General features: G+C 72.8%; 41 protein-coding genes (2 of these 41 only partly in view). 22 read left to right on the forward strand and 19 right to left on the reverse strand.

All coding sequences use genetic code 11. From position 1 onward, the window contains the following. From Sdi02f_RS26090 to Sdi02f_RS26105, 4 genes are all read left to right on the forward strand, one after another. A protein-coding gene (locus Sdi02f_RS26090) for a sensor histidine kinase (RefSeq protein WP_108934129.1) crosses the window boundary here: on the forward strand, window positions 1-2,131 show its 3' portion. It extends 461 nt beyond the left edge of the window; 2,131 of the gene's 2,592 nt are visible here — the last part of the coding sequence; the start codon falls outside the window, past its left edge; its stop codon occupies window positions 2,129-2,131. After that, on the forward strand, window positions 2,128-2,565 hold the full coding sequence (locus Sdi02f_RS26095; RefSeq protein ID WP_030401757.1) for a roadblock/LC7 domain-containing protein: 438 nt from the start codon (window positions 2,128-2,130) through the stop codon (window positions 2,563-2,565). Before Sdi02f_RS26090 ends, Sdi02f_RS26095 begins: the two co-directional genes overlap by 4 nt. 18 nt (window positions 2,566-2,583) lie before the next feature. Then, complete coding sequence (locus Sdi02f_RS26100) at window positions 2,584-2,997, forward strand: DUF742 domain-containing protein (protein WP_053663256.1); 414 nt, start codon at window positions 2,584-2,586, stop codon at window positions 2,995-2,997. Between the two features lie 64 nt (window positions 2,998-3,061). Beyond that, on the forward strand, window positions 3,062-3,667 hold the full coding sequence (locus Sdi02f_RS26105; protein WP_030401755.1) for a GTP-binding protein: 606 nt from the start codon (window positions 3,062-3,064) through the stop codon (window positions 3,665-3,667). Window positions 3,668-3,697: 30 nt separating this feature from the next. On the opposite strand, the gene Sdi02f_RS26110 is transcribed toward Sdi02f_RS26105, so the two are convergent. Next, window positions 3,698-4,126, reverse strand: coding sequence for a PPOX class F420-dependent oxidoreductase (locus Sdi02f_RS26110; protein ID WP_030401754.1), 429 nt, complete (start codon window positions 4,124-4,126; stop codon window positions 3,698-3,700). Between the two features lie 107 nt (window positions 4,127-4,233). On the opposite strand from Sdi02f_RS26110, the gene Sdi02f_RS26115 reads away from it, so the two are divergent. After that, complete coding sequence (locus Sdi02f_RS26115; RefSeq protein ID WP_030401753.1) at window positions 4,234-4,647, forward strand: roadblock/LC7 domain-containing protein; 414 nt, start codon at window positions 4,234-4,236, stop codon at window positions 4,645-4,647. 139 nt (window positions 4,648-4,786) lie between these two features. Beyond that, window positions 4,787-5,731 carry a DUF6397 family protein gene (locus Sdi02f_RS26120; RefSeq protein ID WP_108934130.1) on the forward strand — a complete coding sequence of 315 codons (945 nt, stop codon included), beginning with the start codon at window positions 4,787-4,789 and terminating at the stop codon, window positions 5,729-5,731. A gap of 17 nt (window positions 5,732-5,748) precedes the next feature. Here Sdi02f_RS26120 and Sdi02f_RS26125 read toward each other — a convergent pair whose 3' ends face one another. After that, entirely contained in the window at window positions 5,749-6,615 is an 867-nt protein-coding gene (locus tag Sdi02f_RS26125; RefSeq protein WP_031184393.1) for an acyl-CoA thioesterase, read from the reverse strand. A 19-nt stretch (window positions 6,616-6,634) separates the two neighbouring features. Next, window positions 6,635-9,148, reverse strand: a complete 2,514-nt coding sequence (locus Sdi02f_RS26130) for a DEAD/DEAH box helicase (RefSeq protein ID WP_031081770.1) — start codon at window positions 9,146-9,148, stop codon at window positions 6,635-6,637. A gap of 145 nt (window positions 9,149-9,293) precedes the next feature. Between Sdi02f_RS26130 and Sdi02f_RS26135 the strand changes: the two genes are divergently transcribed. Continuing rightward, window positions 9,294-10,088 (forward strand): metal-dependent hydrolase, encoded by a 795-nt coding sequence (locus Sdi02f_RS26135; RefSeq protein ID WP_030401749.1) that lies wholly within the window; start codon window positions 9,294-9,296, stop codon window positions 10,086-10,088. A gap of 29 nt (window positions 10,089-10,117) precedes the next feature. Here Sdi02f_RS26135 and Sdi02f_RS26140 read toward each other — a convergent pair whose 3' ends face one another. The 4 genes from Sdi02f_RS26140 to Sdi02f_RS26155 form a co-directional block, all read right to left on the reverse strand. Continuing rightward, window positions 10,118-10,390, reverse strand: coding sequence for a type B 50S ribosomal protein L31 (locus Sdi02f_RS26140; protein WP_030401748.1), 273 nt, complete (start codon window positions 10,388-10,390; stop codon window positions 10,118-10,120). 66 nt (window positions 10,391-10,456) lie between these two features. Beyond that, entirely contained in the window at window positions 10,457-10,927 is a 471-nt protein-coding gene (locus Sdi02f_RS26145; RefSeq protein ID WP_031081766.1) for a DUF5709 domain-containing protein, read from the reverse strand. 471 nt (window positions 10,928-11,398) lie between these two features. Then, entirely contained in the window at window positions 11,399-13,180 is a 1,782-nt protein-coding gene (locus Sdi02f_RS26150) for an ABC transporter ATP-binding protein (protein ID WP_030401746.1), read from the reverse strand. Beyond that, window positions 13,177-15,054 carry an ABC transporter ATP-binding protein gene (locus Sdi02f_RS26155; protein ID WP_030401745.1) on the reverse strand — a complete coding sequence of 626 codons (1,878 nt, stop codon included), beginning with the start codon at window positions 15,052-15,054 and terminating at the stop codon, window positions 13,177-13,179. Before Sdi02f_RS26155 ends, Sdi02f_RS26150 begins: the two co-directional genes overlap by 4 nt. A 301-nt stretch (window positions 15,055-15,355) precedes the next feature. On the opposite strand from Sdi02f_RS26155, the gene Sdi02f_RS26160 reads away from it, so the two are divergent. After that, entirely contained in the window at window positions 15,356-16,114 is a 759-nt protein-coding gene (locus Sdi02f_RS26160) for a L,D-transpeptidase family protein (RefSeq protein WP_030398711.1), read from the forward strand. A 23-nt stretch (window positions 16,115-16,137) separates the two neighbouring features. Here the strand turns inward: Sdi02f_RS26160 and Sdi02f_RS26165 are convergent, their stop codons facing one another. Then, on the reverse strand, window positions 16,138-16,602 hold the full coding sequence (locus tag Sdi02f_RS26165; RefSeq protein WP_030398712.1) for a MarR family winged helix-turn-helix transcriptional regulator: 465 nt from the start codon (window positions 16,600-16,602) through the stop codon (window positions 16,138-16,140). Between the two features lie 146 nt (window positions 16,603-16,748). On the opposite strand from Sdi02f_RS26165, the gene Sdi02f_RS26170 reads away from it, so the two are divergent. Together Sdi02f_RS26170 and mltG are read left to right on the forward strand one after the other, a co-directional pair. Then, window positions 16,749-18,551: an ABC transporter ATP-binding protein gene (locus tag Sdi02f_RS26170; protein ID WP_108934131.1), complete on the forward strand. Its 1,803-nt coding sequence runs from the start codon at window positions 16,749-16,751 to the stop codon at window positions 18,549-18,551. Window positions 18,552-18,780: 229 nt separating this feature from the next. Continuing rightward, window positions 18,781-19,536 (forward strand): endolytic transglycosylase MltG, encoded by a 756-nt coding sequence (gene mltG / locus Sdi02f_RS26175; protein ID WP_108934269.1) that lies wholly within the window; start codon window positions 18,781-18,783, stop codon window positions 19,534-19,536. Between the two features lie 12 nt (window positions 19,537-19,548). Here mltG and Sdi02f_RS26180 read toward each other — a convergent pair whose 3' ends face one another. Beyond that, window positions 19,549-20,628 (reverse strand): NAD(P)-binding domain-containing protein, encoded by a 1,080-nt coding sequence (locus tag Sdi02f_RS26180; RefSeq protein ID WP_030398715.1) that lies wholly within the window; start codon window positions 20,626-20,628, stop codon window positions 19,549-19,551. Between the two features lie 55 nt (window positions 20,629-20,683). Between Sdi02f_RS26180 and Sdi02f_RS26185 the strand changes: the two genes are divergently transcribed. The 3 genes from Sdi02f_RS26185 to Sdi02f_RS26195 all read left to right on the forward strand — a co-directional run bounded on the left by Sdi02f_RS26185 (window position 20,684) and on the right by Sdi02f_RS26195 (window position 28,290). Continuing rightward, complete coding sequence (locus Sdi02f_RS26185) at window positions 20,684-21,106, forward strand: secondary thiamine-phosphate synthase enzyme YjbQ (protein ID WP_030398716.1); 423 nt, start codon at window positions 20,684-20,686, stop codon at window positions 21,104-21,106. 540 nt (window positions 21,107-21,646) lie between these two features. After that, window positions 21,647-27,136: a non-ribosomal peptide synthetase gene (locus Sdi02f_RS26190; RefSeq protein WP_108934132.1), complete on the forward strand. Its 5,490-nt coding sequence runs from the start codon at window positions 21,647-21,649 to the stop codon at window positions 27,134-27,136. Next, the gene (locus Sdi02f_RS26195) at window positions 27,133-28,290 is read left to right on the forward strand and encodes a saccharopine dehydrogenase NADP-binding domain-containing protein (RefSeq protein WP_159107669.1); all 1,158 of its coding nucleotides are present in this window, start codon (window positions 27,133-27,135) and stop codon (window positions 28,288-28,290) included. The genes Sdi02f_RS26190 and Sdi02f_RS26195 overlap by 4 nt, the downstream gene beginning before the upstream one ends. A 69-nt stretch (window positions 28,291-28,359) precedes the next feature. On the opposite strand, the gene Sdi02f_RS26200 is transcribed toward Sdi02f_RS26195, so the two are convergent. Then, complete coding sequence (locus Sdi02f_RS26200; protein ID WP_108934134.1) at window positions 28,360-30,045, reverse strand: B12-binding domain-containing radical SAM protein; 1,686 nt, start codon at window positions 30,043-30,045, stop codon at window positions 28,360-28,362. A 211-nt stretch (window positions 30,046-30,256) separates the two neighbouring features. On the opposite strand from Sdi02f_RS26200, the gene Sdi02f_RS26205 reads away from it, so the two are divergent. The 5 genes from Sdi02f_RS26205 to Sdi02f_RS26225 are packed head-to-tail and all read left to right on the forward strand — an operon-like array spanning window position 30,257 to window position 40,919. Beyond that, entirely contained in the window at window positions 30,257-32,098 is a 1,842-nt protein-coding gene (locus Sdi02f_RS26205; protein ID WP_030398720.1) for an ABC transporter ATP-binding protein, read from the forward strand. After that, window positions 32,095-33,804 carry an ABC transporter ATP-binding protein gene (locus Sdi02f_RS26210; protein WP_031081055.1) on the forward strand — a complete coding sequence of 570 codons (1,710 nt, stop codon included), beginning with the start codon at window positions 32,095-32,097 and terminating at the stop codon, window positions 33,802-33,804. Before Sdi02f_RS26205 ends, Sdi02f_RS26210 begins: the two co-directional genes overlap by 4 nt. 55 nt (window positions 33,805-33,859) lie before the next feature. After that, window positions 33,860-38,467 (forward strand): non-ribosomal peptide synthetase, encoded by a 4,608-nt coding sequence (locus tag Sdi02f_RS26215; protein WP_108934135.1) that lies wholly within the window; start codon window positions 33,860-33,862, stop codon window positions 38,465-38,467. Beyond that, window positions 38,464-39,261, forward strand: coding sequence for a thioesterase II family protein (locus Sdi02f_RS26220; RefSeq protein WP_031184403.1), 798 nt, complete (start codon window positions 38,464-38,466; stop codon window positions 39,259-39,261). Before Sdi02f_RS26215 ends, Sdi02f_RS26220 begins: the two co-directional genes overlap by 4 nt. A 59-nt stretch (window positions 39,262-39,320) precedes the next feature. Further along, a complete protein-coding gene (locus Sdi02f_RS26225; RefSeq protein WP_108934136.1) occupies window positions 39,321-40,919 on the forward strand; it encodes a (2,3-dihydroxybenzoyl)adenylate synthase in 1,599 nt (532 codons plus the stop codon). Between the two features lie 64 nt (window positions 40,920-40,983). Here Sdi02f_RS26225 and Sdi02f_RS26230 read toward each other — a convergent pair whose 3' ends face one another. The 3 genes from Sdi02f_RS26230 to Sdi02f_RS26240 form a co-directional block, all read right to left on the reverse strand. Continuing rightward, window positions 40,984-41,670, reverse strand: coding sequence for a TetR/AcrR family transcriptional regulator (locus Sdi02f_RS26230; RefSeq protein ID WP_030398725.1), 687 nt, complete (start codon window positions 41,668-41,670; stop codon window positions 40,984-40,986). 81 nt (window positions 41,671-41,751) lie between these two features. Further along, the gene (locus Sdi02f_RS26235; RefSeq protein ID WP_030398726.1) at window positions 41,752-42,924 is read right to left on the reverse strand and encodes a saccharopine dehydrogenase NADP-binding domain-containing protein; all 1,173 of its coding nucleotides are present in this window, start codon (window positions 42,922-42,924) and stop codon (window positions 41,752-41,754) included. Next, window positions 42,921-43,610 carry a TetR/AcrR family transcriptional regulator gene (locus Sdi02f_RS26240; protein WP_030398727.1) on the reverse strand — a complete coding sequence of 230 codons (690 nt, stop codon included), beginning with the start codon at window positions 43,608-43,610 and terminating at the stop codon, window positions 42,921-42,923. The genes Sdi02f_RS26235 and Sdi02f_RS26240 overlap by 4 nt, the downstream gene beginning before the upstream one ends. Window positions 43,611-44,425: 815 nt before the next feature. Between Sdi02f_RS26240 and Sdi02f_RS26245 the strand changes: the two genes are divergently transcribed. The 4 genes from Sdi02f_RS26245 (at window position 44,426) to Sdi02f_RS26260 (ending at window position 50,580) form a co-directional block, all read left to right on the forward strand. Continuing rightward, window positions 44,426-45,754: a salicylate synthase gene (locus tag Sdi02f_RS26245; RefSeq protein ID WP_234328356.1), complete on the forward strand. Its 1,329-nt coding sequence runs from the start codon at window positions 44,426-44,428 to the stop codon at window positions 45,752-45,754. Between the two features lie 84 nt (window positions 45,755-45,838). Then, window positions 45,839-47,755 carry an AfsR/SARP family transcriptional regulator gene (locus Sdi02f_RS26250; RefSeq protein WP_234328349.1) on the forward strand — a complete coding sequence of 639 codons (1,917 nt, stop codon included), beginning with the start codon at window positions 45,839-45,841 and terminating at the stop codon, window positions 47,753-47,755. A gap of 201 nt (window positions 47,756-47,956) precedes the next feature. After that, a complete protein-coding gene (locus Sdi02f_RS26255; protein WP_030398730.1) occupies window positions 47,957-49,222 on the forward strand; it encodes a cation:proton antiporter in 1,266 nt (421 codons plus the stop codon). Window positions 49,223-49,257: 35 nt separating this feature from the next. Beyond that, a complete protein-coding gene (locus Sdi02f_RS26260) occupies window positions 49,258-50,580 on the forward strand; it encodes a class I adenylate-forming enzyme family protein (RefSeq protein WP_108934137.1) in 1,323 nt (440 codons plus the stop codon). Here the strand turns inward: Sdi02f_RS26260 and Sdi02f_RS26265 are convergent, their stop codons facing one another. The 6 genes from Sdi02f_RS26265 to Sdi02f_RS26290 all read right to left on the reverse strand — a co-directional run. Continuing rightward, window positions 50,581-52,035, reverse strand: coding sequence for an aldehyde dehydrogenase family protein (locus Sdi02f_RS26265; protein ID WP_031081070.1), 1,455 nt, complete (start codon window positions 52,033-52,035; stop codon window positions 50,581-50,583). After that, the gene (locus tag Sdi02f_RS26270; RefSeq protein ID WP_108934138.1) at window positions 52,032-53,822 is read right to left on the reverse strand and encodes a thiamine pyrophosphate-binding protein; all 1,791 of its coding nucleotides are present in this window, start codon (window positions 53,820-53,822) and stop codon (window positions 52,032-52,034) included. Before Sdi02f_RS26270 ends, Sdi02f_RS26265 begins: the two co-directional genes overlap by 4 nt. Then, window positions 53,819-55,213 carry a (3,5-dihydroxyphenyl)acetyl-CoA 1,2-dioxygenase DpgC gene (gene dpgC, locus Sdi02f_RS26275; RefSeq protein WP_051849547.1) on the reverse strand — a complete coding sequence of 465 codons (1,395 nt, stop codon included), beginning with the start codon at window positions 55,211-55,213 and terminating at the stop codon, window positions 53,819-53,821. Before dpgC ends, Sdi02f_RS26270 begins: the two co-directional genes overlap by 4 nt. Continuing rightward, window positions 55,213-55,926, reverse strand: a complete 714-nt coding sequence (gene dpgB / locus Sdi02f_RS26280; protein ID WP_051849548.1) for an enoyl-CoA-hydratase DpgB — start codon at window positions 55,924-55,926, stop codon at window positions 55,213-55,215. Before dpgB ends, dpgC begins: the two co-directional genes overlap by 1 nt. A gap of 142 nt (window positions 55,927-56,068) precedes the next feature. Then, entirely contained in the window at window positions 56,069-57,154 is a 1,086-nt protein-coding gene (gene dpgA, locus Sdi02f_RS26285) for a 3,5-dihydroxyphenylacetyl-CoA synthase DpgA (protein WP_030398736.1), read from the reverse strand. A gap of 129 nt (window positions 57,155-57,283) precedes the next feature. Then, a protein-coding gene (locus Sdi02f_RS26290; RefSeq protein ID WP_030398737.1) for a helix-turn-helix transcriptional regulator crosses the window boundary here: on the reverse strand, window positions 57,284-57,671 show its final stretch. It continues 2,417 nt past the right edge of the window; only the last 388 of its 2,805 coding nucleotides appear in the window; its start codon lies off the right edge, out of view; its stop codon occupies window positions 57,284-57,286.

Below are 57,671 nucleotides of genomic sequence, written 5' to 3' on the forward strand. Positions count from 1 at the left end.
ACTGCGGCTCGGCGACCGCCACACCGTCGCCGACGGCGAGGAACTGCCCGCCGGAGTGGCCCGCCGGCTCGGGACGTTCGTCGGCGGCGCCGAACGGCTCGGATCGCTGCGCACCGCCGTACTCGACCGCCGCGCGGACTGGAAGGAGGCCTACGGCGGATACACGGCGGCCATCGCGGCGGCCTTCCCCGTGGGCGCCGCTCTGAGCGACGTCCAGGACGGCGATTTCGGTTCCGACGCGCGCGTGCTGGTCGAGTTCGCCCGCGCGGCTGAGGCACTGGCCCAGGAGGACGCCCTGCTGGCCGGCGCCCACGCGGCCGACGGGCTCGGCGGGGAGCGGCTGCGCCTGTTCACCGGCGCCGCCGCCGTCCGCCGCACGCTGACCGAGGCCGCCGTCGCCGATCTGCGTGGCTCCGGGCGCGCCGCCTGGCGGCAACTGGCCGGCAGCGACGCTTACCGGACCGTGGGCGCCGCCGAGGACCGGCTGCTCGCCGAGGCCTCGCGCGGCCGGGCGGTCGAGGCGAGCGTGCCCCGGTCCTCCTGGGACGGCGCACACGCGCGGGTACGCGACGGCATGAGGGCGATCGAGCAGGACGCCGGACGCTCGGTCGCCGACCGGGCCGACCCGTTCACCCGCGGTGTGTTCACTCCGGCCGGGGCCGCGGTCCTGTTCGGCCTCCTCGCGGTCGCCGCGTCGCTCGTCATCTCCGTCCGCATCGGCCGCGGCCTGGTGGTCGAACTGGTGGGCCTGCGCGACAGCGCCCTGGAGATCGCGCGGCACAAACTCCCCGACGCGATGCGCAGGCTCCGCGCGGGAGACGAGATGGACATCCGGTCCGAGGCGCCGCCGCTGCCGCCCGCCGAGGACGAGGCGGGCCAGGTCGCCGAGGCGCTCGGCACCGTGCACCGGGCCGCCCTGCACGCCGCGGTGGAACGCGCCGAACTCGCCGACGGCATCGCCGGGGTGTTCGTCAACCTGGCCCGGCGCAGCCAGATCCTCGTCCACCGCCAACTGAGCCTCCTGGACGGCATGGAACGCCGCTCCGACGATCCGAACGAACTCGGTGACCTCTTCCGGCTCGACCACCTCACCACCCGGATGCGGCGCCACGCCGAAAGCCTGATCATCCTCTCCGGCGCGGCACCGGGACGAGCCTGGCGCACCCCGGTCTCCCTGACCGACGTGGTCCGGGCCGCGGTCTCCGAAATCGAGGACTACGCGCGCGTGGAGGTACGACAGCTCCCCGAGGCATCCGTCGTCGGCGCGGCCGTCGCCGACGTCACCCACCTCCTGGCCGAGATCATCGAGAACGCCGCCCAGTTCTCGCCACCCCACACCCGCGTGCGGGTCACCGGTGAACCCGTCGGCAACGGCTATGCGATCGAGGTCGAGGACCGCGGCCTCGGCATGGGCAAGGACGCCCTCGCGGAGGCCAACCACCGCGTCGCACGGTCCGAGGCGCTCGACCTGTTCGGCAGCGACCGGCTGGGCCTCTTCGTCGTCAGCCGGCTCGCCGCCCGGCACGACATCAGGGTGCACCTCCAGACCTCCCCCTACGGCGGCACGACGGCAGTAGTCCTGCTGCCCACCGCGCTCCTGCACAGCGAGGCGGCGGCGCCTGCTCCCACGGCGGAACGCGCGGCGGCCCGCCCCGAGGAACACCGGCACGCGCGCGTGTCCGACACCGCGGGACGACAGGAGCCCGTCCCCGGTCCGGCCGGCCGGCCGGCGCTGACAACCGCCGTACCGCCGGCGACACGGACCGCCACCGCGGGCAGGCCCTCGGGAGCCCCCGCCCTGCGCCTGCACCGGACCGCCGACGCGCCCGACGCCCCCGGCGTCTCCACGGAGAAGGGCCACTCCCGCCCGCAGCAGCCGGCAGCGGAGTCCGACGACCTGCCCCGGCGCGTACGGCAGGCCAGCCTCGCTCCCCAACTGCGCGGCGAAAGCCCCGTGGCACCGGCAGACCCCGGCCGGGCGCACGGTGACGACGAGCGCACCCCAGAAGCCGTACGGGACCGCATGGCCGCGTACCGCGACGGCTGGTCGCGCGGCGGCGGCCGTGGACCCGGCCGGACAGCAGCGCCGCAGCCGCCGTCCGGCGACAGCACCGAAGGAGACCCCGCATGATCCATGAACCCGCCCCGAGGGCCGCCCCGCAGACCCGTGAACTCGACTGGCTGCTGGACGACCTGGTCAAACGCGTGCACGAGGTGCGGCACGCCGTGGTGCTGTCCAACGACGGACTCGCCGTGGGCGCGTCGAACGGACTCGACCGCGAAGACGCCGAACACCTCGCCGCCGTCGCCTCCGGCTTCCACAGCCTGGCCAAGGGAGCCGGCCGGCACTTCGGCGCAGGCGGCGTGCGCCAGACCATGGTCGAAATGGATGACGCCTTTCTGTTCGTGGCCGCAGCGGGCGAGGGCTCCTGCATCGCCGTCCTCACGGGCGTGACCGCCGACATCGGTCTCGTGGCCTACGAGATGGCACGTCTGGTCAGACGCGTCGGCGAGCACCTTGGCACCGCACCGCGTACCGCCGCCCGTCCGCCCTCGGGCGGATGACCCCGAAGGGCCTCACGGATGACCGACGACATCACGGGTGGCGGCCGGGAAGGACCGGGCAGCCAGTGGTACGACAACGAGGCCGGGCCCCTCGTCCGCCCCTACGCGATGACCGGAGGCCGCACCCGGCCCGGCCCCACCGGAGCACGGCTGGACCTGATCGCCCTCGTCACACTCGCCGCGGACGCACCGGACGCGGACGACGGCGCGCTCGGACCGGAACACCGGACACTGATCGCCCTGTGCGCCACGGAGACGCAGTCGGTGGCCGAGCTGGCCGCCGACGCGGATCTGCCCGTGGGCGTCGTCCGGGTGCTCCTCGGCGACCTGGTGGAACTGGGGTGCGTGAGCGTCAGCCGTCCCGTGCCGCCCGCGCAGTTGCCCGACGAACGGATCCTGCGCGAAGTGATCGACGGACTGCGCGCTCTGTAGGAAAGGCCGAAACACGATGACCGGCACGCACGTGCACGACCACCCGCACCGGGAGAAGTGACCGATGGTCTCCGAAAAGTCCGACGCCACGGACGGCGACACGACCGCGCTGGCGTTGAAGATCCTGGTCGCCGGAGGGTTCGGCGTGGGCAAGACCACGCTGGTGGGCGCCGTCAGCGAGATCAGGCCGCTGCGTACGGAGGAGACGCTCAGCGAGGCCGGACGGCTGGTGGACGACACCGACGGCGTCGACCGGAAGGTCACCACGACCGTCGCCATGGACTTCGGCCGCATCACCATCCGGTCCGGTCTCTCCCTGTACCTCTTCGGCACGCCGGGACAGGACCGGTTCTGGTTCCTCTGGGACGAACTGGCGCAGGGCGCGCTCGGCGCCGTCGTCCTCGCGGACACCCGGCGCCTCGCGGACTGCTTCCCCGCGGTGGACTACTTCGAGCACCGGCACATCCCGTTCGTGGTGGCCGTGAACTGCTTCACGGGAGCACGCCGCCACGACGCACCGAGCGTCCTGCGCGCCCTCGACCTCGACCCGGGGACTCCCGTGGTGCTGTGCGACGCCCGGGACCGGGACTCCGGCAAGGAGGTGCTGATCCGGCTCGTCGAGTACGCCGGGCGGATGCACACCGCCCGGCTCCTCGACTCCGTCCGCTGACCGGGCAGCGGTGCAGCCGACGGAGGGTCCTCAGTCCGCCACCGACTTCTGGGCCAGGATCTTGTCCACGGTGACACGGACGAGAAGCTCGCCCGGGACGCCGTTGCGTGCCCCGAACTCCTCGGCGCGTTCCTCGCCCATGTACCGGGCGCCGATGCGCGCCGCCCAGTGCCGCAGCTCGCCGAGGTCCTCCGAGATCCGCGCGCGCCCTTGGAGCACGACGAAATGGAAGGGCGGCCGGTCGTCGTCCACGCACAGGGCGACGCGGCCGTCACGGAGCAGATTGCGCCCCTTCACCGTGTCCTTGCCGGTGTTGAACACCAACTCGTTCCCGTCCAGCAGGAACCAGATGGGTGCCACGTGCGGGCTGCCGTCGGCCCGAACGGTGGACAGCTTGCCGGTGCGGGTGCCGTCGGAGACGAACGCCCGCCATTCCTCATCGGTCATCTTCTGTGCCATGTCCCCATCCTCCTTGCCCGCAGCACGGGGGTGGTGAAGGCTGGCGGACGGATCCCCCGGCCAGGGGGAGGCAACGCGTACGGGGCGACACGGGGAGATATCGGACGATGGTGGAGAAGCAGGGACTCGGCTGGCTGCTTGACGACCTGACCGCGCGCGTCGAGCACGTGCGGCACGCGTTGGTCCTGTCGAACGACGGGTTGGTGACCGGAGCGAGCACGGGCCTGCGGCGCGAGGACGCCGAGCACCTCGCCGCCGTTTCGTCCGGGCTGCACAGCCTGGCCAAGGGCTCGGGCCGCCACTTCGGCGCCGGCCGGGTGCGGCAGACGATGGTCGAGTTCGACGACGCCGTGCTGTTCGTCACCGCGGCGGGTGCGGGGAGCTGCCTGTGCGTGCTCAGCGGGGCGGAGGCCGACATCGGACAGATCGCGTACGAGATGACCCTCCTCGTGAACCGGGTGGGCGAGCACCTCGACGTCGATGCGCGCCAGCCGGGACGCATATCATCGACGGAGCTCTGACCTGGGCTTTCGGTGCCGAGTAGGGCTGGGGTGCGGGGTTGTCCACAGGTCTGCCACGGAGATCGCCCCCGCGGCTACGGTTTTGTCCCAGCAGGTGCGAACGGCGCCTGCACCACGCACTCCACGGGGGAGACGAACCATGTCCGGCACCACCGTCACGCACAGGACCGCGGCAGCCGCCGAGCGGAGCGGCGCCCCTCGCGACGCCTGTGTCGCGCCGAGCCGCGCGGCACGGGAACTCGGTCTCAAGCGAAGCGAATTCGACCTCGCAGTGCACCTCGGCCGCATCCGCACGGTGCCCGACGACGGGGGAGGCGGGCGGCGCGTTCACCGCGCGGAGATCGACCGGATCCGGGCGGCGGACGGCTTCCCCGAAGAGCTTCGGTCCAGTGTCCGGGCCGTCGGTACCACGGAGGGCGCGGCCCTCATGGACGTGACCAGGGCCCGGTTCACCCGTCTGGCACGGCTGGGGCTGCTGGTGCCCGTCCGCTTCTACGTCAACCGGTACCGCGCCGTCGTATGGCTGTATCTCGCCGAGGAGCTACGACGGTTCGCGGCCGACGAGCGCAACGCCGCACTGCTGCGGGGCCGCACCCCCGAAGTCCTCCGGGACCAACTGGGGCAGGGGCTGGACCTGCGGCCCCGCAACTGGCGAGGACGGCACCTGGGCTTCCTGCTCCGGCAGTCGGCCGACGATCCCTGGGCCAGGGCCGCGGCCGTGGCGTCGCTGCTTGACACCGCCGAGGTCGCGGACATCGTCACCGACCCCGGCGAGCGCGCTCGTCTGCGCCTGGTCCGGCCCGCACCGCTGGCACACGGCTCTCCGGGCTCCCCGGCCGCACAGCTCGCCGAGGAGATTGTGACGGCCGCCGACCAGGACGAGATCGACTGGCTCCGCTCAGACCTGGCGGACGCGATGGAAGCGGCCCGCCGGCAGTGTCCGGCCCCTCGCCCGCCCCTGCACGCCGTGCCGGTGCGGCCCTCCCCCGAGGAGCCACGAGAAGGGGAGCAATCCGGACGGCTCTCCGGCCTGTGGGGCCGGCTCCGGCGTAGGGACAAACTGACCCACCGCAGAGACAACTGACCTACACGGGTTCCGGCCTACAGGGACCGGAAGAGTCCTTCCTGGACGACGGACACCAGCATCCGTCCTTCGGTGTCGTAGATACGCCCGCGTGCCAGACCGCGCCCACCGGTGGCGATCGGCGACTCCTGGTCGTACAGGAACCACTCGTCCGCCCGGAACGGCCGGTGGAACCACATGGCGTGATCCAGCGACGCCATGTCGAATCCCCTGGGGCCCCACAGCGGCTCCACCGGGATGCGCACGGCATCCAGCAGCGTCATGTCGCTGGCGTAGGTCAGGGCGCAGGTGTGCACGAGAGGGTCGTCGCCCAGCGGCCCGACCGCGCGCATCCACACGGCGCTGCGGGGCTCGGCGCCCTCGACCTCCTCGGCACTCCACCGCAGCCGGTCGACGTACCTGATGTCGAAGGGCTGGCGGCGTGCCATCCGCTCCAACTGTTCCGGCAACTGGCCCAGATGCTCCCGCACCTCCTCGGCGACCGTCGGCAGGGACTCGGGGTCCGGGACCTTGCGGGCCGGCGGCAACTGGTGCTCGAAACTCCCCTGTTCAGGCTTGTGAAAGGAGGCGGTGAGCGTGAAGATCGTGCGGCCCTGCTGCACAGCCGTGACCCGGCGGGTCGTGAACGAGCGCCCGTCCCGGTCCCGTTCGACCTGGTACACGATCGGCACACCGGGGCGGCCGGGACGCAGGAAGTACGCGTGCAGCGAGTGCACCGGGCGGTCGCCGTCGGTGGTGCGGCCCGCGGCGACCAGCGCCTGGCCGGCCACCTGGCCGCCGAAGACCCGCTGCAGCGACTCCTCGGGGCTGCGGCCACGGAAGATGTTGACCTCGATCTGCTCCAGGTCGAGCAGGTCTACGAGGCTCTCGGCCGGATTCGTCATCGGTGGGATTCTCCTGTGCTCACAACTGGCCGACATCGGTGACGCGGACGACCGCACGGCCCTCCGCGTCGGAGGCCGTGAGGTCGACCTCCGCACTGATGCCCCAGTCGTGGTCGTCGTTCGGGTCGTCGAAGATCTGCCGCACGCGCCACAGCGCGTTCTGCGGCTCCTCCTCGATGATCAGCAGCTTCGGGCCGCGGGCGTCGGGGCCGGTGCCGAGGTCGTCGTACTCGTCCCAGTAGCCGTCCATGGCCTCGCCCCACGCGTCGGCGTCCCAGCCGGCGTCGGCGTCCATCTCGCCCAGCTCGTCGACCTGGTCGAGTGCGGCGAGCTCCACACGGCGGAACATGGCGTTGCGGACCAGGACACGGAAGGCGCGGGCGTTGGAGGTGACCGGGCGCACCTGGTCGGCCTTCTCCTGGGCCTCCTCGGCGGTCATCTCCTCCGGGTTGGCGAGCTGCTCCCACTCGTCGAGGAGGCTGGAGTCGACCTGGCGCACCATCTCGCCGAGCCACTCGATCAGGTCCTGAAGGTCCTCGGACTTCAGGTCGTCCGGGACGGTGTGGTCGAGGGCCTTGTAGGCACTGGCCAGGTAGCGCAGCACGATGCCCTCGGTGCGCGCCAGTTCGTAGTGGGAGACCAGCTCCGTGAAGGTCAGCGCGCGTTCGTACATGTCACGGATGACCGACTTCGGCGACAGCGGATGGTCGCCGACCCAGGGGTGGCTCCTGCGGTAGGTGTCGTAGGCGTGGAAGAGCAGTTCCTCCAGGGGCTTCGGGTACGTGATGTCCTGGAGGCGCTCCATGCGCTCCTCGTACTCGACGCCGTCCGCCTTCATCGCGGCCACGGCCTCGCCGCGGGCCTTGTTCTGCTGGGCGGCGAGGATCTGCCGCGGATCGTCCAGCGTGGACTCCACGACCGACACCATGTCCAGCGCGTACGACGGCGACTCCGGGTCCAGCAGTTCGAAGGCGGCCAGCGCGAACGTGGACAGCGGCTGGTTCAGCGCGAAGTCCTGCTGCAGGTCCACCGTGAGACGCACGATGCGCCCCTCGGCGTCCGGCTGGTCGAGCTTCTCGACGATGCCGCCGTCCAGCAGGGAGCGGTAGATGGCGATCGCCCGCCGGATGTGCCTGAGCTGCTGTTTGCGCGGCTCGTGGTTGTCCTCCAGCAGGTGCCGCATCGCGGAGAAGGCGTCGCCGGGGCGGGCGATCACCGACAGCAGCATGGTGTGCGTGACCCGGAAGCGGGAGGTCAGCGGCTCCGGCTGGGAGCCGATCAGCTTCTCGAACGTGCTCTCCGACCAGGCCACGAAGCCCTCGGGAGCCTTCTTCCGGACGACCTTCCGCCGCTTCTTCGGATCGTCCCCCGCCTTGGCGAGAGCCTTCTCGTTCTCGACGACGTGCTCGGGCGCCTGGGCGACGACGAAGCCCTCCGTGTCGAACCCGGCGCGCCCGGCCCGGCCGGCGATCTGGTGGAACTCCCGCGCCCTCAGGGTGCGCACCCGGGTGCCGTCGTACTTCGTCAGCGCCGTGAACAGGACGGTGCGGATCGGGACGTTGACGCCCACACCGAGCGTGTCCGTTCCGCAGATCACCTTCAGCAGGCCGGCCTGCGCGAGCTTCTCCACCAGCCGCCGGTACTTGGGCAGCATGCCGGCGTGATGGACCCCGATGCCGTGCCGCACGTAGCGGGAGAGATTGCGGCCGAACTTGGTGGTGAAGCGGAAGTTGCCGATCAGCTCGGCGATCCGTTCCTTCTCCTCCCGCGTACACATGTTGATGCTCATCAGCGCCTGCGCCCGCTCCACGGCCTGGGCCTGCGTGAAGTGCACGATGTACACGGGAGCCTGCCGGGCCGACAGCAGGTCGGTGAGCGTCTCGGTGAGCGGCGTGTAGCGGAACTCGTAGGAGAGCGGCACGGGGCGGGTGGCCGAGCGGACCACCGCCGTGGGCCGGTTGGTGCGGCGCGCGAGGTCCTTCTCGAAGAAGGAGACGTCACCGAGGGTCGCGGACATCAGGACGAACTGGGCCTGCGGCAGTTCCAGCAGGGGAATCTGCCAGGCCCAGCCGCGGTCCGGCTCGGCGTAGAAGTGGAACTCGTCCATGACGACCTGGCCGATGTCCGCGTGCTTGCCGTCACGCAGCGCGATCGACGCCAGGACCTCGGCGGTGCAGCAGATGACGGGGGCATCGGAGTTCACGGAGGCGTCGCCGGTCAGCATGCCCACGTTCTCGGTGCCGAAGATCTTGCACAGCTCGAAGAACTTCTCCGACACCAGCGCCTTGATCGGAGCCGTGTAGAAGGTGACCTCGTCCCGGGCCAGGGCGGCGAAGTGCGCGCCCGCGGCGATCATGCTCTTGCCGGAGCCGGTGGGCGTCGACACGATCACGTTCGCGCCGGAGACCACCTCGATCAGCGCCTCCTCCTGGTGGGGGTAGAGCGTGAGACCGCGTTCCTGGGCCCACGCCTCGAAGGCTTCGTACAGGGCGTCGGGGTCGGCGGTTCGCGGCAGATGATCGATGAGGGTCACGCCTCCATCTTGCCTGCCCCGGCGCGCGATGGGGGAATCGGCTGTCCAGGCGAAGATCACGAACGCTACCCTGGGTCGCCGACGCAGCAACAGCGGATCCGGACAACTGCACAGCGGCACACGAGGAATGGGGCGGGCAACGGCGATGATGGGACCAGCACACTCACTGTCGGGCGCCGCGGCGTGGCTCGGTGTCGGAGCGGCGACCGCCGCCGCGGGACACCCGATGCCCTGGCCGGTGCTGCTCGCCGGAGCGCTGATCTGCGCCGGGGCGGCGCTGGCTCCGGACCTCGACCACAAGGCGGCCACCATCTCCCGGGCCTTCGGACCGGTCTCACAGGGGCTGTGCGAGATCGTCGACAAGCTGTCCGCCGCCGTCTACAAGGCCACCAGGAAGCGGGGCGACCCGCGCCGCTCCGGTGGACACCGCACGCTGACCCACACCTGGCTGTGGGCGGTCCTGATCGGCGGGGGAACCTCGGCGCTGGCGATCATCGGCGGTCGCTGGGCGGTCCTGGCGATCCTCTTCGTCCACATGGTGCTGGCCATCGAAGGCCTGCTCTGGCGGGCCACCCGCGGCTCCAGCAGCGACGTGCTGGTGTGGCTGCTGGCCGGGACCAGCGCGTGGATCATCGCCGGGATCCTGGACAAGCCGGACGGCGGCGCGGACTGGCTGTTCACCGCACCGGGTCAGGAGTACCTGTGGCTGGGGCTGCCGATCGTCCTCGGCGCGCTGGTGCACGACATCGGGGACGCGCTGACCGTCTCCGGCTGCCCGATACTCTGGCCGATACCGGTGGGCCGCAAGCGCTGGTACCCCATCGGCCCGCCGAAGGCGATGCGCTTCCGGGCGGGCAGCTGGGTCGAGCTGAAGGTGCTCATGCCGGCGTTCATGCTGCTCGGCGGGGTGGGCGGCGCGGCGGCGCTCAACTTCATCTGAGCCGTCCGGGGGAGGCGGGCCCGGTCGGCTCAGCCGGCCTCTCCGGACCCCGGCCCCTCGCCCGCTCCGTAGCGCCGCTCGAAGCGCGCGACGCGTCCCTCCGAGTCCACCGTGCGGGCCTTGCCCGTGTAGAAGGGGTGGCTCTCCGAGGAGATCTCCACGTCCACCACCGGGTAGGTCTCGCCGTCGTCCCAGGCGATGGTCTGATCGCTGGTCGCGGTCGACCGGGTGAGGAACGCGTACCCGGCACTGCGGTCACGGAAGACGACGGGCCGGTAGTCGGGGTGCTTGTCCTGCTGCATGGCTGCTCCTCGTACGGTGGGGGTCATTGGGGCGACGGCACGGGCCTGTCGTCGCCCGGGGTGGCGTCAGCCCGGCAGGGAGTCCTCGTCGACCACGTGCACGGCGGCTTCCTCGGCGGAGGCGGCCGCGCCGTCGATTCCCACGTCCATGGCCACGAGCGCCGGCTCCTCGTCCTCGTGCGCCCCTTCGTCGGGCGCCACGAGCCGGCCGGACCGGTCCGCGCCGACCTCGTCGTCCAGCAGCTCACCGTCGGTGCCGTCGGAGTCCCCGAGCCCGTCGCCGTCGGGCGCGATCTCGTCCGGGCGCTCCTCGGCGAGCCGCTCGTCCAGCGTCTCGCCGCGGCGGCGTTCCGCCGCCGTCACACCGGTGTGCTCCACCGCCCAGGGACGCTCGGGCGGGGACCAGCCCCGGTCGAGCGGATCGTCGACACCGTCCTCCTCGAGGGTGTCCTCGCCGTCGAGCAGGCCGGTGTCCTCCCGCTGCTCGGATCCGTCGGGCTGGTAGACGTCATCTCCCCATCCGTCGACGCTGTTCACGGGTACCTCCAGGGGGTGGGGACCGGCCCCTTCTCACCGTGGACCGCGGCGGGCCGCCGCTGCACGGGGCACAGGAATCACCCGTCGCGGAACCGCAGGGTTCCGGGGCCTGCCTCGGGCCGGTGCCTGTTCCCAGCCTTCCACTCCCGTTCGGGACCGCGCAACGGCACGGACCCCGCCGGGGTACCGCCGGGTCCTCCCCCTCGGCCGTGCCGGACCGGCAGTGCCGTGCCGGCCGGTCCGGCACCGATCACGCGCCAGGTCCCGGGACATCGCCTGGTCCCGCACCGGGGAACGACGCCTGGTCCCGGAGGGCGCCCCGGTCCGGCTTGTCCCGCGGCACCGTCACCCGCCCGGGCGGATGCGGGACGCGTCGGCCCGACCCGTCCCGCGCCCGGTCGCCACCGGCCGGGCGCGGGCCCCGTCACCCGGTCCGGGGCCGGCCCGTCCGCGCAGGCGTGCGCGACGCGGCTACCCGTGCCAGGACCGCCACAGCGCCGCGTAGGCGCCGTCGGCCGCGACGAGTTCGTCGTGGCTGCCCAGCTCGCTGATCCGGCCGTCCTCGACCACGGCGATGACGTCCGCGTCGTGGGCGGTGTGAAGACGATGGGCGATCGCGATCACCGTGCGGCCGTCCAGGACACGGGCCAGGGACCGTTCGAGGTGGCGGGCGGCCCGCGGATCGAGCAGCGACGTGGCCTCGTCCAGCACCAGCGTGTGCGGATCGGCCAGTACCAGACGGGCCAGCGCGATCTGCTGGGCCTGCGCCGGAGTGAGCGCGAAGCCGCCCGAACCGACCTCGGTGTCCAGGCCCTCGTCGAGCCCTCGGGACCAGTCGTCCGCGTCGACGGCGCCCAGCGCCGCCCACAGCTCGGCGTCGGTGGCACCGGTCCTGGCGAGACGCAGGTTGTCCCGCAGGGAGCCCACGAAGACGTGGTGCTCCTGGTTGACCAGCGCGACGTGCGAGCGGACCCGCTCGGCGGACATCCGGGAGAGCTCCGCGCCGCCGAGCGTGATCCGGCCCTCACGCGGACCGTAGATGCCCGCCAGCAGCCTGCCCAGAGTGGACTTGCCGGCCCCCGAAGGACCGACGAGAGCCAGCCTGGTGCCGGGGGCGACCTCCAGCGACACCTTGCGCAGGACGTCCACGCCCTCCAGGTACCCGAAGTGGACCCGGTCGGCCTGCACGTGCCGTCCGTCGGGGGACAGCGCGGCGTCTCCGGCCTCCGGCTCGATCTCCCGCACGCCCACCAGCCGGGCCAGCGACACCTGGGCCACCTGCAGCTCGTCGTACCAGCGCAGGATGATGCCGACCGGGTCGACGAGCATCTGCGCGATCAGGGCCGCAGTGGTGAGCTGACCGACCCCGATCCAGCCCTGGAGGACGAAAACACCGCCGATGAGCAGGACGGAGGCGAGCACGGTCACATGGGTGACGTTGATGACCGGGAAGAGCACCGACCGCAGCCAGAGCGTGTAGCGCTCCCAGGCCGTCCACTCCCTGATCCGGCGCTCCGACAGTTCGATGCGGCGGGTGTCGAGGCGGTGGGACTCGACGGTGCGTCCGGCGTCCACCGTCTCGGCGAGCGCGGCGGCCACCGCGGCGTACCCGGCGGCCTCCGAGCGGTAGGCGGCGGGCGCCCTGCGGAAGTACCAGCGGCAGCCGATCACCAGCAGCGGCACCGCGATCAGCACCGCGGGCGCCAGCGGGGGCGCCGTGACCACCAGCCCGGCGAGCAGCAGCACCACCCAGACGGCGCCGATCGCGAGCTGCGGCACGGCCTCGCGCATGGCGTTGGCGAGCCGGTCGATGTCCGTGGTGATCCGGGAGAGCAGGTCGCCCGTGCCGGCCCGCTCCAGCACGCCGGGCGGCAGCCCGACCGACCGCACGAGAAAGTCCTCGCGCAGATCGGCCAGCATCCGCTCGCCGAGCATGGCCCCCCGCAGCCGTACCTCGCGCACGAAGACGGCCTGCACGACGAGGGCCAGCACGAAGAGCGTGGCCGTGAGGCCGAGACGCAGCTCGCGGGTGTCGTCCGAGACCCGTTCCACGAGCCCGCCCAGCAGATAGGGGCCCGCCATCGAGGCGATCACGGCGACGGTGTTCACGGTGACGAGGAAGAGGAAGGCCCGACGGTGCCGGCGCACCAGTTCTCCCACGTACGCGCGCACCGTCGGGCGGGCGCCGACGGGCAGGGTGCTCGCCGTCGTGGGAGCAGCCGGGTCGTAGGACGGGGGCGCGACGCCGATCATGCCGTTTCCTCGATCTCTTCCAGTCGGTGCAGTACGTCGTCGTCGCTCAGGGCGTCGTCACGGTCGTCTCCGCGACCGTCGTCGGTGAGGGGCTTCGCCGGCCCTGTCCCGGCCGGTACGCCGTCGCCGTGCGCCGCGGTCTCCTCCTCGGTCTCACGGGTCACCACCGCCCGGTACCGGGGCTCGGTGTGCACCAGTTCCCGGTGGGAGCCGACCGCCACGACCTCGCCCTCGTGCAGGAAGACGATCCGGTCCGCGCGGTCCAGCAGCAAGGGGGACGAGGTGAACACCACCGTGGTGCGCCCCGCCCGCAGCGTCCGCACGCCTTCCGCGATCCGTGCCTCGGTGTGCGAGTCCACGGCCGAGGTCGGTTCGTCCAGGACCAGCGCCTCCGGGTCCGTGATCAGGGACCGGGCCAGTGCCAGCCGCTGGCGCTGCCCACCCGACAGCGACCGGCCCCGCTCGGTGATCCGGGCGTCCATCGGGTCGTCGGAGTCCAGTGAGCCCTGCGCGAGCGCCGCCAGGACGTCACCGCACTGCGCGGCGGCCAGTGCCTCCTCCGCGCCGACGGCACCGGACGCGGGCACGTCCAGCAGTTCCCGGAGCGTGCCGGAGAGCAGGACCGGGTCCTTGTCCTGGACCAGAACGGCGGTGCGCGCGGACTTCAGCGGCAGCTCGTCCAGCGGCACCCCGCCCAGCAGGGCCGACGCGCCCTTCTCCGAAGGGTGCCCGCCGAGCCGTTCCGCCAGCCGTCCGGCCGCGTCGGGGTCACCGCACACGACGGCGGTGAACCGGCCCGCCGGAGCCAGCAGACCGGTGGCCGGGTCGTACAGGTCCCCGGTGGGGATCTCGGCGGCGCGCGAACCCGCGGTGTCCGTGGCGCGCTCCAGGGACAGCACCCGTGCGGCCCGCTTGGCCGAGGGCCGGGAGAAGGAGTACGCCATGGCGATCTCCTCGAAGTGGCGCAGGGGGTAGGTGAGGATCATGACGGAGCTGTAGACGGCGACGAGTTCGCCGACCTCGATGCGGCCCTCGCGGGCCAGGTGGACGCCGTGCCAGACCACCGCGATCAGCAGCAGTCCCGGCAGCAGTACCTGGACGGCGGAGATCAGGGCCCACATGCGGGCGCTGCGCACGGCCGCGTGGCGCACCTCCTGGGAGGCGCTGCGGTAGCGGTCGAGGAAGAGTTCCTCGCCGCCGATGCCGCGCAGCACGCGCAGTCCGGCGACGGTGTCGGAGGCGAGTTCGGTGGCACGGCCGGCCTTGTCGCGCTGGACGTCGGCCCGCCGGGTGGCGCGCGGCAGCAACGGCAGGACCGCGAGGGCCAGCACCGGCAGGCCCACCAGCACGACGACGCCGAGCGCCGGCTGGTAGACGACCAGGGCCACGCAGACCAGCACGATGGTGAGAGCGGCCGCGGTGAAGCGGGAGACGGCCTCCACGAACCAGCCGATCTTCTCGACGTCGCCGGTGGACACGGCCACGACCTCGCCGGCGGCGACCCGGCGGGTCAGCGCCGAGCCCAGCAAGGCGGTCTTGCGGGCCAGGAGTTGCTGGACGCGGGCCGCTGCGGTGATCCAGTTGGTGATGGCGGAGCGGTGCAGGAAGGTGTCACCGATCGCGTTGCCGGCGCAGCAGAGCACCATGAGACCGCCCGCGACGGCGAGCCGGGTGCCGGAGTGGTCGACCACGGCCTGGATGGCGAGGCCGACGCAGAAGGGCAGGGCGGAGACGGAGGCGAAGTGCAGCAGGCCCCAGGCCAGTGACTTGAGTTGGCCACCGAGCTGGTTGCGGAACAGCCACCACAGGAATCGGGGGCCCGAGCGTGCGTCCGGCACGCCCGGGTCGGGATACGGAAGGTCTTGGATCTGCATGACGTCCCAGTGGCTCGTGTCAGGAGGTGCCGCTGCCAGGCGGCGAAAAGAGGCTGCAAACCGTGACAGGTTCGCGTCGCCACCTGCCCAAAATCAAGCGGTTTTCAGCAGTGCGGCACGAATCCGGCTGTGGTCCGCGGCACGTAGTCCCCACCCGCCCGCGGCGCCCCGCCCCACCCGCCCGAGCTGCCCCGCCCCCACCCGCCCGAGCCGCCCCACGCGCGTTCGTCCGAGCCGCCCCAGCCGCGTTCGGCCGTCGGGGTCCTGACGGCATGTCCGCAGCGAGTGCGACCATGGACGGATGGCGAGTGGTGGCGTACGGCGTACGGCGGTCGCGATGGCGGCCCTCGGATCCCTGGTGACGGTGGCGGCGCTGTCCGCCTGCGGCGGCCCGTCGGGGCAGGGTGCGGGTACGGGGGCGAGTGCACCGCCCGGCGGGGCGGGCCCTGGCACCGCGTCGCCGGACACGGCCACCGTGCCCGGCGTCGGCGACCGGCTCCAGCGACGCATCCCCGCCGACTCGCGCCAGGTCGTCGCGGTGTACGGCGACGGCAGGGATTCCGCCGACTCCACGGCCGTGCTGTACACGAAGCAGGGCACCACCTGGCACCGCGCCCGCAGTTGGAAGGCACACAACGGCACGAAGGGCTGGACGACCGACCACCACGAGGACGACAAGCGCAGCCCCGTCGGCGTGTTCACGCTCAGCGACGCGGGCGGTGTGCTCCCGGACCCGGATCCGGCGCCCGGCACCGGGCTGCCGTACAGCCGCTCCGCGAGCTTCGCGGCGCCGCACTGGTGGGCGAAGCCGTACTGGCACGACTTCGACTACGTCATCGCCATCGACTACAACCGCGTCAAGGGCACCCCGCCGAACGACCCGACCCGGCCCGAGGGTTCGTCCAAGGGCGGTTCGATCTGGCTCCACCTGGACCACGGCAGCGGTACGTCGGCCTGCGTCAGCCTGCCCAAGCCGGCGATGGAATACCTGCTGCGCACGCTCGACCCGGACCTGCACCCCGTGGTCGTCATGGGGGACAGGGCACACCTGGAGGCCTGAGAGCGGGCCCCCAGGCTTCCGGGTCAGGCCGTGTGGTGGTGGTCCCGGCCGCTGTCGGGCCCGTCGACCAGCGTGTCCAGCAGCCCGCCCAGCACCGCCCGCTGCTCGTCGGCCAGCGGGGCGAGGATCTCCTCGGCGGCGGAGCGGCGTGCGGCGCGCAGTTCCCTGAGGGCCTCGTGTCCGTCGTCGGTCAGCTCGATCCGGATGACGCGGCGGTTGGCGGGGTCGGGGACGCGGCGGACCTTCCCGGCCGCCTCCAGCCCGTCGACCAGTGTCGTCACCGCCCGCGGCACGACCTCCAGGCGTTCGGCGAGGTCGGCCATGCGCGGGGGTGAGCCGTAGTGCGCCAGCGTGCGCAGCAGTCGGGACTGGGCCGGGGTGATGCCGAGGTCGCGGTGCTCGAGATGGCGTTTCTGGATGCGGTGCACCCTGCGGGTGAGCCGCAGCAGTTGTTCGGCGAGCAGGCCGTCGGGATCGGGGGCGGTCATACGGGAACAATAACAGGATGATGTTCATTGTGAGTATAGGTAACAATGACCTATGATCCGTAAGGTCCGCGAACGTCTGCGGCCGGCCACGTGAGCCTGCCGTCCCGGGCTTCGCGCGACTCCCCTCGCCGCCTCCGAAGGAGCCCATGCACCCCGATCGCGAATCCGCCTGGACCGCACCGGCCGACGCCAAGGAACAGCCCCGGCAGGTGCGCCGCATCCTCAAGCTGTTCCGCCCCTACCGCGGCCGCCTCGCAGTCGTCGGCCTGCTGGTCGGCGCCGCGTCCCTGGTGTCGGTCGCCACGCCCTTCCTGCTCAGGGAGATCCTCGACGTCGCCATCCCCGAGGGGCGCACGGGCCTGCTGAGCCTGCTCGCCCTCGGCATGATCTTCGGTGCCGTCCTCACCAGTGTCTTCGGCGTGCTGCAGACCCTGATCTCCACCACCGTGGGCCAGCGCGTCATGCACGACCTGCGCACCGCCGTCTACGGCCGGCTGCAGCAGATGTCCCTCGCCTTCTTCACCCGCACCCGCACCGGCGAGGTCCAGTCCCGCATCGCCAACGACATCGGCGGCATGCAGGCCACCGTCACCTCCACGGCGACCTCCCTGGTCTCCAACCTCACCAGCGTGGTCGCCACGATCGTCGCGATGGTCGTCCTCGACTGGCGCCTGACGGTGGTCTCGCTGCTCCTGCTCCCGGTGTTCGTGTGGATCAGCCGCCGCGTCGGCAGGGAACGCAGGAAGATCACCACCCGGCGCCAGAAGCAGATGGCCGCGATGGCCGCCACGGTCACCGAGTCGCTCTCCGTCAGCGGCATCCTGCTCGGCCGCACCATGGGCCGCTCCGACTCCCTCACCCGCGCCTTCGCGGACGAGTCCGAGAGCCTGGTCGACCTGGAAGTGAAGTCGAACATGGCGGGCCGCTGGCGGATGGCCGTCATCACGATCGTGATGGCAGCCATGCCGGCCGTCATCTACTGGACCGCGGGCATCGCCCTGAGCCTCGGCGGGCCGGGCGTCTCCCTCGGCACGATCGTCGCCTTCGTCTCGCTCCAGCAGGGGCTGTTCCGCCCGACCGTGAGCCTGCTGTCGACCGGCGTGCAGATCCAGACCTCGCTCGCCCTCTTCCAGCGCATCTTCGAGTACCTCGACCTGCCGGTCGACATCACCGAGCGCCAGGACCCCGTCCACCTCGACCACGTCAAGGGCGAGGTCCGCTTCGAGAACGTCCGGTTCGGCTACGACGGCAAGGGCGGTCCGGTGCTCGACGGCATCGACATCACCGTCCCCGCGGGCAGCAGCCTCGCCGTCGTCGGACCCACCGGCGCCGGCAAGTCCACGCTCGGTCACCTCGTTCCCCGGCTGTACGACGTGACGGGCGGCCGGGTCACCCTCGACGGGGTCGATGTGCGCGACCTCGACTTCGACACCCTCGCCCGTGCGGTCGGCGTCGTCTCGCAGGAGACGTACCTCTTCCACGCCTCCGTCGCCGAGAACCTGCGCTTCGCCAAGCCGGACGCCACCGACGCGGAGCTGGAGGCGGCGGCGCGGGCGGCCCAGATCCACGACCACATCGCCGCCCTGCCCGACGGCTACGACACCGTGGTCGGTGAGCGCGGCCACCGGTTCTCCGGAGGCGAGAAGCAGCGCCTGGCGATCGCCCGTACCATCCTGCGCGACCCGCCCGTCCTCGTCCTCGACGAGGCGACCAGTGCCCTGGACACCCGCACCGAGGCCGCGGTGCAGGGCGCCATCGACGCCCTGTCCGCCAACCGCACCACGATCACCATCGCCCACCGTCTGTCCACCGTCCGTGACGCCGACCTGATCGTGGTCCTCGACTCCGGGCGCCTGGCCGAACAGGGAACGCACGAGACGCTGCTGGCACAGGACGGGAGGTACGCCGCGTTGGTCCGCCGGGACGCCCGACTGGAGCCGGCAAGATGAAGATATGCCGGGTTTAGGTGCATATGGGGGTTACCGTGCCCCCATGCAGATGAACACTCCGCCACGGAGCGCGAGAAGCGCGAGCAGCGTGAGGAGCGCCAGAGGCACCGGGGGGAGCCTCAGGAGCCCAGGCCGCAGAGGTCCCAGAAGCCCCAGGAGAGCCATTCGGCTGACGCGCCGGGGCCGTGTGGCCCTGATCGCGGTCGGAGCCGTCGTGGCCGGCAGCGCGGTGGCGGTACCGCTGCTGACGGGGGACGACGAGGGCGAGTCCCGTCCCACGTCCCTGGTGATCCCCGAGGGCTGGCGCGCGACCCAGGTCTACGGGGCCGTCGACAAGGTCCTCGCCCTGCCCACGGGCACCACCAAGAAGTCCCTGGCCAAGGCCGAACTCGACCTCCCGGACGACGCCGAGGGCAACCCCGAGGGCTATCTCTTCCCCGCGACCTACCCCCTCGGTGAGAATCCCACCCCGGAGAAGCTGCTGTCGGCCATGGTGGACAAGGCCGACAAGAGGTTCACGGGCGCCCCGGTCGCCGCGGGCGCCCAGCGCAACGCGCTGAACGTCTATCAGGCGGTCACCATCGCCAGCATCGTGCAGGCGGAGGCCGCCACCGAGGAGGACATGGGCAAGGTGGCCCGGGTGATCTTCAACCGGCTGGAACGCGGCATGCCGCTGCAGATGGACTCCACCATCAACTACGCGCTGGGCCGCTCCACCCTGAAGACCACGGCCCAGGACACGAAGATCGACAGCCCTTACAACTCGTACCAGCGCATGGGACTGCCCCCCACCCCCATCGCCAGTCCGGGCGACGAGGCGATGAGCGCCGCGATCAATCCGACCCCCGGTGACTGGCTGTACTTCGTCACGGTCAAGCCCGGCGACACCCGCTTCACCGCCGACTACGCCGAACACCAGCGCAACGTGGCCGAGTTCGACCGCCTCCGGCAGAGCGCGTCGGCGAAGGCCGAGGCCGCCAAGTGACCGGCCGGGGCGTCACGCGGCGACCGGCTCCTCCTCGGCCAGCAGCCGCCTGATGTCCCGAACGGCCGCGCGCCCCGCCCGGTTGGCACCGATGGTGCTGGCGGAGGGGCCGTAGCCGACGAGGTGGACCCGCGGATCGGCGACCGCGCGCGTTCCCTCGACACGAATACCGCCGCCCGGCTCCCGGAGCCGCAGAGGCCGCAGATGGTCGATGGCGGCCCGGAATCCGGTCGCCCACAGGATGACGTCCGCGGTCACCCGCCGCCCGTCGTTCCACTCCACCCCCTCGGGCGTGACCCGGTCGAACATGGGCCGGCGGTCCAGTACGCCCGACTCCAGCCCGGCCCGGATCGCGTCGTTCAGCGGCAGTCCCGTCACCGACACGACGCTCTTCGGCGGCAGCCCCTGCCGCACCCGTTCCTCCACGAGTGCCACCGCCGCCCGGCCCGCCTCCTCGTCGAAGGGGCCTTCGCGGAACACCGGGGGCCTCCTGGTCACCCACGTGGTGGCCGCCGCGTACGGCGCGATTTCCAGCAGGTGCTGCGTCCCCGAGGCCCCGCCGCCCACCACGATCACCCGCCGCCCGGCGAACTCCTCGGGCCCCGCGTACTGCGCGGTGTGCAGCTGCCGTCCCCGGAACGTCTCCTGCCCCGGGTAGCGCGGCCAGAAGGGGCGGTCCCAGGTGCCGGTCGCGTTGATCAGCGCACGCGTCGACCAGGACCCGGCCGAGGTCTCGACGAGCAGCCGCCCGTCCGTCCCCTCGCGCACGGCACGCACGTCGACCGGCCGCAGCACCCGCAGGCCGAAGGTGCGCTCGTACGTCGCGAAGTACCCGCTCACCACCTCGGCGGACGGCCGCGCCGGGTCCGCGCCGGTCAGCTCCATGCCCGGCAGGGCGTGCATCCCGTGCACCTTGCCGTACGTCAGCGAGGGCCAGCGGAACTGCCAGGCTCCGCCGGGCCCGGGGGAGTGGTCGAGCACCACGAAGTCGCGCTCCGGCTCGAACCCCGTGCGCCGCAGATGATAGGCGGCGGCGAGTCCGGCCTGACCGGCCCCGATGACGACGACCTCGACCTCGCGTGTGTTGTTCACGTTTCTACTAACGGTGGCGGAGGCCCCGGTCTTCCCCCGGTGTCAGGATGGGTACATGCCCGATGCCTTCACCACCCGAGTCCTCAACCTCGCCACCGGCTCGGCGGAGCGGGTCGCCGACATCACCGGTGACTGCGAGTCCTTCCTGCGCGAGGCGGCGGCCGGCCGCGACGGCCTGCTCAACGTCTTCGTCCCGCACGCCACGGCAGGGATCGCGATCATCGAGACCGGCGCCGGCAGTGACGACGACCTGCTCTCCGCCCTGCACACCCTGCTCCCGGCCGACGACCGCTGGCAGCACCGCCACGGCAGCCCCGGCCACGGCCGCGACCACGTCCTTCCCGCCTTCGTGCCGCCCCACGCGACGCTGCCCGTGATCGGCGGCCGCCTGGAACTGGGCACCTGGCAGTCGGTGTGCCTGGTGGACACCAACCGGGACAACCCCGACCGCCGGGTGCGGCTGAGCTTCCTCGGCTGACCGGGACCCTTCGGCCGGGGCGTGCCGCCGCCTCCGTCGGGGGCGCACGTCACCGGTGGGGCGGACGACGACTGGGAGATCTACGGCGCCACGGCCCCCGTGACCCGCCCCGCCCCGTTCCCGGCCCGCTCTGGGCCCGCCCCCATCCCCGGTCCCGGCCTGCTCCCAGTCCCGCCCCGGCCCGCGCCCGCCCCGGCCCCGGCCCGCGCCCGCCCCCGCCCGGGCTCGCGGCTCCGTGGCGAGAGGGCCCGTACGCCGGCGTGGCCGCCGCAGCCGTGCGACCGCCCCGGCCCGCCGGATCCCGCCGCGCAGGGCCTGCGGACGCACACCGTGCTCGCCGGCGAGGCGCTTGATCTGCGGCGTCGGATCGCCGTCCGGTACATCGGCACCGCACCACACGCTCACGCGGCCACGACGCCCGTCCGCCGTCCCGTGTCCAGACGGACATCCAGAACTTCGCCAGTGCCGGTGCGCCAGGCTGACGTCCTCGCGTGGCTGTTTCAGCGGAGTGCGTGCTCAAGGGCGGAAGGGCGACCGATCATGAATGTCGGGGAGTTCGCGGCCGAACTCAAGGCGGCCGGAGTGGTGATGTACGAGGAAGGGGGGAAGCTGCGCTATCGCGCGCCCCAGGGGGCGATGACGCCGGAGCGACGGGAGACGCTTCGCACCCACCGCGACGCCGTCCTCGCCCTGCTGCGCGTCGAGGAGTACGGGCCGGCCGTCGACGCCGATCCCGCGGCGGCGCACGAGCCCTTCCCGCTCACGGACGTCCAGGCGGCCTATCTGCTCGGGCGGAGCGGAGCGTTCGACTACGGCGGTGTGGCCTGCCACGGCTATCTGGAGATCGCTCTCCCGCACTGGGGGGCCGAGCGCGTCGAAGAGTCCTGGAACCGGCTGATCCGACGACATCCCATGCTGCGCGCGGTGGTCGCTGCCGAGGGGTACCAGCGGGTGCTGCCGGAGGTTCCGCACTACCGGGTCCGCAGCGAGGACCTGCGCGGCGTCCCCGCCGAGGCCCGGGAGCGCGCGCTGGAGGCGACGCGGAGCGAGATGTCGCACCAGGTGCGGCCGACCGAGCAGTGGCCGCTGTTCGACGTGCGTGCCACCGAGACCGACGAGGCGCTGGTCCTGCACGTGGCCGTCGACCTGCTCATCTGCGACTACAGCAGTATCCAGCTGCTGCTCGCCGAGCTGGCGGACCTGTGTACGAGCGCTCCGCGGCCCGAGCCGCGGAGCGGTACGTTCCGCGACTACGTGCTCGCCGCGGGGGCGGCCCGCGAAGGCACCCGCTACCAGCGCGACCGCGCCTACTGGTGGGCCCGGATCGACGACCTGCCGGCCGCCCCCGACCTGCCGCTGCGCAGCGACTCGCTCAGCGCCCCGCCGCTGTTCACCCGGCACGAGCTGCGGCTGGGGCCCGAGCAGTGGGAGACCCTGAACCGACGCTCCACCGAGGCCGGAGTGACCGCCTCCACCGTTCTCCTGCAGGCCTTCGCCGAGACGGTCGGCCGCTGGGGCCGCCACCCTCGCTTCACCCTCAGCCTCACCGTGCAGAACCGGCTCCCGCTGCTGCCCGATGTCGACCGCATCGTCGGCGACTTCAGCTCCACCAGCCTGCTCGCCGTGGACCTCACCGAGGGCACGACCCTGGCCGACCGCATGCGGGCCGTGCAGGGCCGCCTCTGGGAGGACCTGGACCACCGGCTCTGCTCGGGCGTCGAGGTACTGCGGGAGATGGCCCGTCGCCGCGGGCGCACCGAAGCGCTGCTGCCGGTCACCTTCACCAGCACCCTCAGCGGCTCCGCCGCAGAAGAGTCCGCCGCCTCGCTGATGCCCGGGGGCGAGCTGGTCCACGGCATCACCCAGACCCCCCAGGTCTGGATCGACTGTCAGGTCATGAACGACGCCGGCGGCCTCCTCGCCCACTGGGACGTCCGCGAAGGAGTCTTCCCCGAGGGCATGGCCGACGACATGTTCGCCGCCTTCGCCGATCTCGTGACGAGGCTCCTGGCCACCCCGGCCGTCTGGGAGGAGACCGACCCCCTGGCCCTCCCGGCCGGGCAGTCGCGGCGCGTGGCCGAGGCCAACGACACCGCCGCCCCGCGCCGCCACCAGCTTCTGCACACCGCGGTCGTCGACCAGGCGGTGCGTACCCCCGACCGGACAGCCGTGGTGACCTCCTCACGGAGCCTCGGCTACGCCGAACTCCTCTGCAGGGCACGGGCCGTGGCCGACGTCGTCCGTGACGCCGGCGTCGTCCCGGGCCAACGCGTGGGCATCGTGATGGAGAAGGGGTGGGAACAGGTCGTCGCCGTCCTCGGCGTGCTGCTCGCGGACTGCGCCTACCTGCCCGTGGACACCACACAGCCGGCCCTGCGCCGCAACGCCGTCCTGACCGACGCCGAGGCACACCTCGTGCTCACGCAGTCCGCGCTGCTGCCCTCCCTGGACCTCCCCGCGGGCACACGGGCCGTCGCCGTCGACACCCTGGCTCCCGTCGAACCCGGAAACCAGGCCGACGGTGAGCACCGGGCGGCGCCCGACGACCTCGCGTACGTCATCTACACCTCGGGTTCCACCGGCACCCCCAAGGGCGTGATGATCAGCCACGCCGCCGCGCTCAACACCGTCGACGACATCAACGCCCGCTTCGCGGTGACCGCCGACGACCGTGTGCTCGGACTGGCCCAGCTCGGCTTCGACCTGTCCGTCTACGACATCTTCGGCCCCCTGTCGACCGGTGGTGCGCTGGTCCTTCCCGACGCCGGGCGCCGTGGCAATCCCCGTCATTGGGCGGAGCTGCTCGCGGAGCACGCCGTCACCGTGTGGAACTCCGTGCCCGCGCAGATGCAGATACTGGAGGAGTACCTCCGCACCGAGCCCGGTGCGGACGTCTCCCGGCTGCGGCTGGCCCTGCTGTCGGGCGACTGGATACCCGTCACCCTTCCCGACGCCGTGCGACGCCGTGTTCCCGGACTGCACGTGGTGAGCCTCGGCGGGGCCACCGAGGCGGCCATCTGGTCGATCTGCCATCCGGTCACCACCGTCGACCCCGCGGCGCCCAGCATCCCGTACGGCAAGCCCCTGGCCAACCAGCGCTTCCACGTTCTCGACCCGCTGCTGCGCGAGTGCCCCGCCCATGTCACCGGCGAGCTGTACATCGCCGGCACCGGCCTGGCCCTCGGCTACCTCGGTGACGCCGAGCGCACCGCCGAACGGTTCGTGACGCACCCCGTCACCGGCGAACGGCTGTACCGCACCGGTGACATGGGCCGTCGCCTGGACGACGGCGCGATCGAGTTCCTCGGCCGTGTGGACCGCCAGGTGAAGTTGAACGGCCACCGCGTGGAGCTCGCCGAGGTGGAGGCCGCCCTCCAGACCTGTCCCGGGGTGGAGACCGCCGCGGCCGTCGTCCAGGGCGAGGGCACCGCCCGCCGGCTCGTCGCCTTCGCCGAGCCCGTGGGGGCCGACGCGCCCCCGCTGCCGGCCGCGCTGCGGGACGAGGCGGTCGCGGGCGTGGCCGCGACCGTCCGCGCCGTGGAGGCCGACGAGGTGACCGAAATGGCCGGCCTGCTCGACCTCTCCGCGCTCCAGTCGATGGCGGTCCTGTTCCGGACCTGCGGGCTGTTCCCCGACGACGCGGCCGAGCACACTGCCGAGGAGATCATCGAGGCCGTCGGCGCGGCCCCCGAGAACCACTACCTCGTACGGCGTTGGCTGGCCGCCCTGGAGGGGGAGGGCCGGATACTCCAGGACCCGGAGACCGCCCGCTACCGAGGACTGAAGAAGGACGCACCCGGGGAGCACGAGGCCGTCCTGGACCGCATCGACGCGCTCGAACCCCGGATCGGCTGGGGCGCCGAACTCGTCCGCTACCACCGGGTCTCAGAACGCAACCTCGCTCCCCTCGTGCGCAACGAGATCGACCTCAAGACGCTGCTCTTCCCCGAGGGCCGCCTGGAGACCGCCGAAGCGGCGTACCGCGACAACCTGATCAGCCGCCACAACAACGCGGTCGTGGTGGCCGCGATGCGCGAGATAGCCCGGCGGCACAACGGGCCCGATCCCCTCCGGCTGCTCGAGATCGGGGCGGGGGTGGGAGGCACGAGCACGGTCCTGGTGCCCGAGCTCGACGGCCTGGACGTCGACTACCTGTTCACCGACCTGTCCCACTTCTTCCTCACCGCCGCCCAGGAGAAGTTCCGGAACCACCCCTGGGTCCGCTACGGGCTGTTCGACCTCAACCGCGACTACCGCGCCCAGGGACTCGCGCCGAACTCCTTCGACGTGATCCTGCTGGCCAACGTCCTGCACAACTCGGTCCACGCCGAGCACGTCCTCGCCCGGCTGCGGGAACTCCTCGCACCCGGCGGCTGGCTGGTCTTCATCGAGGCGACCCGCGACGCGTACCACGTCATGACCTCCATGGAGTTCAACGCCGGTCTCCACGGCTTCGAGGACGAGCGCCGGGAGACGGGGCAGACCTTCTTCGGACGCGACCAGTGGCTGCGGATGCTCCGCGGGGCCGGCGCCGAGGTCGCCTTCTGCCTGCCCGAGGAGGACAGCCCCCTGTCCCGCATCGGGCAGCACGTCTTCGCGTCCCGGTTCAAGGCCGACCGCGCCCCGCTCCGGCCCGAGGCGCTCGTCGGTCATCTGCGCGACCGGCTTCCCTCGTACATGGTGCCGGCGGAGCTCCAGGTCGTGGACCGCATACCTCTCACCGGCAACGGCAAGGTCGACCGCGCCCGCCTCGGCGCGTGGACGGCCTCCGCGGCACAGGGGCGGGTCGACGAGGGCGGCGACGCGCCGCGCGCCGGCATGGAGCAGACCCTGGCCGCGCTCTGGACGGACGTGCTGCCCGTCGCCTTCGTCGGCCGCGACGCCAACTTCTTCGACCTCGGCGGCGACTCGCTCCTCGTGGCGCGGCTGGTCACCAAGATGCGCGAGCGGCTTCCCGAGGCCGCCGACCTGGAATGGGACGACCTGCTCCGCCTGGTGATGAACCGGCCGACCGTGGCGGCGCTGGCCGAGCACCTCGGTGCCGCGCGCGGCGGCGCCCCCGGCCTAGCCGGGGCGGCCCCCGCCTCCCCGCTGGTCCGGATCAGCGACGGTGCCGCCGGCGCGGCGGGCACCGCCACCCGGGTCCTGGTGCACGACGGGACGGGCACCCTCATCCCCTACCGTGCGGTGATCGGCGCCCTGGGTGACCGGCTTCCCCTGGCAGGTCTCGTCGTCGACGACATCGAGGCGTTCCTGAAGGCGGATCCGCGCACCCAGGTGGCGGAGCTGGCCGACCGGCACGCCGGGGCCCTGCTGGCCCGAGGGATCGGGCGGGTCCACCTCGTCGGCTACTGCATGGGCGGTCTGCTGGTGCCCGAACTGGCCCGCCGGCTGACCGCCGCCGGCGCCGAGGTGAGCGGCCTGACCGTCATCAGCAGTTACCGGGTGCCGTACCTCGTGGAGGACGACCTGCTGGCCGAGTACATCTTCGCCCGGCTGATGCGGGCGGACCTCGTCGGGCTCGGTTACCCGCGGGACGAGTCGGCGACGCGCGAGCTGGTGCGGGCCGCCACCGAGCACTTCGCCGACACCGTTCCGCAGGGCAGTCTCGTCGATCGGCCCGAGTCGGTCCTGACCCGGCCCGGAAGGGAGGCGCTGCGGGCCTTCCGGGCGCTCGCCGAGCGGTCCCAGGAGGAGCGGCTGCGTGCCATTGGCGCGTCGATGCCGGTCGGGGACGCGGAACTGCGTTCCACGGAACGGCTGTCGAGGCTCTACCGCATCGTCAAGCACAGCCTCGTGTCCGTCGCCTCGCACGAGGCGACGCCCTGCGAGCTGCCCGCGACATTCGTCCGCCAGACGGGAGAGGCGGAGATCTTCCCCGGCATGCACCGCGACATGACGGACTACTGGCAGCAGGTGTGCGGCGCGGGGCTGCGCGTCGTGGACGTGCCCGGGGACCACTTCACGTGTGTGCAGCCGCCGAACGCCGAGGCCGTGGCGCGCGCCCTGCTCGAGGAGGACGGCCGGTGAGCGGTGAGACGCCGCTGATCGGCATCCTCGGCGGGTACGGCGCGGTCGGCGCGGCCGCCGCCCGGGTGCTCGCGGCCGAGGGAGGCTTCCGGCTGCGGATCGGTGGCCGGGACTCGGAGGCGGCGGCGCGCTGCGCCGCCGCCCTCGGCGGGCCCGCCGAGGCGAGCCGGGCCGACGCCCGGTCCGATGCGAGCCTCGAACGGTTCGCCCGGGACTGCGACGTGCTGCTGCACTGCGCGGGGCCCGCCTACGAGCTGGCCGACCGTCCGCGCCGGGCGGCGGCCGCCGCCGGAGCCGACTACGTGGACGTGATGGACGGCTGCGGCCCGGCTGCCGCACCGGCGGGCGAGCGCACGGCGGTCCTGTCGGCCGGCCTCTCGCCGGGCCTGTCCGGGCTGCTGCCCCGCCTCCTGGCGGAAGGGCGGGCCCCGTCGGGGGCCGCCCGGTTCACCGGGTACTACGTGTCGCTCGGCGCCTTCACCCGTACCGGCGCCATGGACTACCTGCTGAGTCTGGACCGCGGTTACGGCACGGCGCGCGCACAGTGGCGCGACGGGCACGTGGTGCGCGGCGCGTTGCGCGGCGCCGAGGAGCGCGTGGTGGCGGGTGTGCCGCATCCGGTGACCGTGTACCCCTATCTCACCCAGGAGCTGGTGGGCCAGGCCCGCGACCTCGGCCTCGCCGAGGCCCGCTGGTACAGCGGCTTCGACGGGCATCACCTGTTCGACGCGCTCAACCGCGGCCGGTCCGGCGACGACCGGGCGGGCACTCTGGAGGCGCGGGCGGCCGGCGTCGTGCGGGCCAGCACACTGGACGCCCTGGGGCGTTCGCCGTATCACGTGCTGTGCGGCGTCCTGGAACTGCCCGGCCACGGCCCCGGCCCCGACCGCGCTCCCGCGCGCCGCGTGGTGATCCGCGGCGCGGACGGCTCGGCGATGACCGGTGTGGTGGGCGCGGTCGCGGCGCGCGAGGTGGCCCGGGGACGCGTGCCCCGGGGTGTGCACCGGGCCGCGCGGGTACTGCCCGCCCGGGGCGTCCTGGACGCGCTGCGGCGGCATCTGCCCGGCACGACCGTCACCTTCTCCGACGACGTGGACGTATCCGCCGCGGACGTGACCCCCACCGCCCAGGTCATGGAGGAAGGCGTGCTGTGACGCGCCCGGAGCAGGCACGGGGCGCGGCGGGTCCACGGCCCGCCGCGCCCCGTGGCCGGGATGCCGGTGTCAGATCGGTTCGCAGACCAACCGGCTCCCCGGCGGCGCGAGTTCCACGCCGAAGTCCCTGAGCCGGCGGAGGTTGTCACGGACGACCGCAGCCCCCTCGTCCAGGTCGGTGTAGTCCAGGGGGGCCATGGCCATCCGCTCCAGGCACTTCTCCACCGCGATGTTGGCGGCGTGGTCGTGGCGGGGCATCAGCCAGTGCTGGTAGTCGTGCTGCCAGAGACTGAGCACGGTCTTGTCGTTGGTCAGCCGCACCTTGTCGAGGGTCTCCTTCTGCAGCCGGGCCGCCTGCGCGCTGTCCATGCCGATGTGGGACCAGGGCGAGGCGGGATCGGTGGGGTCGTCCGCCACGATCCGCAGTTCCTCCCGGTCCTGCCACAGCGGCATGGTCTCGTCGGTGATGGAGAACTTGGAGAGCGCGTAGTGCCCGGAGTACTCCCGCAGGAGGTAGTCCTGCGTGTCCCGGAACATCTCCGGGTCCTCGCCCGGGTAACCGACGATGAAGAGACCGTAGTACGACATCCCGCTCTGGCTGAGCAGCTCGACGGCCCTGCGGTTCTGCTTGACCGAGACGCGCTTGCTCATGCGCTTCAGCGTGCCGTCGTTCATCGACTCGAAGCCGATGTGGAGCTGGAAGCAGTGCGAGGCCACGAGACCGGCCACCACGTCCGCCGAATTGAGTGTGTTGGCGCGGCTGAAACCCTCCCACCTCGGTACACCTGAATTCGGGAGGATCTCCAGGAGGCGGCGCAGCCGGGTCGGCGGAATGGTGAAGGTTGAATCCATCGCCGAAATGACGTCCGCGCCGTTCTGGTCGGCGTAGGAGATCCAGTCGTCGCGTATCTTCTCGGCGGATTTGTATCGCCATTTGGGTGAAGCCGCGGGAAACGAACAAAATTTGCAGTCGAACGGACAGCCCCGCATCGACTCGTAGGGGACGATCGCCTGATCGCCGAGGACCCGCGGGGAGGGGAAGTCGTCGATGTCGACGTACTCGACGGGATTGATGCGGATGGTGTCCCCGTCGCGCCACACGAGGTTCGGCACGGCGCTCAGCTCGCCCCGGCCCGCCAGCGCGTCCAGGGTCTGGGGCAGGGCGATCTCGCCGTCGCCGCGGACCACCGCGAGGATCTCCGCGAAGTCCCGCATGGCCGCCATGAACTTGAGATTGGTGAACTGCCCACCGGCCACGATCGGCGTGCCGGGGAGGTTTTCCCGGACCCACCGCACGGCCGAGGCCAGGATCGGGCCGTTCCAGATGTACGTGGTCGACAGGAGCACCACGTCGACGTCGCCCGCCGGCGCCTTGGCGCGGCCCTCCCAGACGTCCCCGAGGTCCAGACGCTCGAAACCGTGGCCGCTGTTCTCCAGGATGGACAGGAGGGTGACCGTCGTCAGGTGGGGCGTCGTGGCCGAACGCGGCCTGAGCAGGGCGTAGTCGCGCCCGTGCTGGGTGAAGGCGAGCCGCCGCAGATCGAGGTCCGCGTGTCCGGCCCTCCGGAGCATCTCCCGGGCCGCGTCGGACTGGTGCGCGGTGAAAAGCGAACCCTCCAGATACGGCGAATTGAGATTTGCGGGTCCGAGCCCGCTCAGCAGTAGAAAGCGCACGCGTCCCAGCTCTCCTGTGGTGAGGGTGGTGGTCGCCCCGGGCAGGGGTTCAGGCGATCGTTCCAGGCCACTTCTGGGCATCGTCTGGACGGAATCTCCGTGCCCCGATTCGCGGGGCGGCGCGGGTGCCGGGGCGCGTGGAAGCCGCTGGGCGGCGTTCCCGGCGCCGCTTGCGAGGCCGGTTCTTATACGTGTAAAGTTATTGCTGTCTCTTCATGGATCTTGCCGTCCGGCCGCGACAGCGTCGCCCGCTTCCGGTCCGGACGGCCGTGCCCGAAAGGTGGGGAATCCCATGGCCACGGCAGAGGGTCTGCACAGCCGTGCCGAGGGGAGGGAGGTGGCGGACGGCGGCGGTCCGGAGAGCGATGCGGGAGGTCCGGCCGCGACCTCCCGGCAGGTGCTCCTGCGCTTGCTCCGCCCCTACCGCACCAGCCTCGTCGCCGTCTTCGCCCTCCAGATCGTCAGCTCCCTGGCCGGTCTCGCGCCGTTGATCGCGGTGGTCGAACTCGGCCGCGTACTGCTCGCCCCCGGACCGGTGGACCACGGCGCCGCCTGGCTCGCCGTCTGGCTCGGCGTGGGCGGCCTGCTCCTGCGCGTCGTACTCGCCGCAGCCTCCGGCGGCATCGCCCACCTCGTCGACGGCCGGCTCCAGCTCTCACTGCGGCGGCTGCTCGCCCAGCGCCTCGGCAAGGTACCGCTCGGCTGGTACTCGCACCGCAGCTCCGGAGAGATCAACGGCGTGGTGCAGGGCGACGTCGACCAACTGCACCACCTCATCGCCCATGCGCCCGTCGAGGCCACCTCCGCCGTCGTCGTCCCCCTCGCCTCGCTCGGGTACCTCGCCTGGGTGGACTGGCGGTTGACGCTCGTCGCGCTCGTGCCGGTGCTCCTCGGCCTCGCTCTGCAGCGCCTGCTGCAGAGCGAGGACCGGCAGCGGGAGGGACGCAGGATGGGGGAGGCCATGGGGCGCATCGGCGCCGCCTCCGTCGAGTTCGTCGAGGGCATCTCGGTCGTCAAGACCTTCGGCGGCGGCGGGCAGGCCCATCAGCGCTACCGCAAGGCCGCGGACGCCTTCGCCGACTTCTTCCTCACCTACGTGGCGGGCGCCGCGGGCCTCGCCTCGCTGGCGGCCCTGGTGCTCTCCCCGCCGTTCGTCCTGCTGCTCGTCCTCGGCGGCGGTACGGCACTGATCGCGGCCGACGCCATGCCCCCCGCCGATCTGCTGCCGTTCCCGCTGCTCGCCGTCGCGCTGACGGCGCCCATCGCCGCGCTCGGCCACGGCCTGGACAACGTGCACGCCGCCGAGCGGTCGGCCGAGCGGATCCGGGACATGCTGAGCGTGCCGCCGCTGTCCGAGCCGGTGACGCCCGCCGAGCCGCACGGCGACCGCGTGGAGTTCCGCGGCGTCGGCTTCGCCTACGACTCCGGCCGCCCGGTGCTCCGCGGGATCGACCTGGTCCTCGAACCGGGCACCGTCACCGCGCTCGTCGGCCCCTCGGGCGCCGGGAAGTCCACGCTGGCCCAACTGGTGCCGCGCTTCTCCGACCCGACCAGCGGATCCGTGCTCCTGGGCGGTGCCGACCTCCGAGACATCCCCAGCGAGCGGCTGTACCGCCACGTCTCCTTCGTCCTCCAGGACGTCCGGCTGCTGCGCGCCGGCATCGCCGAGAACATCGCCCTCGCCGTCCCGGAAGCCGATCGCGCCGCCGTCGAGCGGGTGGCACGCGTCGCGGGCATCCACGAGCGCGTCCAGGCGATGCCCCGCGGATACGACTCCGTGATCGGCGAGGACGTGGGACTCTCCGGCGGCGAGGCGCAACGCCTCTCCATCGCCCGGGCGCTGCTGGTCGACGCCCCGGTGCTGGTCCTGGACGAGGCGATGTCCTTCGCCGACGCCAAGACCGAGGCCGAGATCCGCGCCGCCCTCGCCAACCTCGTCCGGGGCCGCACGCAACTGGTGATCGCCCACCGGCTGGAGACCGTCGCCCAGGCCGACCGGATCGTCGTCATGGAGGAGGGCCGGATCGTGGAGAGCGGTACCTATCACGAACTGCTGGCTCTGGACGGGAAGTTCGCCGCCATGTGGCGCGCCCGGCGCGCGCACGGCGGCCAGAAGAGGGAGATCCACCGATGATCAGGCTGCTGCTGAGGGTCCTGGGCGAGCGGCACTCGGGTCCCCTGCGCCGCACCGTGGCGCTCATGTCCGTCTGCGCCGTCGTGGAGGGACTGTCCTACGCGTTGCTCATCCCGCTCCTGCGGGCCCTGCTCGACGACGACGCGCGGGCCGCCTGGCCGTGGCTGGCGGCGTTCGCCGTGGCCGTCCTCGTGGTCTCCGTGCTCGGCTACTTCAGTGACAAGTCCGGGTTCCGCACCGGCGGTGAGCTCTCCCGGGGTCTGCACCACCGCCTCGGCGACCACCTCGCCAGGCTGCCGCTGGGCTGGTTCACCCCCGGCCGGATCGGGGACGTCTCCGGGCTCACCAGCCGCAGCGTGATGGAGGTCATGTCGGTACCGGCTCACCGGCTGCGACCCCTGATCAACGCCACTCTGATCCCGCTGTCCGTGGTCGTGGTGCTCTTCTTCTTCGACTGGCGCCTCGCCGTCGCCGGCCTCGTCGCCGCTCCGCTGATCGCCGGAGTGCAGCGCTGGACGTCGAAGGCGACCGCCCGCCAGGACGCCGAGCGGGCACGCAGCAGCGACGAGGCCGCCGGCCGGGTCGTCGAGTTCGTCCGCGCCCAGCCGGTGCTGCGCGCCGGCGGCCGGACGGGCGAGCGCTTCGGGCTCCTGGACGACGCGCTGCACGAGCAGTGGCGCAGCGGCCGGCGCGCGGCGCTGAGCGGTGTTCCCGGCATGCTCGGCCTGACCTTCTCCGTCCAGGCCGTCTTCACCGCCGTCCTCGCGCTGGGCGTGTACCTCACGCTGGACGGCGACCTCGGTGCCCCGGAGCTTCTGGCGATCATGGTCCTGGCGGCACGTTGTGTCGAACCCCTGCTCTCCCTCGCCGACCTCGGCGGCATCATGCGGGTCTCCCGGGGCGAACTGGAGCGCATCGACGCGGTTCTGACCGAGCCGCCGCTGCCGCGCGCCGAGCGGCCGGCGGTTCCGGCCCACGACGGCGTACGGCTGGAGTCGGTCGGCTTCCGGCGCGGTGACCGCCAAGTGCTGGACGGGCTCAGCCTGAACGTGGAGCCCGGTCGGCGGGTAGCCGTGGTCGGGTCCTCGGGCGCGGGCAAGAGCACCCTGATCCAGCTCGTCGCCCGGTTCCACGACGTCGACTCGGGCGTGGTGCGCCTCGGCGGAGTGGACGTGCGCGACATCGACAGCGAGGAGCTGATGTCCCGCCTCTCCATGGTCTTCCAGGACGTCTACCTCTTCGAGGGCACCATCGAGGACAACGTCCGGGTCGGCCGGCCGGACGCCACCTTCGAGGAGGTGCGGGCGGCGGCCGCGGCGGCGTCCCTGGACGAGGTGGTGGACCGGCTGCCCGACGGCTGGGCCACCCAGGTCGGCGAGGGCGGCGCCGCGCTGTCCGGAGGTGAGCGGCAGCGGGTGTCGATCGCGCGCGCCCTGCTGAAGGACGCCCCCGTGCTGCTGCTCGACGAGGCCACGTCGGCACTCGACCCGGAGAGCGAGGCGGCGGTCCAGGCGGGCCTCGACCGGCTCATGGCCGACCGTACGACCATCATGGTCGCCCACCGTCTCAGCACCGTCGAGAGCGCCGATCTGATCGTCTTCCTGGAGGACGGCCGCATCGCGGAGCAGGGCACGCACGAGGAACTCGTCCGGCGCGGCGGCCGGTACGCCGATTTCTGGAGAATCGCCGCACACGCGGTGGCCTGAAGGCACGATGGCGAGCGCTGATCCGTTCCACACCGACCGACGCACGGGGGTAGGGATGTCACGCAGCACGGCAGGGCAGCCGGTGGATCTCCGCAAGGAGGTCGCCGCGCTCCTCGGGATCGACCTGGGACCCGGGGACGACGACGCGAACCTCTTCGAACTGGGCCTGCAGTCACTCCAGTTGATGTCCCTGGTCAACCGGATGAACCGGTCCGGCGCGGGCGTCGACTTCACCGAGATGGCGCAGGACCCGCGGCTCACGGCCTGGTACGGACTGCTCGCCTCGCGCGGGGCGGCGCAAGGGGCGGAGCCGGAGCCCGCCCCCGGCCCGGTCGCTCCCGTCGACGGGAGCGCGCCGTTCCCGCTGACCGCCGTGCAGCAGGCGTACTGGATCGGCCGCGGCGCCGACCGGCCCCTCGGCGGCGTCGGGTGCCACGCCTACCTGGAGATCGACACCCAGGACGTGGTGGCCGGGCGCCTCGAGCAGGCCGTTGTCGCCCTGGTCCGCCTGCACCCCATGCTGCGCGCCTCGTTCACGGACGACGGCACACAGCGGATCGCCGACCGCGTCACCTGGCCCGGCCTGCGGGTCCACGACTTCACGAAGCTCCCGGCCGAGGCCGCCGAAGACGCCCTGCGGGCGCTGCGGGAACGCCTGTCCCACCGGGTGCTCGACGTCGCCGCGGGCGAGGTGCTCGACGTCCGGCTGAGCCTGTGTCCCGGCGGGGCGCAGCGCATCCACGTCAACGCCGACCTGCTGGTCGCCGACGTGCACAGCATCCGAGTGCTGCTCTCCGATCTGGCGGCGCTCTACGCGGACCCCGAGAACCCCGCCGAACCGGGGTACACCTTCCCCCAGTATCTCGCCGACACCGCCGCGTCCCGGACGGCCGGGCGCGAACGGGCGCGGGAGCACTGGCAGCGGCGCCTGCCCGAACTCCCGGGCGGGCCCGCCCTCCCACTGGCGGTGGACCCGGGCGAGATCGGCGTGCCGCGTTTCTCGCGGCGGAGCCACACCCTGACTCCCGGGGAGTGGGCGGACCTTCAGCGCCGGGCCGCCGAACACGGCCTGACCCCGGCCGTGTTACTGATCACCGCCTTCTCCGAGGTCCTCGCGCGGTGGAGCGGACAGTCCAGGTTCCTGCTCAACCTCCCCCTGTTCGACCGCGACCAGGACCTCCATCCCGACATCGAGCGCATCGTGGCCGACTTCACCAGCCTGCTGCTCCTCGAGGTCGACCTGCCCGCGGAGGCAGGCTTCGCCGACCGGGCCCGCGCGGTCCAGAGGCGCCTGCACGACGACGTCGGCCACGCCGCGTACACGGGCGTCGACGTGCTGCGCGACTTCGTCCGCGTCGACGCCGGGACCCCGCGCACGGCACCCGTCGTCTTCGCCTGCAACCTCGACGCCCCGCTCGTGCCCGACGACTTCGCCGCCCGCTTCGGCGAGCTGTCCTGGATGGTCTCCCAGACGCCCCAGGTCTGGCTCGACCACCAGGTGTACGGCACCCGCGAAGGCGGTCTGCTGCTGGCCTGGGACATCGTCGAGGAGCTCTTCCCGAAGGGCGTGACGGACGCGATGTTCGCGGCGTACACCACCCTGGTGGGGCGCCTGGCGGCCACCGACTGGAGTCTCCCGCCGGAGATACCCCTGCCCGAGTCCCAGGTGCGATGTCGTGCCGAGGCGAACTCCGTGACCCGGCGGGAGAGCGGTCGTCCGCTGCACCGGGCGTTCTTCGAGCGGGCGGCCGGCCGGGCCGGGGACCCGGCACTGCTGTGGGGGGAGGACGGCTGTCTCACCCACGGGGAACTGGCGGACCGCGCGCTGCGGGTGGCCGGTGCGCTCGCCGCCCGGGGCGTCGGGCCGGGCAGCCCGGTCGTCGTCACCGCGCCCAAGGGACCCGACCAGATCGCGGCGGTGCTCGGCGTCCTGGCCGCGGGCGGCACCTACGTCCCCGTCGGCGTCGACCAGCCCGCCGAACGCCGCGACCGCATCCACGCGCTGAGCCGCTGCGTGCTCGTCCTGGACGGCACGGGGGCGCCGCCGCGGACGGGGTCCACGGCCCCCTTCCTGCCCCTCGACGAGGCCCTCCGGGCGGCGCCGCTGGACGCCCCCGTGGACGTGTCCGCCGACGAGAGCGCCTACGTCATCTTCACCTCCGGTTCCACCGGCACGCCCAAGGGCGTCGAGGTCGGCCACCGTGCCGCGGTGAACACCGTCGAGGACATCGACGAGCGGTACGCTCTCGGGCCGGCGGACCGGGTCCTGGCCGTCTCCGCCCTGGACTTCGACCTCTCCGTGTGGGACCTCTTCGGCCCGCTCACCGAGGGCGGCGCCCTGGTGCTGGTCGACGAGACCGACCGACGCGACGCCCACCGCTGGCTCGCGCTCTGCGAGCGCCACGCCGTCACCGTGTGGAACTCGGTTCCCGCCCTGATGGACATGCTCCTCACCGCGGCCGACGGCGCGTCTCTTCCGGCGTCCCTGCGCCTCGCGCTGCTCTCGGGCGACTGGATCGGCCTCGACCTGCCCGGCCGTCTGGACCGTGCGTCGGACGGCCGGTGCCGGCTGGTCGCCCTCGGCGGCGCCACCGAGGCCGCGATCTGGTCCAACGCCCACGAGGTGACCGCGGTGCCCGCGCACTGGCGTTCCATCCCGTACGGCAGGCCGCTGGCCAACCAGCGGTTCCGGGTCGTCGACCCCCACGGCCGGGACTGCCCGGACTGGGTGCCCGGAGAGCTGTGGATCGGCGGAACCGGCGTGGCCCGGGGATACCGGGGCGACCCCGAGCTGACGAGGGAACGTTTCCCCCGGGCATCGGACGGACGCTGGTACCGCACCGGCGACCAGGGGCGCTACTGGCCCGACGGCACGCTCGAGTTCCTGGGGCGCATCGACCACCAGGTCAAGATCAACGGCTTCCGGGTGGAGCTGGGCGAGATCGAGTCCGTGCTGCAGACCCACCCCGCGGTCTCGCACGCCCTCGCCGTCGTCGTCGGTGACCGGACGCGGGAGATCGCCGCGGCCTTCCTGCCCGCCCCGGCGTCCGCCGCCGCCCCGCCGTCCGCCGCCGCCCCGCCGTCCGCCGCCGTCCCGCCGTCCGCCGCTGCCCCGCCGTCCGCCGCTGCCCCGCCGTCCGCGTCGATACCGGGCGAGGTCCGGACGCAGGACCGTGCCGACGGCCGGGGCCGGGACGCACAGGAGCAGGAAGCGGAACTGGCCGAGACGTTGCTCGCCGCGCTGGTGGAGCCCCTGCTCGGCCCCGGGGAGCGGCCCGTCGAGGTGAGCGCTCTGCCCGTGGCGGAGACCGGCCGCCCACTGTTCGCCGGGTGGCTGGACTTCCTCCGGGAACGGCAGGTCCTGACCCACTCGGCCGGAAGCGTGGCCCGGGGCCCCCGCTGGGCCGTGGCCCGTGACGCGACGCGGGCCGACGCGCTGCGCGACGGGGCGGCCGGCAGCCACCTCCAGCAGGTCGTGGACGGCTGGGCCGGGGTGATGCCCCTGCTGTCCGCCGTGCTCGCCGGCACCGCGGACACGGAAGCCCTGGTCGACGACCCCGTTCTGTCCCCCGACGGGCTCGCGCTCCGGCTGCCCGGCGTCGGAGCCTGCCTGGACGCCGTGGCGCAGGCCGTGGCGGACCTGCACGAGGACGGCGGCCCCGCACTCGACGTCGCCGAGTGGGCGGGCGCCGGCGGCCGGAGCGCCGCCGCTCTGCTGGAGCGGCTGAAGCCGGGCACGGTCGACTACGTACTGCTCGACGAGCGGGAGGCCCGGACCGCCGCCGCCGGGGTCCGGCTCGCCGGTTCCGGGCACCAGGTGCGGACGGCCCGGCAGGACGCCTTCGCCGTACCCGAATCGAGACTCGCGGCCTTCGACGTCCTCTTGGCGAACGACGCGCTGGGCCGGGAGGCGGACCCGGACGCCGCCGCACGGGTGCTGGCCCTGCTGGGCAGACCCGGCAGCCGGGTGTTCCTCGTCGCGAGGGAGACGGCCTCTGCGCTGGCGGTCCCGACCGTGCCCGCCACGTTCCCGGCCGCCGACGCGCCCCGGTGGCTGAGAGCCCTGGAGCGAGCCGGTTTCATCCACGGCGAGCTCTCCGGGCGCGAGTCCGACGGCGTGGTGCTGATCACCGCCCGGCTTCCGGACGCGGACGGCGCCGGCCGTGCCGCCGACCCGGCGGCGCTCCGCGCCTGGCTCGCCGACCGGCTCCCGGCCCACATGATCCCCGGCTCCCTCGTCGGCCTCGCCGAGCTGCCGCTGAGCAGCAACGGCAAGGTGGACCGGCGGCGGGCGGAGCAGGCCCTCCGACACGCCGCCGTCCCGGCCGAGAGCGTCGATGACCCGCCGCTGGGCCCCGTGGAGGAAGCCGTGGCGGAACTCTGGGCACGCGTCCTCGGTACGCCGGTCACCGCGCGTGGTGCGGCCTTCTTCGCCCTGGGCGGGGACAGCATGGCGGCGACCCGTCTGGTGGCCGCCGTCCGCGGCCGGCTGGGCGTGGAACTGCCGATGCGCGACGTCCTGGCGGCTCCGACCGTGGCGGGAATGGCCGCGCTGGTGAGCGAGTTGAGGGCCCGGAGCGGTCTGGGCCAGGACCCGGACGGCGCCGGTCCCGCGGGAGCGGCGGGCGGCCTGTCCGAGGAGTTCGAGGAGGGCGAGCTGTGATCCCCTCGCACCCCCCTGCGTCCCGCGCGCCACGCACCTTCTCCCGGCGCGCGCACGCGCGCTCCCGGCTCGTCTGCTTCCCCCACGCCGGCGGTTCCGCGGCCGGCTACCGCGGCTGGTCCCTCGACGCCCCCTGGGACGTCGAGGTGCGCGCGGTGCAGTACCCCGGCCGCGGGGACCGCTTCGGAGAGCGGGCCGCCACGGACATGGACGGCCTGGTGGACGACCTCGTCCCCGGACTGGGCGCAGGACGCACCGACGACCTCGCCCCCTGCGTGTTCTTCGGTCACAGCATGGGTGCGGCCGTGGCCTACGAGGCCGCGCGCAGGCTCGCCCTGACGGGACGTGCGCCGGCGGCACTCGTCGTGTCCGGCCAGCCCGCGCCGCGGCGGACCCGGGGCGGCGACCTCCACCGCGCCTCCGACGCCGAACTCCTCGCGGACCTGAGAAGGCTCGGCGGTACCGCCGCGGACGTGATGGACAACGACGCGCTCCTGGCGGCGCTGCTGCCCGCCATCCGCAGCGACTACCGGGTCATTGAGACCTATCGGCCGTCGCCCGGAGCGCTCCCGGGCGTCCCGGTGACCGTGCTGTACGCCGACGACGACCCGGAGGTCACCGCTCAGGAGGCCGCCGCCTGGCGCGAGGCCACGACCGGTCCCTGCGAGGTGGAGGTCTTCACCGGCGGCCACTTCTATCTGGAGAGCCGGCGCACGAGCGTGCTGGCGCGTGTCTTCGAGGCGGTCCGGGCGGCGCTGCCCGAGACCGCCACCGCCTGGCCGTCCACCCCGTGACGCGCCGTCGGCCGACGGCGGCCGCACACCATTTCCGTCAACGGACAGAGAGGATCCCCATGCTGGAGGGCTGCGTGGCCTGGCCTGAATCGGCGGTCCGCACGTACAGGGAGCAGGGGTACTGGAACACGGACGTCCTCGGTACCTGGACCGCGCCCGCACCGGAGGGGCGGTCCGCGACCGCGCTGGTGACGGCGGACGGCGGCATGACCCACGCCGAACTCGACCGTGCGGCCGACCGCACGGCCGCGGGTCTGCTGCAGGCGGGCCTGGTGCCCGGCGACCGGGTCGTCGTGCAACTGCCCAACGACGTGGACCTGGTGGTGCTGAGCCTGGCCCTGTTCCGGACCGGCATCCTTCCGGTGTACGCCCTGCCCGCACACCGCTCGGCCGAGATCACCCACCTCGTGGCCTCGTCCGGGGCCGTCGCCTACGTCTGCGCGGAACGCGTCCTCGACTGCGACTTCCGGCTTGTCGCCCGGGAGGTGCTCGACCGGACAGAGAGCCTCCGGCACGTGTTCGTGGCCGGTGACCCGGGCCCCTGGACCGCGCTGTCCTCCCTCGACGCCGACCCTGTCGCCCTGCCCGCACCGGAGCCCGAGGACGTCGCCCTGTTCCTCCTGTCCGGCGGCACCTCCGGACCGCCGAAGCTGATACCGCGGACGCACGCGGACTACGCGTACCAACTGCGCGAGACGGCACGGCTGTGCGGAGTCGGGCCGGAGAGCGTCTACCTCGCGGCGCTGCCCGCCGAGCACAACTTCCCGCTCGGCTGCCCCGGCGTCCTGGGCACGCTCCGCGTGGGAGGAACGGCCGTGCTCGCCCCGGCGCCCACGGCGGACGTGTGCTTCCCGCTCATCGAACGGGCCGGAGTGACGATCACCTCGTTGGTGCCCCCGCTGGTGCCGCTGTGGCTCGACGCGGCCGGGTGGACGGACCACGACCTGTCCTCCCTGCGGGTCGTCCAGGTGGGCGGTGCCCGGCTCGACCCGCAGACGGCCCGGCAGGTGCCAAAAGCCCTCGGCTGCACCCTTCAGCAGGTGTACGGAATGGCGGAGGGACTGCTCAACTACACACGGCTCGACGACCCCGAGGACGTGATCGTCCACACACAGGGGCGACCGCTGTCTCCGGCCGACGAGGTGCGGGTGGTCCGGGAGGACGGGACCGAGGCGGAAGCGGGGGAGACGGGCGAGCTGTTCACCCGCGGTCCCTACACCCTGCGCGGCTACTACCGCGCGGGGGAACGCAACCTCACCCGGTTCACCGAGGAGGGCTACTACCGCACGGGCGACCTGGTGCGCCGCACGGCGGAAGGCAACTTCGAGGTCGTCGGCAGGATCAACGACGTGGTGAACCGGGGCGGGGAGAAGGTACCGACGCTGGAGGTGGAGGAGCACCTGCTCGCCGCCCTGCCGCTGCTGGGCGCCGCCGTGTTCGCCCTGCCCGACCCCCTGATGGGGGAGCGGACCTGCGCCTGCGTCGTCCCCAAGGACGGCGCGCACCCGCCGACCCTGCGGGACGTGCAGGCCGCGTTCAGGGGCCGGGGAGTCGCCGCCTACAAGGTGCCCGACCGGCTGGTGGTCCTGGAGCAGTTGCCGATGACCGGCGTCGGCAAGGTCGACAAGCGGGCCCTCCGCGCGCGCCTGGAGGCATGAGGGAAGCGCAGCCCCTCGGGCCCGGACCACCGGCTGCGGTACGGCCGGTGATCCGGGCCCGCCGTCACGTCGCCCCTCGGGCCCCGCCCGCCCGCGACAGCAGTCCGTCGACGATGGCCACCAGACCCTCGCGGTGGGTGTCCCGGGTGGTGATCTCGTCCCACCGGCCGGCGAGCGAGGCGAGCCGGGGGAACTCGTCCGGGGTCAGGGCGGCGAACGCCTTGTCCCGGTGCGGCGGCCGCTCCAGACCGGCGTGGTGCCGCTCCCGGTTCACCCGGATCGTGAGCTCGCCCGCCGTGTAGTACCAGATGACGCGGTAGGCGTAGACCGCCTCGTCCGGGCCGAGTCCGCACTGGATCGCGGCGTCGATCATGTTCTCCACGATCCACAGCGCGGACACGGCCATGAGGTCGTCGGAGGCGAGGACCTCCACGATCCACGGACACTCGGCGAGGATGTCGTGCAGCGCCTGGCTCGCCGCGAGCAGCCGTTCACGCGGATCGGCGGGCAGCGCAGGGCGCGGGAACCGCTGGGCGTGGCGTTCGAGCAGCAGGAGCAGCAACTCGTCCTTGTCGCGCACGTAGTGGTAGAGCGCCATCGCCGTGCTCGACAGCTCCTGCGCCAGCCGGCGCATCGACAGGTGCTCCGGCCCTTCCTCGTCCAGGAGGCGCTGCGCCGCCGTGAGGATGGCCTCCTGCGACAGGCGGGGTGGACGGCCGGTCCGGCCGGTGCGTCGGGTCTGAGGCGTCATCCGTGTGTCTTCCTGTCCTTCGTGCCGGGTGCGGAACGGGGCGGCGGCCGCGGCCGGCCGGCCGTGCCGCGAGCCGGCGCCTCATCCGGGGCGCCGGGCGGCCGGCGGCGCCGTCGTGCCCGGCTCGCCGGCCGGTACCTCCGTCGTGCGCGCCGTCGCCTGCGGGAGGTGACGCACGATCCAGTCGGCGGTGTCCCTGGGGGGCAGCGTAGCCGCCATGACGTGGACACCGGAGGGAGCCCTGCCCCTCGTGACCTCGTGCGCCGTGATCGAGGCCATCACCCCCACCAGCCCGGTCACGTCCGTGCAGTGCAGGAGCGCGCTCCTGCGGACGGGGGTGCCGTCGGGCGAGAGCCCCTCGAGTGTGCCGTACAGAACCTGGTAGGGGGAGCTGCCGGCCGCGTCCCGCAGACTAGCCCTGGTCAGTTCCCGGGCAGCGGCCATGAGTGCTCCGCCGTCGCCCGCCGTCGGCCCGCGCAGCGCGAACCGGTCCAGGAAGGCGGGCACTCCAGGCCCCTTCAGCACCTCGTGCCAGCTGGTCTCCTCCAGTCGCAGGCGGTAGGCCTGCTGCCGGAGTTCCTCGGGGAGGGTGCGGCGGACGGCGACCGCGTGGGCCGGCGGCGCGGCGGCCGGTGCGAACGCCTGCGACAGGGGCAACTCCGCCTCCTGCCGCGGGCCTTCGCCGTCCTGCGTGCCGCAGTCCTGAGCATGGCCGTCGCCGGGGAGCTCGACCGCCCGGCACTTGCCGAGCAGACAGGAGACCGCCGTGTGGGGCGGGATGGCGCCGAGACCGCCCCACCAGCCGCTGAAGCGGGTCGCGGAGTCGAGCCCGTCGGCCAGCCAGCGCGGCACCCAGCCGGCCAGGGTGCCCGAAAGCCCGGTGAAGAGGACGGCCGAGCACGGCCCCGCCGGAGTGCGCGAGCCGCCGTCGTCCGTCATCCCCACGTAGTGGACGCCGGCCGCGAGGACCGCGGCGCGGACCCGGCCGCGGAGCGAGAACGCGGTCCCCGAGCAGTCGAGCACGGTGGCACAGCCGCGGGTGAAGTGCATCAGGCTCTGGCTGTCGCGGGCGTCGACCACCGCGGCCTCCGCGGGGTCTCCGAGCGTCCGGGTGAACCGCCAGGCCCGGTCGGCGGACCGTCCGCCGATCCGCAGCCGGCAGCCGCCTTGGGCGGCGAGGAAGCGGGCCGCGGCCGCGCCGACGCTCCCGTATCCGCCCAGAATCCCGATCAGGGGTGCCGTGTCGATGCTCATGCGTGTTCTCCGGGGTGTGTCGGATGCTCGCCGAGCAGTCCTTCGACGATGTCCTCCAGGGCCTCCCGGTGGGTGTTCCGCGCGGTCAGGGAGGACCAGCGGCCGGCGAGCGAGGTCAGACGGGGGAAGGCCTCGGGCGACAGGGTGGCGAAGACCTGTTCGCGCTGAGTGGGGCGGGTCAGTCCGGCGTGGTGCCGGCGGCTGGTCGTGCGGATCAGGAGGACGCCGACCGTGAAGTGCCAGATGGCATGGTGCGCCTGGGCCGCCTCTTCCAGGGTGAGACCGCACTCGACGGCCGCGTCGAGGAGCGCCTCCATGATCCACAGAGCGGACATCGCCAAGAGGTCGGGAGAGGCCAGGATCTCGCTCAGGAACGGGTACTCGGCAAGCGTGTCGTGGAGCAGCTCGGCGGCCGCGAGAAGCCTCTCGCGGGGGTCGTCGGGCAGGGTCGGCCGGGCACGGTCCCGGGACCGGGAGGCGACCAGCAGGAGCAGCAGCTCGTGCCGGTCGCGCACATGGTGGTAGAGAGCCATCGGTGTGATGGACAACTCCTTGGCGAGCCGTCGCATGGACAGCCGCTGGGGCCCCTCGTGATCGAGGATGTGCAGCGCGGCCGTGACGATCGTCTCCTGCGAGAGGGGCGCGGACTGGCGCGCGCCGCCTCTTCGTCCCTTCCGGGGCTTCATCCCTGCTTCTCCCATCCGAGTCGTGGAGCTGCCCATGCCGTGCTCCGCCCGCGACTCGATCACTGCGTTGTGCTGGGCTCCTCGGGGCGGGGATGACAACGACGAGAGTCCGGGCTACAGTTATTGTACGCGTAAGACTTACGGGTATAAAAACTACGGGGGGTGGGCGGTGGGGAAGTCCGGGCGGGGCCCGGAGTCGGGGCGGCGCGTCGCGGCCCCGGCTCGGGCGGCCGGGGGTCCGCCTCCCGGATGAGACGGCTCTGCCGGGCGTCGCCACGCGGCGCGGCGGACAGGGCTCGGGCGGCCCGGACGATCCCCCGTGCACAAGCGCCGGGCCGCCCTCCAATCGGTCGCCGCGCAGGCGGTTGAATTCGGTCCTAATCAAGTGACGGAAAGGCCAGCCGGGTCAAGCAGAAGTAAAGTCTCTATGGTGCAACACATACTGTTGATGGGGGGAGTAGTCCTTAGGTAGAGTCCACCTCGGTTCGGCCGCTCTTGGGGTTTCACAGAGACGCAGGAGTATTCAGCCACCCGGGGGAAACGTTTTGTTTCGGGGGGATGACATCCTGTTGAAGGAAGGCTTCACAGGTTTTTTCGCATGCCCGCATATTGTTCGAGTGTGCGCTCGTGACCAGCACCGCACGTGGTGACGTACTGTGATTGCTCCTCCTTGACGTGAAGTTGATATTCTCCTGAGTTCTCCTCTCCTGGGGAACGGCCGAGTGTTTTTCGCCCTTGCAGTGCAATTTCGGTCGTGAGCGCCAAGGAGAAGAACCGTGGGTTTCCCGTACCAGACAAAAGCCGTACGCACGAGTGTGGAGCCACTGGTCGCGGCAACGGCTCTCGCCGCATCAGGCCTGTTCTCCACCTATGTTCTCTACGAAACCGAGGACGGTTGGTCGGTGGCCGGCGGAATAGCGGCCGAGGTCATACTCAAACCGGACACCGTCCGATGTACGAAGGACGGCACCACCGTCGAGCGCCCCTGGCGGGGCGACCCCCTGGCCCAGGTCCGTGCGTTCTTCGACGGGCTGGACCTGGCCGACTGGCGCGCGTACGGCTGGAGCGCCTTCGAACTCGCCTACGCCGTCGCCGGCCGTCCCGTCGGCAACGACGTCCTGCTCCATCTCGTCGTTCCGCGCACGGAGACACGCCTGTCCGGGGACCACGCCGTCGTGCGCGGTCTGGACCCGCAGGAGATGGCCCTCGTCGAGAAGACGCTGACCGGCCTGGAGCCGGTGACCGACGCCCGGGGCCTGCCGGTCCGCGTGGACATCGAGGCCGGCGCCGGCGCCTACCGCGACTCCGTGACCACCGTCGTGGAGCGCATACGCGCCGGTCTGCTGCAGAAGGCCGTGGTCTCCCGCATCGTCCCCGTCACCTCCGACGTCGATTTCCCGGCGACCTACCTCGCCGGCCGCCGCGCCAACACCCCGGCCCGCTCCTACCTGTTGAACATGGCAGGCATCCAGGCGCTGGGCTTCAGCCCGGAGACCGTCGTGGAGGTCGGCCCCGACGGCACCGTCTCCAGCCAGCCGCTGGCCGGCACCAGGGCCCTGACCGGCGACGCCGACGAGGACCGGCGGCTGCGCGAGAACCTCCTCGCGGACCCGAAGGAACTCCACGAGCACGCCATCTCGGTGAAGGTCGCGGTCGACGAACTCGCCGGTCCCTGCACCCCGGAGACGGTGGTCGTCCAGGAGTACATGGTGATCAAGGAGCGGGGCTCCGTGCAGCACCTGGCCTCCAGGGTCGTGGGCCGGATGTCGCGACAGGCCGGCCCCTGGGACGCCTTCGCCGCGGTCTTCCCCGCCGTCACCGCCTCGGGCGTGCCCAAGTACCCCGCGTACGACGCCATCTCGGCCGTCGAACCGCGCGAGCGCGGCCTCTACGCGGGCACGGTGATGACGCTGGCCCAGGACGGCTCCATGGACGCCGCGCTCGCCCTGCGCAGCGTCTTCCGCAAGAACGGCGAGACCTGGCTGCAGGCCGGCGCCGGCATCGTCGAACAGTCCGTACCCGAGCGGGAACTGGAGGAGACCCGGGAGAAGCTGAGGTGTGTGGCCGGCTGTCTGGTGGCCCCCGCGGCCGAGAGCGAGGCGCGGGCGTCGGACGCCGCGCCCGACAAGCGTCTGTACGTCTGAATCACCGGCAGAGACGGTACGGCGACCGTGACCACGATCTCAGGAGGTGACAGGGCAATGCCGACGACGGGGGAGCCCTTGAAAGTGCAACTGCTCGGACCGGTCCGTGCCTGGCGGCACGGCAGAGAAGTCGTCCTCGGGCCGCCCAAACAGCGAGCCGTGTTCGCGTTGCTCGCCGGACGGGCGAACGACGTCGTGAGTGTGGATCACATCATCGACGCCGTGTGGGGCGCGGACATCCCGCAGACGGCGGCCAACGGTGTCCACACCTATGTGGCGGGGCTCCGGCGGATCCTCGAGCCGGAGCGCAGCCGACGGGAAAGCGGTGACCTGCTGATCTCGGCCGCCGGCGGTTACGCCCTGCAGACCGACCCCGAGGCGGTCGACGCCACGCTCTTCGCGCGCCGCCACGCCCGGGCGCGGCGCGCACGCGCGGAAGGCAGGCTCCAGGACGCGCTGGACATCGCCGAATCCGCCCTGTCCCTGTGGCACGGCGACGCGCACTCCGGCGTTCCCGGCCCCTTCGCGGCGATGGAACGGACGAGGCTCCAGGACCTCCGGCTCACCGCCGTGGAGGAGTGGGCCGCCGACATGCTGGCGGCGGACCGCCCCGTCGAGGCGGTCACGGTGCTGCTCGGCGCCGTGGCCGAGGAACCGCTGCGCGAGAAATTACGCTGGCTGCTGATGACCGCGCTGTACCTCTGCGGCCGCCAGGCACACGCCCTGGAGGTCTACGCCGAGACCCGGCGGCTGCTGCGGCACGAGCTCGGCATCGACCCCAGTGCCGAACTGCGCACGCTGCACCAGCAGATCCTGACCGGCGGCCGGGTCGCCCCGAGCCGGGCCACCGGCACGGGGAGCGCCGCCGCGGGCGGCCGGACGCCCGCCCCGGAGCCGGTCACGCCCCCCATGGTGCTGGCCGAAACGCCAAGGCCCGCCCAACTCCCTCCGGTGGCCCGGGGGTTCGTCGGACGCACCCGGGAGCTGGCGCACCTGGCACGGCTGCTCACCGAGAACGACGGGTGGGGGGCCTCCACCCCGATCGTCGTCGTCGACGGTCCGGCCGGAGTGGGCAAGAGTGCCTTCGCGCTCGAACTCGCCCACCGGCTGTCGCAGCACTTTCCGGACGGGCAGCTCTACGTCGACCTGCGCGGTACGAGCATGGAAGGCCGTTCGCTGAGCGCTTCCGAGGCCCTGTTCCAGGTGCTGCGCAGCCTCGGGGTGGACGACGCACGCATCCCCGCGGACCCGGCCGGCCGCGCGACGCTGTACCGCAGTCTGCTCCACGGCAAACGCGTCCTCGTCATGCTCGACGACGTGCTCAGCGCCGACCAGTTGCGCCCGCTGATTCCGGGCGGCTCCTCCTGTGTGCTCAGCACCGGCCGACAGCGCCTGGGCGGCCTGGCCGTCCGCGACGGCGCGCATCTGCTGCGGCTCGACCCGCTCGGCACCCAGGACGCCCTGGCGCTCCTGCGCTGTCTCAGCGGGGACCGGCTGCTCCGTCAGGAGGCCGTGGCCAGGCGGCTGGTGGGACTCTCCGGCGGGCGGCCTCTGACCCTGCGCATCATGGCCGAGACGCTGGCCGCCAACCCGGACGTGCCCCTGGCGGCGCTGGTCGAGCACTTCGCCGAGGAACACGGCCGGCTCGGCCGGCTGGCGCGCGGGGACGAGCCGTCGGCCAGCCTGCACGCCCTGTTCGAGACGTCGTACCAGGCGCTGCCCGCCGAAGCGGCACGGATGTTCCGGCTCCTCGGGCTCTTCAGCGACGAGTCGATCACCGTGTCGTCCGCGGCCGAACTGACCGGCACCACCGAGCCGGAGGCGGCCGGCACGCTGAGGCTGCTCGCGCGCCGCCATCTGCTGGTCGAGACCGGTCGGGACGCGTACCGGTTCCACGAGCTCATGCGGCTCTTCGCGGCCGAGTGCGCCGAGAGGGAGCCGCTGACCCACCGCAGCGCCGCCGTCGCACGTCTGCTGCAGGCGACCGCCTCGGTCGCCTGAGAAGCCGTCCCGTCGTACCGGCAGACGTGCGACGGGCACCGGCCAGCCCTCGCGGGCCCCCGTGCCCGTGTGCCCCGTGGCACCTCCCCCTGGCCACGGGGCACACGTGTGCCCGGCGACCGGAGGCCGGGCCCCGCGCGGCGCCGGGGGCGTTAGAGACCGTTCAGAGCATCTGTAGGCGGCTCGAGCAGAGTGGTCGCCATGGACGGTAACCAGGTTGCCCTGCTCCTCTTCGATCTCGCGTTCATCCTCGTCCTGGCCCACGTACTCGGGCACCTTGCCACGCGGATCGGACAACCACCCGTGGTGGGCGAGATCCTCGCCGGAGTGCTCCTCGGGCCCACCCTCCTCGACGGCGCGGTCTCCGACGCCCTGTTCCCGCACGGGATACGGCCGCTGCTGAGCGCGATGGCCGACGTGGGAGTCACCCTGTTCATGTTCGGAGTGGGCCTGGAGATCGAGCGCCGGGCGCTGCGCGGCCGAGGGCGGATGGCCGCGGTCGTCAGCCTCGGCTCGACGGTGGTGCCCTTCGTCCTCGGTGTCGGACTCGGCTGCCTCCTGCTGCGGAACCACGACACCGGCCAGAAGGCCGCGTTCCTCGTCTTCATGGGCCTGGCCGTGTCCGTGACGGCCTTCCCCGTGCTGGCGAGGGTCCTCTCCGACCGCGGCCTCGCCGCCACCACCCTCGGCGGCATCGCCCTGGCCTGCGCGGCCCTCGTCGACATCGTCGCCTGGACGGCGCTGGCCGCGTTGCAGGCCGCGATCGGAGGCGGGAGCGCCCACTGGCGGGTGGCCCTCATGATCCCGTTCGTCCTGGTGCTGATGCTGGTCGTACGCCCCTGGCTGCGCCGGCGCACCCTCCCGGGCGACGGCCATGGGCCCGCGGCGTCCCGGTGGTACGCGCTGGTGCTGATCGGCGCCCTGCTCTGCGGCGCGGCGACCGAGGCCATGGGCATGCACTACATCTTCGGTGCCTTCCTCTTCGGTCTGGTCATGCCGAGCGAGGGCGCGGACCGGCTGCGCGCCGACCTCATGCAGCGCACCCGCACCGTGACCTCCGTGCTCCTTCCCGTCTACTTCGTCGTCGCCGGGCTCAAGGTGGACCTCAGGGGGTTCGGCTGGACGCAGTCCGCCGAACTGGCCGCCGTGCTGCTGGTCGCCGTGGTCGGGAAGCTCGGGGGGACCTACCTGGGTGCCCGCAGCACGGGGCTCCCCCCGAGGGCCGCCACGGCGCTCGCCGCGCTGATGAACACCCGCGGCCTCACCGAGCTGGTCATCCTCGGCGTCGGACTCCAGGCCGGGCTGCTCGACGGCGGACTGTACTCCCTGCTGGTCGTCGTGGCACTGGTGACCACGGCGATGACCGGTCCGCTGCTGACCCGTACGTACGCGAAGCCCGTGATCGTGCCGGAGACCGCACCCCGGCCGGCCGACCGCTCACCGTCCGTCACCACCCCCGCCGCCTAGCGGAGACGGGACAAGGACCAGAAGGAGACGCAGAGATGCTCTCGGCCGGACTCCGGGAACCAGTCCGCCCCGGCACCCGCCGTCGGGACCAGCCGGCCGGACCGGACAGGACCCTGGACGGACTCTTCACCCGGGCCGCCCGGCGCCACCCGCTGGCCGTCGCGGTACGCGAGGGGCCGCACACCCTCTCGTACGGAAAGGCCGACCTGCTCTCCACCCGGCTCGCCACGGCGCTGCTGAGCGGCGGGGTGCAGCTGGGCGACCCGGTCGTGGTGCACTGCGCCGACCACCGGCAGGCGCTCGTGGCCCACTTGGCGGTCATGAAGGCGGGCGGGGTCTGTGTCCCCGTGCCCCGCGACCTGCCCGCCGGACAGGCCCGCCGGATCGCCGTAGTCAGTGGTGCCGAGACGGTACTGTGCGGCCGCGCGACCCGGGAGGCGTGGGAGCACGACCGCCGTCGTCGGCGGCTCGTCCTGGACGACCCGGAGCTGTGGAAACGGCTCGCGGCGCGCCCCGTCGACCGGGCGCTGCCGCGCTCGGCACCCGCCGAGTCCGCCTACCTGCTGGCGGCCGAGACGGGCGGAGCGTGGAGCTCGGGCCATCTCGTGGACCACCGGGCATGGCTGCTGGCGATGGCCGCCAGGTCCGCCCAGACCGGTCCCACCGGCAGGAGGGTCGTCGTCGCCGAACATCCCACCGGGCCGGTCACCCTGTCCGCGATGTGGTGGGCCTTCGGATCGGGCGGCACCCTGGACGCACGGCCGGAAGAACCTGTGGCGGCCGTCGACAGGGGCGTCGTGGTGTACGACGCGGAGGAGTACGCACGGGTGCTCGACGCCCTGGCACGGGAGCCCCGCCCGCCGCGGCCCCGGCTGGTTCTCCTGGTGGGCGCCCCGTGCCCGCCCGAACTGGTGGCCCGGCACGTCGACACCCTGCCCACCACGGTGCTGCGCGCCGAGTTCGCGCCCGGCGGGAGCGTGCTGCCGTGGGCGGTGAGCACCTACCCGGCGGGACAGGACACGGTCTCCGGCGCCGGCCCCGTGATCGGGGCGGCACCCGGGGTGCGGCTGAGCGTGCGCGGCGCCCTGGGGGAGAACCTCGGGACCGGGCAGACGGGGGAAGTGTGCGCCCGGGGGCGGACCCTGCCCTTCGACGTCATCGGGAACAGCTCCGACCCCGACTCCGGCCGCGGAGGAGCCCTCCTGCGGTCCGGCTTCGCCGGGCGGCGGAACCCGGACGGGGGCGTCGTGCTCACGGGCCCCGGCGGCGCGGCCACGCGTCGGGACGGCACCGCCGCGAGCCGGGGCGGCACGGCGAACCACGAGGCCGCCGCCCGGCGGGCCGCGGCCTCCCGGTGATCAGGCCGACTCGCCGGCCCGGGCCGTGATCCACTGCCACTGGGTGTACGAGTCCCAGGCGAACTGCGCCCCGTGCCGGGCGCCGTTGCCCGAGGCGCCGAAGCCGCCGAAGGGCACCACCGCCTGGTGGTTGACGGTCTGGTCGTTGATGTGGACCATGCCCGTCCGCAGCCGGTCGGCCAGCCGGAGCCCTCGTTCCAGCGACCCCGTGCGAACCGCCGCCACCAGGCCGTACTCGGTGTCGTTGGCGACGGCCACCGCCTCTTCCTCGTCCTGGACGACGACGACCGGCGCCACCGGGCCGAAGATCTCCTCGGTGAAGGCGGGCATGTCCCGGGAGACGCCGGTGAGGACGGTCGGCGGGTAGAACGGCCCGTCCGCGACGCCCCCGCACCGCACTTCGGCGCCGCCCGCGACGCTGTCGCGGACGATCGCGCGGGTGCGCCGCAGCTGACCGGCGTCGATCATCGGCCCCAGGTCGACCGGGCCGGTCCACGGATCGCCGACGGTGAGCCGCCGCGCCTCCTCGACCAACCGGCGCACGTACTCCTCGGCGACCGCCGCGTGCACGATGTGCCGCCCCGCCGCCATGCAGATCTGGCCCTGGTGGAAGAAGGACGCGAAGGCGCCCGCCGCCGCGGCCGTCTCCAGAGGGGCGTCGTCGAGCACGATCAGCGCGTTGTTGCCGCCCAGTTCCAGCGAGACCCGCTTCAGGGCGCGCCCCGCCACGGCCCCCACCTCCCGGCCGACGGCGGTGGAGCCGGTGAACGACACCATCGCCACCGCCGGGTCGGACGTCAGCGCGCCGCCCGCGACCGCGTCGCCCGGCAGCACGTGCAGGACACCCTCCGGGAGCCCCGCCTCCTCGAACAGCCGCGCTACGACATAGCCGCCGGCAACCGGGGTACGGACATCCGGTTTGAGGAGCACGGCGTTGCCCAGGGCGAGTGCCGGGGCCACCGAACGCAGGGCGAGCAGCAGCGGTACGTTCCACGGGCTGATCACCCCGACCACGCCGAGCGGCACCCGGCGGGCCGTGCTCGACCGGTCCGGCCCGCAGGGCAGGACCTGGCCGTGCGGCTGGGTCGGCAGCGCCGCCGCCTGCAGCAGCTCCTCCACCGCGTCCGCGATCTCGGTCTCCGCCTTCGCCCGTACCGCACCGCCCTCGCGGACCAACCACCGGACGACCTCCGCGCGGTGTTCCTCCAGCACGGCCGCCGCGCGCCGCAGGACGGCCGCGCGGGCGGCGGCGGGCAGGGCGCCCCACGCCGGCTGTGCCCGTGCCGCGCCGGCCGCCGCACGCGCGACGTCCGCCGCGTCGGCGACACCGGCCCGGGCGAGCGTCTTCCCGGTCGCCGGCTCGACCACCTCGACGACGGCATCGCCGGACGCGGACCGCCAGCCGTCGCTGAACACCGTCCCGGCCAGCCCCGCCGTGTCGACCAGGCTCGTCATGCCGTTCCTCCTGACGTCGTGAAGGCTCCTCCCGTGTGTCCGTGCGCGAGTCGCACGCCGTCGGCGTGGCCCGTGACGCGGGCGTCGATGAGGACGGGTTCCGTTCCCGCGGCGGCACGCGCCACGGCCTCGGTGAGGTGGTCCGTCGAACGGGCCCGCACCGCGGTGATGCCGAAGAACTCGGCCACGCGGGTGAAGTCGAGTTCCGGCGGTGCGAGATCCAGGCCGTCGGGGCCGTCCGGTGTTCCGTCCCCGAGGCCCAGCAGGCCCGTGGCGGGCGCCAGGTCGAGGCGGGGCGGGGTGAGCTCCAGGCCGCCGTCGCCGCGGCGGGCGGCCCGGCTGCGTCGCCGCCGGGCGGCCGTCTCCTTCAGGGTCCGGTACTCGCCGTTGTTCAGCACCACGAAGGTGACCGGGACGCGGTAGTGGGCGGCGCTCCACAGCCCCTGGAGCCCGAACAGCGTGCAGCCGTCGCCGAGCACGGCGACCACCGGGCGGCTGGGGTCCCCCATCCGGGAGCCGATCGCCGCGCCGATGCCGGAGCCGAGTCCGCCGCCCACGGTGTGGACGTAGGAACGGGGACGCTCCAGCGGCAGCACGCTGCGCAGCAGCAGCCCGCTGGTGATCGCCTCCTCCACCACGACGGAGTCCGCCGGGAGCCCGGAGACGACGGCGTGCGCGGCGGCCAGCGGGTCCATCGGGGCGTCGCCGCGCCCCGCCAGCGCGCGCTCGCGCACCCGCGCACGGGCGGCCTCGTGGACGGGACCGATCGCCTCGATGCGCGACGGCGCCTGCGGCACCTTGCCGGCGAGCTGCGAGGCGAGCGCCGCGAGCGTGGCCCGGACTCCACCGGTCAGACCGAGCACAACGGGGAAGTTCCGTCCCGGTTCCCCCGGATCGCTGTCGAGCTGGATGACGTCGGTGCCCGCCGGAATCGGCGACCCGGGTTCGTAGTGGTGCGCCATGAACGCCCGGGTGCCGGCGATGAGCACCACGTCATGGCCTTCGAGAGCGGACCGGATCGCCGAGTGGCGGGCGTCGAGCATGCCCGCGTAGAGCGGATGCACGGTGGGGAAGTCCACGCCGTCGTGCATCGGCTGGTGGAACACGGCCGCACCGGTCGCCTCGGCCAGCGCCACCAGTTCGGCCACGGCGCCGTCGCGTCCCACCCCGTCGCCGGCGACGATCCCCGGTCGCCGTGCCGCGGCGAGCCGTTCGGCGGCCTCCGGCCACCCGGCGGCGGGGCCCAGGCCGCCGAGCCGGGATCTCGGCGCGGGCGGGGCGACCGGCGTCTCCTCCTCCAGCAGATCCATGGGGACCGAGAGGAAGACCGGGCCCGCGGGCGGCTGGACGGCCAGCGCGAAGGCCCGGCGGAGCATGACCGTCAGGTCGTGGGCGTGCTGGACGTCGAAGGCGTGCTTGACCGCCGCCCGGGCGATCCCCACCAGGTCGCCGGAGAGCATGGGGTCCTGCGCCAGGTGACGGCGGTCCTGCTGCCCCGCGGTCACCACCAGCGGCGTACGCGACCGGCAGGCGTTGAGGAGGCCGACCACGCCGTTGGCGAGCCCGGCGGCGATGTGCAGGCTGACGAAGGCCGGGCGGCCGGTGGCCCGGGCGTATCCGTCGGCCATCGCGACGACGGAGGCTTCCTGAACCCCGAGGACGTACTGGAGGTCGGGAGCCGCCGTGACCGCCTCGACGAACGGAAGTTCCGTCGTGCCCGGGTTGCCGAAGACCCGGGTCACGCCTTCGTCGCGCAGCACCTCCAGCATCGCGTCGACCGGCTTCACGAGCCGCTTCCCGTACGCCGCTCGCGGGACGTGCCGGCGCTGAACCGGTCCACCTTGTCGATGACGTCGGCGCTGTACAGCCGCAGTGCCTGTTCCAGCGCGAACTCGGCGGCATAGGCGCGCAGGTGGTCCACCGGCTCCTCGGCGACGTTGATCATGTGCCGGTTCGGGACCACGGCCGGGCTCGCCAGGCGGGCGACCGCAGCCTCGATGCTCGCGTCCATCATCTTGGGATCGACCACCTCGTCGCAGACGGCCCCCGCCTCCGGCTCGCGCGCCCAGAGCTTGCGGCCGGACAGGATGACCTGCCGCGACAGCCGCCCGCCGGCGAGCGCGGTCAGCCGCAGGTTGGCCATGCCCGGGACGATGCCCTCCTGGGCCGCCGGAAGACTGAAGTAGGAGTCGGCGGCGGCGACGACGTGGTCGACGGCGAACAGCACCTGCATGCCGCCACCGATCGCGAAGCTGTCGACCGCGGCCACCCACGGCTTCTCCACCAGGGCCCGCGGCCAGGCGCCGTCGACCCGGACACCGCGGATCAGCTTGTGGAGATGGCCGAGTTCGCGGCGGAGCAGGAAGTCCACGAACGAGATCCGGCCCTGATGCAGGTCGACCAGATTGATTCCGGCGCAGAAGACCCGACGGCCCTGGTAGCGCGGGTGGGTCATCTTCCCGCCGCGCAACACCCCCACCTCGACACGGTCGTCGAGCAGGGCGAGGTCGACCGCCGTCTCCAGGTCGTCCACGAGCTGGTTGTCCTCGGCATTGAGGAAACGGCCGTTGCACAGGGTGAGGTGGGCCGCCCGGTCCACGCGCTCCAGCCGTACGGTGCCCAGGTCGAGGCTTCCCGTCCGGTCGAACTCGCCCAGCAGCGAACGGGCGCGCCGGGTGGGCCGCAGCAGGGCCTGCATCAGATGAGGGCCGGCCTGCGGCGACCGCAGCACCCAGTGGAAGAACAGGCCCTGGTCGATCTCCCGTCCGTCCTTGTCGGCCTGCGTCGCGCACGCGCGTTCCGCCGCCATCTGCGTCTCGGTCGGGGTGAGGCCGGGAAAGGCCTCGGACGCGGCCGTCACCAGCTCGGACAGCGTGCGATGCTCCCGCAGGCCCCCCGTCAGCTCCTCGTAGACGCGCTCGGCGTGCAGTTCCAGGAACGCGCTGCGCAACCGCCGCTGGTCGTCGAAGACCTCGGTGGCGAGCTGCTGCTGACCGGGATCCCGTCCGGGCTTGGCCGGGAGTTCCCCGAGCAGTTTCTCGGCCTCGGCGGTGTACGTCCGCAGCGCGCCCGCGTCGGCCAGCAGGGAGCCGCTGAGGACCGGCGTCCGCGCGGACCAGTGCGCCGCGACCGCGACGGGGCGCGCCGTCGTGCGGCCCGCTTCTCCCGTGCCGCTCATCACGCGTCGCCCCGGGCGCCCGCGAGTGCGTTCCTGGTCCGGCGCAACGTCCGGTCGCAGGCGGCGAGATGCTTGCCCAGCGCCTCCTCGAAGGCGGTCGTACCGGCCTCGCTGACCAGCTGGCGACGGATCGCGAGCTCGGCGGGTTCCAGCCGGGCGAAGCGCCGGGCCAGACGTGCGGCGACGGCGGCCGGGTTCTTGGCCGTCTGGTCGATCAGCCCGATGGCCAGGGCCCGCTGCTCGGACAGCTCGGCGCCGAACAGGACGAGCCGGCGGGCGTGGAGGCCGCCGAGCTGGTGGGTGAGGCGGTGCAGAGCCATGCCCGCCCAGACGCCGTCGTGGGTCACCGGCACGGCGATGCGCAGCCCGGGCGTGCCGATGCGGTGGTCGGCGGTGAGGAGCACGTCGAGGGCGGGGCCGCTGCAGACCCCCTCGACGGTCACGATCTTGGGGTACCGGCCCTGTTCGAGCCGCCGCAGAGCCTTCTCCCAGCGGCTGACCAGGTCGATGCCGACGTCCCCGGGCCAGTCCTCCGCCGGACCCGTGCCGTGCAGCCGGATCACGGCGCTCGTCGTGCCTCCCGCGTCTTCCAGCCGGTCGCAGAGGGCGTTGACGTCGGCGATCAGCAAGGGGCACAGCGGGCGCGTGCCGTCGATGTCGAGGGTGTGGGGGGTCGTCGCGGTCGGGCTCGGGGCGAAGTGCGAGGCAGACATGTCCGATTCCTGATCGTCGGTGTCGGGAAGAGCCGGGGCGGGAAGGGCCGGGGGGCGGGAAGGGCGGAGGGCCGAGGGCGGGAAGGGCCGAGGGCGGGAAGACCCGGGAAGGGCCGGCGGAAAGCCGGGGGCACGGGGCCGTTCAGTAGCGGACGAGCGCCGTCTCGAGCGTCGAACCGGGGCCCATCGTCATGAGGACGCCGTAGTCGCCGGGGCGTGTCCGGCCCTCCCGCAGCTGCTGCTCGTACGAGAACAGGAAGGAACCGCTGGAGAGGTTGCCGTAGTCGCGCAGCACGTCCGTCGTGTGCCGCACGTCGTGCCGGGTGAGACCGAGGTTGACCGACACCGAGTCGATGACCTTCTTGCCTCCGGAGTGCACCAGCCAGTGTGCGATCTGGCTGCGCCGCAGCCCGGTCCCGGCGAGCAGGTCCGAGACGACGCGCTCGGCGTGCGCGCCCACCACGTAGGGCACGTCGCGGTCCAGGTAGAAGCTGAACTTGCCCTGCTCCTCGTCCCAGTCGTAGCGCATGGCGTCGACGGCGTCGGGAACGATGCAGCTCGCGTACTTCAGAACCTGCGGGCCGGGCTTCTCCGGGTCGTACGAGACGGCGATCGCCGCGGAGCCGTCACCGAAGAGGCTGTTGACGACGGAGGTGCGCATCGTGCCGTCGAAGACGTACGCGGCCGAGCACACCTCGATGCACACCATCATGGCGGTCTTCCCCGGGTTCGCCGAGGCCCAGCCGGTGGTCGCGTTGAGGGCGTTGAGACCGGCGTTGCAGCCCATGCCGACGATGTCGAGACGGCCGCAGTCGGTGGGAATGCCCAGCTCCCGGATGAGCAGCGCACTGAAACCGGGCGTCAGCAGACCCGTCGACGTCACACAGACCAGGTAGCCGATGTCACTGACCGCGGCACCGGTCTGCTTCAGGCAGGACTGCAGCGCACGGGCGCCCATGTCGACGCCCCGGGCCTTGTGCTTGGCGAGCAGTTCGCCCTGCGTCTCCATCCGCGGCCGGCCGTCGTCACCGTTCGGCGGAACGGTCAGAAAACGCCGGTCTATCGCGCTGTTGAGGAAGACGGAACGGATCCGCCGGTCCTCGATCGCGTACATGTCCAGGAGATCCTGCTGCGCATAGGAGGAATCCGGGGTGGCGGTACCGACTCCGAGAACGGTCGGACCGCTCCGTGTTGCCACCCAGGGGACCGTGTCTTCACTGAGGATCATTCTCGTGCCCCTCGCTCATTGTCGGTGGAAAGGCCTTCGATGCTCTGTGAAAGAGTCACGAATTCAGCCTAGTTGAACAATACGGAGCTGCGGATACCCCTCCTTCTGTGAAGGCAGTCACCGTAGTCGCTAGGGGGAATAGGGGGCTGTTTCGGAAAGGACTTCGGCGAGTAAGGGTTCCGGCCCGGGTTCCGGCCCCGACATGTTTTCCGACGTCTCCAGGAATACCGGCAGATCGGTGCGGCTTCGCACCTGGAGCTTGCGGTAGACCTGCGTCAGGTGCTGTTCGACGGTGCTCACGGTGATGCACAGCCGCTGCGCTATCTGCCGGTTGCTGTGACCCTGCGCGGCCAGCGCCCCGACCCGCCGCTCGGCCGCGCTGAGGTCCGCCGCGCGGTCGCCGCCCAGGCGAGGGCCTCCGGAGGCGGCCCGGGCCCCCGTCGTACCGGCGGGACCCGGCCGCAGGGCCTGGGCGAGGCGCTCGGCGTGGCACTCCTGCGCCGCCCGCCACGCGCGG

Origin of the sequence: Streptomyces ardesiacus (assembly GCF_003112575.1) — a bacterium.
In the GTDB taxonomy this organism is placed as follows: domain Bacteria; phylum Actinomycetota; class Actinomycetes; order Streptomycetales; family Streptomycetaceae; genus Streptomyces; species Streptomyces ardesiacus.

Bases quoted from the DNA above. Each gene is read 5' to 3' on its own strand.
- Sdi02f_RS26095 (WP_030401757.1), top strand. From the start codon at position 2,128: ATGATCCATGAACCCGCCCCGAGGGCCGCCCCGCAGACCCGTGAACTC.
- Sdi02f_RS26100 (WP_053663256.1), top strand. From the start codon at position 2,584: ATGACCGACGACATCACGGGTGGCGGCCGGGAAGGACCGGGCAGCCAG.
- Sdi02f_RS26105 (WP_030401755.1), top strand. From the start codon at position 3,062: ATGGTCTCCGAAAAGTCCGACGCCACGGACGGCGACACGACCGCGCTG.
- Sdi02f_RS26110 (WP_030401754.1), bottom strand. From the start codon at position 4,126: ATGGCACAGAAGATGACCGATGAGGAATGGCGGGCGTTCGTCTCCGAC.
- Sdi02f_RS26115 (WP_030401753.1), top strand. From the start codon at position 4,234: ATGGTGGAGAAGCAGGGACTCGGCTGGCTGCTTGACGACCTGACCGCG.
- Sdi02f_RS26120 (WP_108934130.1), top strand. From the start codon at position 4,787: ATGTCCGGCACCACCGTCACGCACAGGACCGCGGCAGCCGCCGAGCGG.
- Sdi02f_RS26125 (WP_031184393.1), bottom strand. From the start codon at position 6,615: ATGACGAATCCGGCCGAGAGCCTCGTAGACCTGCTCGACCTGGAGCAG.
- Sdi02f_RS26135 (WP_030401749.1), top strand. From the start codon at position 9,294: ATGATGGGACCAGCACACTCACTGTCGGGCGCCGCGGCGTGGCTCGGT.
- Sdi02f_RS26140 (WP_030401748.1), bottom strand. From the start codon at position 10,390: ATGCAGCAGGACAAGCACCCCGACTACCGGCCCGTCGTCTTCCGTGAC.
- Sdi02f_RS26150 (WP_030401746.1), bottom strand. From the start codon at position 13,180: ATGATCGGCGTCGCGCCCCCGTCCTACGACCCGGCTGCTCCCACGACG.
- Sdi02f_RS26155 (WP_030401745.1), bottom strand. From the start codon at position 15,054: ATGCAGATCCAAGACCTTCCGTATCCCGACCCGGGCGTGCCGGACGCA.
- Sdi02f_RS26160 (WP_030398711.1), top strand. From the start codon at position 15,356: ATGGCGAGTGGTGGCGTACGGCGTACGGCGGTCGCGATGGCGGCCCTC.
- Sdi02f_RS26165 (WP_030398712.1), bottom strand. From the start codon at position 16,602: ATGACCGCCCCCGATCCCGACGGCCTGCTCGCCGAACAACTGCTGCGG.
- Sdi02f_RS26170 (WP_108934131.1), top strand. From the start codon at position 16,749: ATGCACCCCGATCGCGAATCCGCCTGGACCGCACCGGCCGACGCCAAG.
- Sdi02f_RS26185 (WP_030398716.1), top strand. From the start codon at position 20,684: ATGCCCGATGCCTTCACCACCCGAGTCCTCAACCTCGCCACCGGCTCG.
- Sdi02f_RS26190 (WP_108934132.1), top strand. From the start codon at position 21,647: ATGAATGTCGGGGAGTTCGCGGCCGAACTCAAGGCGGCCGGAGTGGTG.
- Sdi02f_RS26200 (WP_108934134.1), bottom strand. From the start codon at position 30,045: ATGCCCAGAAGTGGCCTGGAACGATCGCCTGAACCCCTGCCCGGGGCG.
- Sdi02f_RS26205 (WP_030398720.1), top strand. From the start codon at position 30,257: ATGGCCACGGCAGAGGGTCTGCACAGCCGTGCCGAGGGGAGGGAGGTG.
- Sdi02f_RS26210 (WP_031081055.1), top strand. From the start codon at position 32,095: ATGATCAGGCTGCTGCTGAGGGTCCTGGGCGAGCGGCACTCGGGTCCC.
- Sdi02f_RS26215 (WP_108934135.1), top strand. From the start codon at position 33,860: ATGTCACGCAGCACGGCAGGGCAGCCGGTGGATCTCCGCAAGGAGGTC.
- Sdi02f_RS26225 (WP_108934136.1), top strand. From the start codon at position 39,321: ATGCTGGAGGGCTGCGTGGCCTGGCCTGAATCGGCGGTCCGCACGTAC.
- Sdi02f_RS26230 (WP_030398725.1), bottom strand. From the start codon at position 41,670: ATGACGCCTCAGACCCGACGCACCGGCCGGACCGGCCGTCCACCCCGC.
- Sdi02f_RS26235 (WP_030398726.1), bottom strand. From the start codon at position 42,924: ATGAGCATCGACACGGCACCCCTGATCGGGATTCTGGGCGGATACGGG.
- Sdi02f_RS26240 (WP_030398727.1), bottom strand. From the start codon at position 43,610: ATGAAGCCCCGGAAGGGACGAAGAGGCGGCGCGCGCCAGTCCGCGCCC.
- Sdi02f_RS26255 (WP_030398730.1), top strand. From the start codon at position 47,957: ATGGACGGTAACCAGGTTGCCCTGCTCCTCTTCGATCTCGCGTTCATC.
- Sdi02f_RS26260 (WP_108934137.1), top strand. From the start codon at position 49,258: ATGCTCTCGGCCGGACTCCGGGAACCAGTCCGCCCCGGCACCCGCCGT.
- Sdi02f_RS26265 (WP_031081070.1), bottom strand. From the start codon at position 52,035: ATGACGAGCCTGGTCGACACGGCGGGGCTGGCCGGGACGGTGTTCAGC.
- dpgC (WP_051849547.1), bottom strand. From the start codon at position 55,213: ATGAGCGGCACGGGAGAAGCGGGCCGCACGACGGCGCGCCCCGTCGCG.
- dpgB (WP_051849548.1), bottom strand. From the start codon at position 55,926: ATGTCTGCCTCGCACTTCGCCCCGAGCCCGACCGCGACGACCCCCCAC.
- dpgA (WP_030398736.1), bottom strand. From the start codon at position 57,154: ATGATCCTCAGTGAAGACACGGTCCCCTGGGTGGCAACACGGAGCGGT.